This is a genomic window from Actinomycetospora callitridis, assembly GCF_028737265.1.
Lineage (GTDB): Bacteria > Actinomycetota > Actinomycetes > Mycobacteriales > Pseudonocardiaceae > Actinomycetospora > Actinomycetospora callitridis.
Genome location: NZ_JAQZAK010000011.1, coordinates 1 through 55,492, shown reverse-complemented (window position 1 = coordinate 55,492; position 55,492 = coordinate 1). Strand labels below are relative to the sequence as shown.

General features: G+C 74.6%; 57 protein-coding genes (1 of these 57 cut by a window edge). 27 read left to right on the top strand and 30 right to left on the bottom strand.

Going from position 1 to position 55,492, the window contains the following annotated elements:
* Window positions 1-1,348: the 5' portion of a xylulokinase gene (xylB, locus tag PH191_RS25580; RefSeq protein WP_274197452.1), read on the bottom strand. It extends 50 nt beyond the left edge of the window; 1,348 of the gene's 1,398 nt are visible here — the first part of the coding sequence; the start codon lies at window positions 1,346-1,348; its stop codon lies off the left edge, out of view.
* 97 nt (window positions 1,349-1,445) lie between these two features.
* On the opposite strand from xylB, the gene PH191_RS25575 reads away from it, so the two are divergent.
* Complete coding sequence (locus tag PH191_RS25575; RefSeq protein ID WP_274197451.1) at window positions 1,446-1,937, top strand: SRPBCC family protein; 492 nt, start codon at window positions 1,446-1,448, stop codon at window positions 1,935-1,937.
* Here the strand turns inward: PH191_RS25575 and PH191_RS25570 are convergent.
* Window positions 1,930-2,934 carry a LacI family DNA-binding transcriptional regulator gene (locus tag PH191_RS25570; RefSeq protein WP_274197450.1) on the bottom strand — a complete coding sequence of 335 codons (1,005 nt, stop codon included), beginning with the start codon at window positions 2,932-2,934 and terminating at the stop codon, window positions 1,930-1,932. The genes PH191_RS25575 and PH191_RS25570 overlap by 8 nt on opposite strands.
* Window positions 2,935-3,182: 248 nt before the next feature.
* On the opposite strand from PH191_RS25570, the gene PH191_RS25565 reads away from it, so the two are divergent.
* The 5 genes from PH191_RS25565 to PH191_RS25545 all read left to right on the top strand — a co-directional run bounded on the left by PH191_RS25565 (window position 3,183) and on the right by PH191_RS25545 (window position 8,924).
* Window positions 3,183-4,562, top strand: coding sequence for an ABC transporter substrate-binding protein (locus PH191_RS25565; RefSeq protein ID WP_274197449.1), 1,380 nt, complete (start codon window positions 3,183-3,185; stop codon window positions 4,560-4,562).
* A complete protein-coding gene (locus PH191_RS25560) occupies window positions 4,559-5,503 on the top strand; it encodes a carbohydrate ABC transporter permease (RefSeq protein ID WP_420791848.1) in 945 nt (314 codons plus the stop codon). Before PH191_RS25565 ends, PH191_RS25560 begins: the two co-directional genes overlap by 4 nt.
* The gene (locus PH191_RS25555; protein ID WP_274197448.1) at window positions 5,503-6,390 is read left to right on the top strand and encodes a carbohydrate ABC transporter permease; all 888 of its coding nucleotides are present in this window, start codon (window positions 5,503-5,505) and stop codon (window positions 6,388-6,390) included. Before PH191_RS25560 ends, PH191_RS25555 begins: the two co-directional genes overlap by 1 nt.
* Before the next feature lie 25 nt (window positions 6,391-6,415).
* Entirely contained in the window at window positions 6,416-7,507 is a 1,092-nt protein-coding gene (locus PH191_RS25550; protein WP_274197447.1) for an ABC transporter ATP-binding protein, read from the top strand.
* A gap of 250 nt (window positions 7,508-7,757) precedes the next feature.
* Window positions 7,758-8,924 carry a macrolide family glycosyltransferase gene (locus PH191_RS25545; RefSeq protein WP_274197446.1) on the top strand — a complete coding sequence of 389 codons (1,167 nt, stop codon included), beginning with the start codon at window positions 7,758-7,760 and terminating at the stop codon, window positions 8,922-8,924.
* A 71-nt stretch (window positions 8,925-8,995) separates the two neighbouring features.
* Here PH191_RS25545 and PH191_RS25540 read toward each other — a convergent pair whose 3' ends face one another.
* The 3 genes from PH191_RS25540 to PH191_RS25530 all read right to left on the bottom strand — a co-directional run bounded on the left by PH191_RS25540 (window position 8,996) and on the right by PH191_RS25530 (window position 11,643).
* Entirely contained in the window at window positions 8,996-9,964 is a 969-nt protein-coding gene (locus tag PH191_RS25540) for an aldo/keto reductase (protein WP_476294612.1), read from the bottom strand.
* 71 nt (window positions 9,965-10,035) lie between these two features.
* Window positions 10,036-10,464, bottom strand: coding sequence for a CBS domain-containing protein (locus PH191_RS25535; RefSeq protein WP_274197444.1), 429 nt, complete (start codon window positions 10,462-10,464; stop codon window positions 10,036-10,038).
* 75 nt (window positions 10,465-10,539) lie between these two features.
* A complete protein-coding gene (locus tag PH191_RS25530) occupies window positions 10,540-11,643 on the bottom strand; it encodes an MFS transporter (RefSeq protein ID WP_274197443.1) in 1,104 nt (367 codons plus the stop codon).
* A 184-nt stretch (window positions 11,644-11,827) separates the two neighbouring features.
* Between PH191_RS25530 and PH191_RS25525 the strand changes: the two genes are divergently transcribed.
* Both PH191_RS25525 and PH191_RS25520 read left to right on the top strand, forming a co-directional pair.
* Window positions 11,828-12,475 carry a class I SAM-dependent DNA methyltransferase gene (locus tag PH191_RS25525; protein WP_274197442.1) on the top strand — a complete coding sequence of 216 codons (648 nt, stop codon included), beginning with the start codon at window positions 11,828-11,830 and terminating at the stop codon, window positions 12,473-12,475.
* Between the two features lie 16 nt (window positions 12,476-12,491).
* Entirely contained in the window at window positions 12,492-14,495 is a 2,004-nt protein-coding gene (locus tag PH191_RS25520) for an acetoacetate--CoA ligase (protein ID WP_274197441.1), read from the top strand.
* On the opposite strand, the gene PH191_RS25515 is transcribed toward PH191_RS25520, so the two are convergent.
* The 9 genes from PH191_RS25515 to PH191_RS25475 all read right to left on the bottom strand — a co-directional run bounded on the left by PH191_RS25515 (window position 14,492) and on the right by PH191_RS25475 (window position 21,897).
* Window positions 14,492-14,938, bottom strand: a complete 447-nt coding sequence (locus PH191_RS25515) for a hypothetical protein (protein ID WP_274197440.1) — start codon at window positions 14,936-14,938, stop codon at window positions 14,492-14,494. The two genes, PH191_RS25520 and PH191_RS25515, sit on opposite strands and share 4 nt — an antisense overlap.
* Before the next feature lie 185 nt (window positions 14,939-15,123).
* Window positions 15,124-15,786: a CoA transferase subunit B gene (locus tag PH191_RS25510; RefSeq protein WP_274197439.1), complete on the bottom strand. Its 663-nt coding sequence runs from the start codon at window positions 15,784-15,786 to the stop codon at window positions 15,124-15,126.
* 1 nt (window position 15,787) lies between these two features.
* Entirely contained in the window at window positions 15,788-16,594 is an 807-nt protein-coding gene (locus PH191_RS25505) for a CoA transferase subunit A (RefSeq protein ID WP_274197438.1), read from the bottom strand.
* A complete protein-coding gene (pcaD, locus tag PH191_RS25500; protein WP_274197437.1) occupies window positions 16,591-17,355 on the bottom strand; it encodes a 3-oxoadipate enol-lactonase in 765 nt (254 codons plus the stop codon). Before pcaD ends, PH191_RS25505 begins: the two co-directional genes overlap by 4 nt.
* A 52-nt stretch (window positions 17,356-17,407) precedes the next feature.
* Window positions 17,408-17,689 carry a muconolactone Delta-isomerase gene (gene catC / locus PH191_RS25495; protein WP_274197436.1) on the bottom strand — a complete coding sequence of 94 codons (282 nt, stop codon included), beginning with the start codon at window positions 17,687-17,689 and terminating at the stop codon, window positions 17,408-17,410.
* Window positions 17,690-17,769: 80 nt separating this feature from the next.
* Window positions 17,770-18,870 carry a mandelate racemase/muconate lactonizing enzyme family protein gene (locus PH191_RS25490; RefSeq protein WP_274197435.1) on the bottom strand — a complete coding sequence of 367 codons (1,101 nt, stop codon included), beginning with the start codon at window positions 18,868-18,870 and terminating at the stop codon, window positions 17,770-17,772.
* Between the two features lie 13 nt (window positions 18,871-18,883).
* The gene (locus PH191_RS25485) at window positions 18,884-19,834 is read right to left on the bottom strand and encodes a LysR family transcriptional regulator (protein WP_274197434.1); all 951 of its coding nucleotides are present in this window, start codon (window positions 19,832-19,834) and stop codon (window positions 18,884-18,886) included.
* A gap of 3 nt (window positions 19,835-19,837) precedes the next feature.
* Window positions 19,838-20,707, bottom strand: a complete 870-nt coding sequence (locus PH191_RS25480; RefSeq protein WP_274197433.1) for a dioxygenase family protein — start codon at window positions 20,705-20,707, stop codon at window positions 19,838-19,840.
* Window positions 20,704-21,897: an FAD-dependent monooxygenase gene (locus PH191_RS25475; RefSeq protein WP_274197432.1), complete on the bottom strand. Its 1,194-nt coding sequence runs from the start codon at window positions 21,895-21,897 to the stop codon at window positions 20,704-20,706. The genes PH191_RS25480 and PH191_RS25475 overlap by 4 nt, the downstream gene beginning before the upstream one ends.
* A 232-nt stretch (window positions 21,898-22,129) precedes the next feature.
* Between PH191_RS25475 and PH191_RS25470 the strand changes: the two genes are divergently transcribed.
* Both PH191_RS25470 and PH191_RS25465 read left to right on the top strand, forming a co-directional pair.
* Window positions 22,130-22,624, top strand: a complete 495-nt coding sequence (locus PH191_RS25470) for a flavin reductase family protein (RefSeq protein WP_274197431.1) — start codon at window positions 22,130-22,132, stop codon at window positions 22,622-22,624.
* Window positions 22,621-23,817, top strand: a complete 1,197-nt coding sequence (locus PH191_RS25465) for a CaiB/BaiF CoA transferase family protein (protein ID WP_274197430.1) — start codon at window positions 22,621-22,623, stop codon at window positions 23,815-23,817. Before PH191_RS25470 ends, PH191_RS25465 begins: the two co-directional genes overlap by 4 nt.
* 23 nt (window positions 23,818-23,840) lie before the next feature.
* Here the strand turns inward: PH191_RS25465 and PH191_RS25460 are convergent, their stop codons facing one another.
* Window positions 23,841-24,275 (bottom strand): SRPBCC family protein, encoded by a 435-nt coding sequence (locus PH191_RS25460; RefSeq protein ID WP_274197429.1) that lies wholly within the window; start codon window positions 24,273-24,275, stop codon window positions 23,841-23,843.
* Window positions 24,276-24,358: 83 nt separating this feature from the next.
* Here PH191_RS25460 and PH191_RS25455 point away from each other — a divergent pair, with 83 nt between their 5' ends.
* Complete coding sequence (locus PH191_RS25455) at window positions 24,359-24,637, top strand: DUF3253 domain-containing protein (RefSeq protein ID WP_274197428.1); 279 nt, start codon at window positions 24,359-24,361, stop codon at window positions 24,635-24,637.
* Window positions 24,638-24,711: 74 nt separating this feature from the next.
* On the top strand, window positions 24,712-25,785 hold the full coding sequence (locus PH191_RS25450; RefSeq protein WP_274197427.1) for an alpha/beta hydrolase: 1,074 nt from the start codon (window positions 24,712-24,714) through the stop codon (window positions 25,783-25,785).
* A gap of 39 nt (window positions 25,786-25,824) precedes the next feature.
* Here PH191_RS25450 and PH191_RS25445 read toward each other — a convergent pair whose 3' ends face one another.
* Window positions 25,825-26,817 (bottom strand): aldo/keto reductase, encoded by a 993-nt coding sequence (locus PH191_RS25445; RefSeq protein WP_274197426.1) that lies wholly within the window; start codon window positions 26,815-26,817, stop codon window positions 25,825-25,827.
* Between the two features lie 79 nt (window positions 26,818-26,896).
* On the opposite strand from PH191_RS25445, the gene PH191_RS25440 reads away from it, so the two are divergent.
* Window positions 26,897-27,343, top strand: coding sequence for a hypothetical protein (locus tag PH191_RS25440; RefSeq protein ID WP_274197425.1), 447 nt, complete (start codon window positions 26,897-26,899; stop codon window positions 27,341-27,343).
* Window positions 27,344-27,407: 64 nt separating this feature from the next.
* On the opposite strand, the gene PH191_RS25435 is transcribed toward PH191_RS25440, so the two are convergent.
* The 3 genes from PH191_RS25435 to PH191_RS25425 all read right to left on the bottom strand — a co-directional run bounded on the left by PH191_RS25435 (window position 27,408) and on the right by PH191_RS25425 (window position 30,650).
* Window positions 27,408-29,051: an FAD-binding dehydrogenase gene (locus tag PH191_RS25435; protein ID WP_274197424.1), complete on the bottom strand. Its 1,644-nt coding sequence runs from the start codon at window positions 29,049-29,051 to the stop codon at window positions 27,408-27,410.
* A 94-nt stretch (window positions 29,052-29,145) separates the two neighbouring features.
* Window positions 29,146-29,526 (bottom strand): transglycosylase family protein, encoded by a 381-nt coding sequence (locus PH191_RS25430; RefSeq protein ID WP_274197423.1) that lies wholly within the window; start codon window positions 29,524-29,526, stop codon window positions 29,146-29,148.
* A gap of 287 nt (window positions 29,527-29,813) precedes the next feature.
* Complete coding sequence (locus tag PH191_RS25425; RefSeq protein WP_274197422.1) at window positions 29,814-30,650, bottom strand: SAM-dependent methyltransferase; 837 nt, start codon at window positions 30,648-30,650, stop codon at window positions 29,814-29,816.
* A gap of 356 nt (window positions 30,651-31,006) precedes the next feature.
* Between PH191_RS25425 and PH191_RS25420 the strand changes: the two genes are divergently transcribed.
* From PH191_RS25420 to mihF, 5 genes are all read left to right on the top strand, one after another.
* Entirely contained in the window at window positions 31,007-32,164 is a 1,158-nt protein-coding gene (locus PH191_RS25420; RefSeq protein ID WP_274197421.1) for a glycosyltransferase family 4 protein, read from the top strand.
* A 106-nt stretch (window positions 32,165-32,270) separates the two neighbouring features.
* Entirely contained in the window at window positions 32,271-33,182 is a 912-nt protein-coding gene (locus PH191_RS25415) for a GNAT family N-acetyltransferase (RefSeq protein ID WP_274197420.1), read from the top strand.
* Entirely contained in the window at window positions 33,179-34,105 is a 927-nt protein-coding gene (locus tag PH191_RS25410; RefSeq protein WP_274197419.1) for a 1-acyl-sn-glycerol-3-phosphate acyltransferase, read from the top strand. The genes PH191_RS25415 and PH191_RS25410 overlap by 4 nt, the downstream gene beginning before the upstream one ends.
* A complete protein-coding gene (locus tag PH191_RS25405; protein ID WP_274197418.1) occupies window positions 34,095-34,730 on the top strand; it encodes a class I SAM-dependent methyltransferase in 636 nt (211 codons plus the stop codon). Before PH191_RS25410 ends, PH191_RS25405 begins: the two co-directional genes overlap by 11 nt.
* 316 nt (window positions 34,731-35,046) lie before the next feature.
* Entirely contained in the window at window positions 35,047-35,358 is a 312-nt protein-coding gene (mihF, locus tag PH191_RS25400) for an integration host factor, actinobacterial type (protein ID WP_274188370.1), read from the top strand.
* An 86-nt stretch (window positions 35,359-35,444) separates the two neighbouring features.
* On the opposite strand, the gene PH191_RS25395 is transcribed toward mihF, so the two are convergent.
* Window positions 35,445-36,200, bottom strand: coding sequence for a hypothetical protein (locus PH191_RS25395; RefSeq protein WP_274197417.1), 756 nt, complete (start codon window positions 36,198-36,200; stop codon window positions 35,445-35,447).
* A gap of 642 nt (window positions 36,201-36,842) precedes the next feature.
* On the opposite strand from PH191_RS25395, the gene PH191_RS25390 reads away from it, so the two are divergent.
* From PH191_RS25390 to PH191_RS25375, 4 genes are all read left to right on the top strand, one after another.
* Entirely contained in the window at window positions 36,843-37,499 is a 657-nt protein-coding gene (locus tag PH191_RS25390) for a pyridoxamine 5'-phosphate oxidase family protein (protein WP_337994099.1), read from the top strand.
* Window positions 37,496-38,560, top strand: coding sequence for an MBL fold metallo-hydrolase (locus PH191_RS25385; RefSeq protein ID WP_274197415.1), 1,065 nt, complete (start codon window positions 37,496-37,498; stop codon window positions 38,558-38,560). The genes PH191_RS25390 and PH191_RS25385 overlap by 4 nt, the downstream gene beginning before the upstream one ends.
* Before the next feature lie 270 nt (window positions 38,561-38,830).
* The gene (locus tag PH191_RS25380; RefSeq protein ID WP_337994102.1) at window positions 38,831-41,191 is read left to right on the top strand and encodes a HelD family protein; all 2,361 of its coding nucleotides are present in this window, start codon (window positions 38,831-38,833) and stop codon (window positions 41,189-41,191) included.
* 235 nt (window positions 41,192-41,426) lie between these two features.
* Complete coding sequence (locus tag PH191_RS25375; RefSeq protein ID WP_274197413.1) at window positions 41,427-42,827, top strand: serine/threonine-protein kinase; 1,401 nt, start codon at window positions 41,427-41,429, stop codon at window positions 42,825-42,827.
* 43 nt (window positions 42,828-42,870) lie between these two features.
* On the opposite strand, the gene eccB is transcribed toward PH191_RS25375, so the two are convergent.
* On the bottom strand, window positions 42,871-44,325 hold the full coding sequence (gene eccB / locus PH191_RS25370) for a type VII secretion protein EccB (protein ID WP_274197412.1): 1,455 nt from the start codon (window positions 44,323-44,325) through the stop codon (window positions 42,871-42,873).
* Window positions 44,326-44,374: 49 nt separating this feature from the next.
* On the bottom strand, window positions 44,375-44,866 hold the full coding sequence (locus PH191_RS25365; RefSeq protein WP_274197411.1) for a hotdog fold domain-containing protein: 492 nt from the start codon (window positions 44,864-44,866) through the stop codon (window positions 44,375-44,377).
* A gap of 148 nt (window positions 44,867-45,014) precedes the next feature.
* Here PH191_RS25365 and PH191_RS25360 point away from each other — a divergent pair, with 148 nt between their 5' ends.
* The gene (locus PH191_RS25360; RefSeq protein ID WP_274197410.1) at window positions 45,015-45,377 is read left to right on the top strand and encodes a DUF2795 domain-containing protein; all 363 of its coding nucleotides are present in this window, start codon (window positions 45,015-45,017) and stop codon (window positions 45,375-45,377) included.
* A 35-nt stretch (window positions 45,378-45,412) separates the two neighbouring features.
* Here PH191_RS25360 and PH191_RS25355 read toward each other — a convergent pair whose 3' ends face one another.
* Window positions 45,413-45,667, bottom strand: coding sequence for a hypothetical protein (locus tag PH191_RS25355; RefSeq protein WP_274192426.1), 255 nt, complete (start codon window positions 45,665-45,667; stop codon window positions 45,413-45,415).
* A gap of 121 nt (window positions 45,668-45,788) precedes the next feature.
* Here PH191_RS25355 and PH191_RS25350 point away from each other — a divergent pair, with 121 nt between their 5' ends.
* The gene (locus PH191_RS25350) at window positions 45,789-47,060 is read left to right on the top strand and encodes an MFS transporter (RefSeq protein ID WP_274197409.1); all 1,272 of its coding nucleotides are present in this window, start codon (window positions 45,789-45,791) and stop codon (window positions 47,058-47,060) included.
* Between the two features lie 64 nt (window positions 47,061-47,124).
* On the opposite strand, the gene PH191_RS25345 is transcribed toward PH191_RS25350, so the two are convergent.
* Window positions 47,125-47,286, bottom strand: coding sequence for a hypothetical protein (locus PH191_RS25345; protein ID WP_274197408.1), 162 nt, complete (start codon window positions 47,284-47,286; stop codon window positions 47,125-47,127).
* A 279-nt stretch (window positions 47,287-47,565) separates the two neighbouring features.
* On the opposite strand from PH191_RS25345, the gene PH191_RS25340 reads away from it, so the two are divergent.
* Window positions 47,566-48,930, top strand: a complete 1,365-nt coding sequence (locus PH191_RS25340; protein WP_274197407.1) for an LCP family protein — start codon at window positions 47,566-47,568, stop codon at window positions 48,928-48,930.
* Between the two features lie 109 nt (window positions 48,931-49,039).
* On the opposite strand, the gene PH191_RS25335 is transcribed toward PH191_RS25340, so the two are convergent.
* The 3 genes from PH191_RS25335 to PH191_RS25325 form a co-directional block, all read right to left on the bottom strand.
* Window positions 49,040-50,440: a S1C family serine protease gene (locus PH191_RS25335; protein WP_274197406.1), complete on the bottom strand. Its 1,401-nt coding sequence runs from the start codon at window positions 50,438-50,440 to the stop codon at window positions 49,040-49,042.
* 115 nt (window positions 50,441-50,555) lie between these two features.
* Window positions 50,556-51,083 carry a dihydrofolate reductase family protein gene (locus tag PH191_RS25330; protein WP_274197405.1) on the bottom strand — a complete coding sequence of 176 codons (528 nt, stop codon included), beginning with the start codon at window positions 51,081-51,083 and terminating at the stop codon, window positions 50,556-50,558.
* Window positions 51,084-51,103: 20 nt separating this feature from the next.
* Entirely contained in the window at window positions 51,104-51,943 is an 840-nt protein-coding gene (locus PH191_RS25325) for an alpha/beta fold hydrolase (protein WP_274197404.1), read from the bottom strand.
* A 151-nt stretch (window positions 51,944-52,094) separates the two neighbouring features.
* Between PH191_RS25325 and PH191_RS25320 the strand changes: the two genes are divergently transcribed.
* Complete coding sequence (locus PH191_RS25320; protein ID WP_274197403.1) at window positions 52,095-52,556, top strand: glycosyltransferase; 462 nt, start codon at window positions 52,095-52,097, stop codon at window positions 52,554-52,556.
* Window positions 52,557-52,668: 112 nt separating this feature from the next.
* Here the strand turns inward: PH191_RS25320 and PH191_RS25315 are convergent, their stop codons facing one another.
* From PH191_RS25315 to PH191_RS25305, 3 genes are all read right to left on the bottom strand, one after another.
* Complete coding sequence (locus PH191_RS25315) at window positions 52,669-53,280, bottom strand: sortase domain-containing protein (protein WP_274197402.1); 612 nt, start codon at window positions 53,278-53,280, stop codon at window positions 52,669-52,671.
* A gap of 61 nt (window positions 53,281-53,341) precedes the next feature.
* Window positions 53,342-54,010, bottom strand: a complete 669-nt coding sequence (locus PH191_RS25310; protein ID WP_274197401.1) for a class F sortase — start codon at window positions 54,008-54,010, stop codon at window positions 53,342-53,344.
* A 1-nt stretch (window position 54,011) separates the two neighbouring features.
* A complete protein-coding gene (locus PH191_RS25305; RefSeq protein ID WP_274197400.1) occupies window positions 54,012-54,674 on the bottom strand; it encodes a hypothetical protein in 663 nt (220 codons plus the stop codon).
* A gap of 502 nt (window positions 54,675-55,176) precedes the next feature.
* Here PH191_RS25305 and PH191_RS25300 point away from each other — a divergent pair.
* Window positions 55,177-55,492, top strand: a 316-nt coding sequence (locus PH191_RS25300; RefSeq protein ID WP_274197399.1) for a hypothetical protein, incomplete at its 3' end; no start/stop codon positions are given.

Below are 55,492 nucleotides of genomic sequence, written 5' to 3'. Positions count from 1 at the left end.
CGGAGATCGAGGCGTCGGTGACGTCGCGGCTGGTCTCGCGGGCCACGGTCCAGCCCGGCTCCTCGCCGTGCAGGGCCCAGGCGGCCTGGCGGGCGGCGCCGAGGGCGACGTACTCCTGCGGCGAGAGCACCTCGACGGGCAGGCCGAGCACCTCGGGGGCGAGGTCCGCCACGGCCCCGGAGCGCGAGCCCCCGCCGATCAGCAGGGCCCGGCGCGCCGGCACCCCCTGGTCGATCAGCGCGTCGACGCAGTCGGCCAGCCCGCACAGCATCCCCTCGACGGTGGCGCGGGCGAGGTTCTCGCGGGTGCCGTTGGCCGTCGTCAGCCCGACGTAGCGACCCTGGGCGTCCGGGCGGTCGGGGGTGCGCTCGCCGTCGAGGTAGGGCAGCAGCACCAGCCCGTCCGCGCCCGGCGAGGCGGCACGCGCCAACGCGTCGAACTCGTCCGGCTCCACCCCCAGCAGCGCCGCCCCGACCCCGAGCACGCGAGCGGCGTTGAGGGTCGCGAGCAGCGGCAGGTAGCCGCCGCGGGCGTCGGCGAACCCGGCGACGAGTCCCGAGGCGTCGGTGCTGGGCCGGTCGTGGCCCGTGAACACCGCGCCCGAGGTGCCGATCGAGATCACCACCTCGCCCTCCGCCGGGCCGATCGCGAGCGCCGCGCCCGCGTTGTCCCCGGTGCCGGCCGAGACCGCGAGCCCGTCCGGCGTGTGCCCGACGACCTCGCCCGGCTCCGCGACCCGCGGCACCTCGAGCGCGCGCCCGAACGCCATCTCGAGCAGGTCGGGGCGGTACTCGCCGGTGACCGTCGACCAGTAGCCGGTGCCCGAGGCGTCGCCGCGGTCGGTGGTCGCGTCGGCGGGAGAGCCGCGCAGGCGCCAGGTCAGCCAGTCGTGGGGCAGCAGGATCCGGCGCGCGCGGTCGGCGACGTCCGGCTCGGCGCGGGAGGTCCAGCGCAGCTTGGTGGCGGTGATGCTCGCGACCGGGACGGTGCCCACCGCCTCGGCCCACGCGGCGGCCCCGCCGAGCTCCTCGATCAGCGCCGTGGCGTCCGGCGCGGACCGGGTGTCGTTCCACAGCAGCGCGTCGCGCACCGGCTCGCCGTGCTCGTCGAGCAGCACCATCCCGTGCTGCTGGCCCGCGACCCCGATCGCCGCGACGTCGCTGGTGCCGACCTCGCCGAGGGCGCCCGCCAGCGCGTCCCACCACGCCCGGGGATCGACCTCCGTGCCGTCCGGGTGCGGACGCCGGGCCTCCCGCACCACCCGCCCGTCCTCCGGATCGACGACGAGGACCTTGGTGGCCTGGGTGGAGGAATCGACCCCGGCGACGTACCGCGCTGAACCCGCCATGGCCGCAGTATCCCCACCACGAGCGCTCCGGCGCTTGTATCACTCTGCAACTTCTCGGTACGGTCACAGGACTGAACGCGCGACGGAGGAGTGCCCGATGAGCACGGAGACGACGACCGAGGTCCTGGCGGTGTCGAGGACGATCGACGCGCCGGTCGCGACGGTGTTCGGGGTGCTCGCCGACCCGGCCCGCCACGCCGCGATCGACGGCACCGGGTGGGTGCGCGAGCCGCTGGATCCCGCCGCCCTCACCGAGATCGGGCAGATCTTCGGCATGGGGATGTACCACGCCAACCACCCCGACCGCGACTACCGCATGCACAACCGCGTCGAGGCGCTCGACCCGCCGCGGAGCATCGCCTGGCAGCCCGGCCAGTACGGGCCGGACGGCGAGATCGGCTACGGCGGCTGGTCGTGGCGTTACGACCTCGCCGAGGAGGGCGCAGGCGCCTGCCGGGCGACGCTGACCTACGACTGGTCGGCCGTACCGGCCTTCCTTCGGGAGCACATCGCGTTCCCGCCCTTCGGCGAGGACCACCTGACCCGGTCGCTGGACAACCTCGCGGCACTCGCCGAGGGCGCTAGGTAGAGCCCGGACACCCGCAGGACTCTCGGACGACCAGCCGGGGCAGCAGACGCCGCGTGGTCGGCGGGGCGTCCGGCTCGGCGATCCGGTCGAGGAGCAGCCGCACCGCGGTGGTCGCGATCTCGTCGAAGGGCTGCGCGGCGACGGTCAGCCGGGGCGCGAACAGGTCGGCCCACGCGAAGTCGTCGAACGCGGCGACGGCGACGTCACGAGGCACCTCGAGACCGGCGTCGCGCAGGGCCTGCATCACCCCGATGGTCATGCTGTTGTTGGCGGCGACGATCGCGGTCGGCCGGTCGTCGAGCGCGACCAGACGGTGCGTCGCCCGGCGCGCGGCGACCGTCTCGGAGGCGCCGCCGACCTCCAGCTCGGGGTCGACGGGCAGGCCGCGGGAGAGCAGCGCGTCGCGGTAGCCCTCGCGGCGCTCGGTGGTGGTCGAGAGCCCCTCCAGGCCCGCCACCAGTCCGATCCGGGTGTGTCCGTGGTCGGCGAGGTGGCCGGTGAGCCCGGCGGTGGACGCCCGGTTCTCCGGGCCCACCTGGTCGTGCCCGGCGTCGATGAGCCGGTCGAGCAGCACCGTCGGCACCTGGTGGCGGGCGAGGTAGGCCAGGGTGTCGTCCGGGCGTGCGCTCGGGGCGAGGACCACGCCGTCGACGCGGTGGTGGTGCAGCCGGGTGACGACGGTCAGCTCGTAGTCCGGGTCCTCGTGGGGGTCGACGAGCAGCAGCGTGTAGCCCGCCGCGGCCGCGGCCGACTCGGCCGCGCTGAGCAGCTCGCCGAAGTACGGGTTGGAGATCGCCGAGAGCACCAGGCCCATCGTCGTGGTGCGCGCCGTCGCGAGGGACCGCGCGACCGTGTTCGGCGTGTAGTGCGTCGCGGCGACCGCGGAGAGCACCTGCTCACGGGTCGAGGCGCGGACCGGCCGGGTCCCGTTGAGCACGTGGGAGACGGTCGCGGTGGAGACACCCGCCATGCGCGCGACATCCGCCATCGTGGCCATGCCCGGCTCCCGTCCTCCGGCCCGCCGCGCACGCGAGGGGCCGTCCGTTCATCGGAGAGTTGTACCCCGAACGACCCGTCGTCGCTCCTGTGTGATCTCGACGGTGATCCTGCCTGAATCTGACGTGGTTAAGCGCTTGCTACTGACGGAGAGTGCCTTTACGGTCACCTGATCGCCAGTGGTCCACGTCACGGTCCGCGGCGGCAGGGCTGGGTGGCAGGGCTGGGCGACGGGGCGGGAGGCGGCGGATGCGCGGCGCGGCGCGAGGACGGGGACTCCGGAGGGGCCCGGCGGTGTTCGGCGCGCTGCTGGCGAGCCTGGCGCTGGTCGCCGGCTGCTCGGGCGCGGGTGCGCTCGGCGCCGAGGAGGGCGTCGAGACCGTCACGGTCGCGATCGTGTCCAACCCGCAGATGGAGGACGCGATCACGCTCTCGCCGCAGTTCGAGGCGGAGAACCCCGGGATCCGGCTGCGCTTCGTCTCGCTCTCCGAGAACGAGGCCCGCGCCAAGATCACCGCGTCGGTGGCCACGGGCGGCGGCGAGTTCGACATCGTCATGATCTCGAACTACGAGACCCCGCAGTGGGCGCAGAACGGCTGGCTGACCAACCTCCAGCCCTACATCGACGCCACGCCCGGCTACGACGCCGCCGACTTCATCCCGACGGTGCGCGACTCGCTGTCGTTCCAGGGATCGATGTACTCGGTGCCGTTCTACGGCGAGTCGTCCTTCCTCATGTACCGCAAGGACCTGTTCCAGCAGGCCGGCATCCAGATGCCCGCGCAGCCGACGTGGCCGCAGGTCGCCGAGTTCGCCGCCCGGCTCGACCAGGGCGAGGGCCAGCGGCGCGGCATCTGCCTGCGCGGCAAGCCGGGCTGGGGCGAGGTCATGGCCCCGCTCGACACGGTGATCAACACCTTCGGCGGCCGCTGGTTCGACCCGCAGTGGCGGGCCCAGCTGACCTCCCCGGAGGTGCGCCAGGCCGTGCAGTTCTACGTCGACCTCGTCCGCCAGCACGGTGAGCCGGGCGCGTCGCAGGCCGGGTTCTCCGAGTGCGCCACGCAGTTCGGCCAGGGCCAGGTCGCCATGTGGTACGACGCGACGTCGGCCGCCGGCACCGTCGAGGACCCCGCGGAGTCGACCGTCGCCGGGCAGATCGGGTACGCGCCCGCCCCCGTCGTGGCGACGCCGGCGTCGGGCTGGCTGTACTCCTGGTCCCTCGCCATCCCGGAGACCTCCCCGCGCAAGGACGCGGCGTGGAAGTTCATGTCCTGGATGACGAACAAGCAGTACATCGAGCGCGCCGGCAACGACCCCGAGATCGGGTGGACCTCGGTGCCGCCGGGCTCCCGGCAGTCGACGTACGACATCCCGCAGTACCAGCAGGTGTCGGGCGCCTACGGGCCGCTGATCCTGCAGGGCCTTCAGCGGGCGAACCCGCAGCAGCCGACCGTGCAGCCGGTGCCCTACCAGGGCGTGCAGTTCGTCCGCATCCCCGAGTTCCAGGACCTCGGCACCCGGGTGAGCCAGCAGGTCAGCGCGGCCATCGCCGGCCAGATCACCGTGGACGAGGCGCTCGAACAGTCCCAGAACTACGCGGAGACGGTGGGGGAGAGCTACCAGCGATGACCGCCACAGTGGAAGAACGTTCCGCACCACCGGCCAACGTCGGCGGCGCCGCGATGATCGACCGTGCCGAGGGCTGGCGGCGCCGCGCGCCGCTGCTGCCCGCGCTGGTCTTCACGATCATCGTCACGCAGATCCCGTTCATCCTGACTCTCTTCTACTCGCTGCAGTCCTGGAACCTCGTCCGGCCGGGGTCGCAGGAGTTCGTGTGGTTCGCGAACTACGTCGACGTCTTCACCGACAGCCAGTTCCGCCAGGTCGCGATCAACACCGTCGTCATGACGCTGGGCTCGGTGCTCATCGCCGTGGTGCTCGGCCTCCTGCTGGCGCTGCTGCTCAACCGGCAGTTCGTCGGGCGCGGCGTCGTGCGCACGCTGCTGATCACCCCGTTCCTCATCACCCCGGTGGCGGCGGCGCTGCTGTGGCGCACGGTGCTGCTCGACCCGACGCTCGGCCTCGTCAACTTCGTGCTCTCGCCGTTCGGGGCCTCGGGCACCGAGTGGATCAGCCAGTTCCCGCTGGCCTCGGTGATGGCCGCGCTGGTGTGGCAGTGGACGCCGTTCATGATGCTGCTGCTGCTCGCGGGCCTGCAGAGCCAGCCGTCCGACCAGCTCGAGGCCGCGCGGGTGGACGGGGCGAGCGCGTGGTCGGTGTTCCGTGAGCTGACGCTGCCGCACCTGCGCCGCTTCATCGAGCTCGGCGTGGTGCTCGGGACGATCTACCTGGTCAACACCTTCGACACCGTCTACATGATGACGCAGGGCGGCCCGGGCGTGGCCAGCGCGAACCTGCCGTTCTACATCTACCAGCGCGCGTTCCTCGGCTTCGACATCGGCCAGTCGGCCGCGATGGGCGTCGTCGTCGTGATCATCACGCTGATCGCGGCGAGCTTCGCGCTGCGCCTGCTGTTCCGGAGCTTCAGTGGCGAGGAGGAGCTGACCTGATGGCGATCACGACGGACACTCCCACCGACGAGCGCGCGTCGGCGACGGACGAGGGCCAGACCCCGCGCAAGCAGCGCCGGAGCGCGGCCAACGTCTGGTTCGGCGTCATCGCCTGGGTCGTCGGCATCGCGTTCTTCTTCCCGGTCTTCTGGATGGTGCTGACGTCCTTCAAGACGGAGGCGGACGCCTACACGCCCACGCCGAAGCTCTTCTTCCAGCCGACCCTGGAGCAGTACGAGGGCGTGTTCTCCTCGGGCCTCGGGCCCTACATCGCGAACTCCGTGGCGGCCACCGTGCTGTCCACGATCTTCGTCCTGCTGCTCGGCGTCCCGGCCGCGTTCGCGCTGTCGCTGCGACCGGTGAAGAAGACGTCCGACGTCCTGTTCTTCTTCATCTCGACGAAGATGCTGCCGGTGGTCGCGGCCATCGTGCCGATCTACGTCGTGGTCAACCAGATCGGCATGCTGGACAACATCTGGACGCTGATCATCCTCTACACGGGGATGAACCTGCCGATCGCGGTCTGGATGATGCGGTCGTTCTTCCTCGAGGTCCCCGGCGAGCTGCTCGAGCAGGCCAGCATCGACGGCGCGCCGCTGTGGCGGACGCTGCGCGAGATCGTCCTGCCGATCATCTCGCCCGGCATCTTCGCCACCGCGCTGATCTGCGTGATCTTCGCGTGGAACGAGTTCTTCTTCGCGGTGAACCTCACCGCCGCCAACGCCGGCACGGTGCCGGTCTTCCTGGTCGGCTTCATCACCTCGGAGGGCCTCTACTGGGCCCAGCTCTCCGCGGCGGCGACCATCGCGGCGCTGCCCGTCGTCCTCGCGGGCTGGGTGGCGCAGAACAAGCTGGTGCAGGGCCTGTCGTTCGGCGCGGTCAAGTAGCGGTCGAGTAGGGGAGTCTTCAGACATGGCCGAAGTGGTGTTCGACGAGGCCTCACGCATCTACACCCCCGGCGCGAAGCCGGCGGTCGACCGGCTCAGCCTGACCGTCGCCGACGGCGACCTCGTCGTCCTCGTGGGGCCCTCGGGCTCGGGGAAGTCGACGGCGCTGCGGATGCTGGCCGGGCTCGAGCCGATCGACGCGGGCTCGGTGCGCATCAACGGGCGCGACGTCGTCGACGTCCAGCCGAAGGACCGGGACATCGCGATGGTGTTCCAGAACTACGCGCTCTACCCGTCGAAGACGGTCGCGGAGAACATGGCCTTCCCGCTGAAGATGCGCGGGATGGAGAAGGAGGAGCGGGGCCGGCGCGTGCGCCAGGCCGCCGAGATGCTCGGGCTCACCGAGTACCTCGACCGCAAGCCGAAGGCGCTCTCCGGCGGCCAGCGCCAGCGCGTCGCGATGGGCCGGGCGATCGTCCGCGAGCCCCAGGTCTTCCTCATGGACGAGCCACTGTCCAACCTCGACGCGAAGATGCGCGTGCAGACCCGCGCGCAGATCGCCGAGATGCAGAACCGCCTGGCGGTGTCGACGGTCTACGTCACCCACGACCAGGTCGAGGCCATGACGATGGGCGACAAGGTCGCCGTGCTCGCCGACGGCAAGCTGCAGCAGTACGCGACGCCCCCGGAGCTCTACGACCGTCCGGCCAACGCCTTCGTCGCGGGGTTCATCGGCTCCCCCGCGATGAACCTGCTCGAGCTGCCGCGCTCGTCGAGCGGGGTCACCCTCGGCGGCATCGAGATCCCGCTGACCCGCGAGGTCACGGACGCGGCCGGCTCCCGGGACAAGCTCACCGTCGGCATCCGGCCCGAGGACTGGGTGCTGGAGAGCACCGACGCCGACGCGGCCTCGGTGGTCAAGGCCGTCGTCGACGTCGTCGAGGAGCTCGGCAGCGAGTCCTACCTCTACGCCCACCTCGCCGAGGACACCGCCACCACGATCGTGGTCCGGGGCCCCGGCCGCGTGAAGGTCCGCTTCGGCGACCCGATCGCGGTGCGCCCGACCGCCGAGGCGCTGCACGTGTTCGACGTCGAGAGCGGCGAGCGCCTGGACTGAGGGCTGCGGGGCATGTCAGCGGCGTGGCGCCGCAGACATTGAGTGTCCGAGTAAGGGGAGCACGCCGATAGGGCCACGCACTCGAGGTCGCTCGCCGAGAATTCGGTCGCGCCCCCTCGGCTGAACGCCCTACCGTGCGCGTCGTGATCCAGAAGCAGCTCTACGGCTGACGAGGCCGTGACGCCACCGCCGGCCCGGTCCGGCGGGGCTCAGCCCTGCCCTCGTCCATCCCTGCTCCTGGGAGTCCCCCATGGCTCATGTCCTGATGGTCGGCGCCGGCGCGCACGGCCACACCCACCCGCACCTGCCCGTGATCGCCGAGCTCGTCGCGCGCGGTCACCGGGTCACCTATGCGATCCCCGCGCCCTTCGCCGACATGGTCGCGGCCACCGGAGCGACGCCACTGGTCCACACCTCCGTACTGCCGGACCAGGGTCGCGGCGAGCAGTGGCCGACCGACCCCGTCGACGGCACCGCGCTGTTCCTCGACGAGGCGGTGCACACGCTGCCGCAGATCGAGGCGGCGCTGGGTGACGACGTCCCGGACGTCGCGCTCTACGACATCGGCGGGTATCCGGCGATCGTGCTCGCCCGGCGCTGGGGCATCCCCGCGGTGCAGCTCTCGCCGGCGATGGTCGCCTGGGACGGGTACGAGTCCGACCTCGCCGACGACCTCGCGTTCCGGCAGACGCCGGGGTACCGGGCGTACCTCGCGCGGTTCTCGGCGTGGCTCGCGGAGTCCGGGATCGACGACGAGCCCGAGCAGCTCGTCGGGCGGCCGCGCCGCTCGATGGTCGAGATCCCCCGCGCGCTGCAGCCGTTCGCCGACCGCGTCGACGAGATGATCTACACGTTCGTCGGGCCCGACCTCGCGCGGCGGGCGGCACAGGAGGAGTGGCCGGAGCCCGCGCGGCCGCTCGTCCTCGTCTCCTTCGGCTCGGCGTACCACGACCACCCCGACGACTTCCGGGCCTGCGCCGAGGCGTTCGGCCCGCTGCCGTGGGAGGTGGTGCTGGCGGTCGGCCCGCACCTCGACCTCGAGGCCCTCGGCGAGCTGCCGCCGAACGTCACCGCGCACCGGTGGGTGCCGCAGCTCGGGGTGCTCGGGCGCGCGAGCGCGTTCGTCACCCACGCGGGCATGGGCGGGTGCGCCGAGGGGCTCTTCCAGGGCGTGCCGATGATCGCGGTGCCACGTGCGGTCGACCAGTTCGCCAACGCCGCGATGCTCGAGGCACTCGGCGTGGCGCGGACGATCCCGTCGGAGGAGGTCACCGCCGACCGGCTCCGGGAGGCCCTGCTGGAGCTCACGTCCTCGCCCGACGTCGCCGCGCGCCTGGCCGAACAGCGCGACGTGATCCGACGCGGCGGCGGGGCCCCGGCCGCCGCCGACGTCGTGGAGGCGGAGCTCGCGCGGTAGTGCTCTGTCAGCGGAGTGCCGTCATGGACGTCCAGTGTCTGCGACGGCACTCCGCTGACATCAGGCTCCGCTCAGGAGACGCCCTCGGGAGCGGCGCCGGTGACCTGCACGCCGTCGGCGGTGATCTTCTCGATCTCGGCGAGGTCGTCGGCGGAGAGAGACACGTCGACCGCGGCCAGCGAGCGCTCGATGTTCTTCTCCGACCGGGCCCCGACGATCGCGACGTCGATCCCGTCCTGCGCGAGCACCCAGGCGATCGCCAGCTGCGAGACCTCGACGCCCTTGTCGGCGGCGAACGCCTTCAGCCGCTCGACGACCTCGAGGTTCTGCCGGAACTTCTCGCCCTGGAACGCCGAGGCCTGCGCGCGCCAGTCGGAGTCCTCGAACGTCGTGTTCTCGTCCATCGAGCCGGTCAGCAGGCCCGAGCCCAGCGGCGAGTACACGAGCGTGCCGATGTCGTGCTCGCGCACGTACGGGAGCACGTCGTCCTCGATGTGGCGGCGGAACAGGTGGTACGGAGGCTGGAGGGTCTCCACCGGGCGGCGACGGTCGAACGCGGCCATCTGGTCGGCGTCGTAGTTCGACACGCCGACGTGCCGGATCTTGCCCTCGTCGACGAGCTCCTGCAGGTACCCGGCGGTGTCCTCGAACGGCGTCTGCTCGTCGGGCCAGTGCACCTGGTAGAGGTCGATGTGGTCGATCTTCATCGCCGTCAGCGACGACTCGACGCCCGAGCGCAGCCACTCGCGGCGCGAGTCCCGCGGCCGGTCGGTGCCCGGGTTGATGCCGCCCTTGGTCGCGATCACCACCGAGTCCCGGTCGCGGTCCAGCTCGCCGCGCAGCGCGTTCGCCAGGACCTCCTCGGACTCGCCGAACCCGTAGGCCTGCGCAGTGTCGAAGAAGTTGACACCCAGGTCGAGGGCGTGGCGGATGGCGCGCTGCGCCTGGTCGGCGTCGTAGGAACCCCACTCGCCCGAGACCTGCCAGGTGCCGAACGCGATCCGCGACACCTGCAGCTCGGTCTTGCCCAGTCTCGTCATCTCCATCCCGTCGCGTACCCGCTCCCGAAGCGGTTGAACGACGGACGAGTCCGGCGGACGGGGGGTGTGGGTCACCCCGAGATGTAGGCCTCGAGCTGGTCGCGGTGCTCCTCGAGCTGGTCGATCCGGGTCTTCACGACGTCGCCGATGCTGACGATCCCTGTCAGCCTCTCCTGGTCGTCGACCACCGGGATGTGGCGGATCCGCCGCTCGGTCATGGTGCGGCTCAGCGTCTGGACGTCGTCCTCGAGCCGGCACGTCGCCACGACCGTCGTCATGATCTCGGAGACCGGTGCGTCGAGGAGGCCCGCGCCCCGGCGGTGGAGGTGGCGCACCACGTCGCGCTCGGACACGATCCCGGCCAGTCGGTCGCCCTCGCAGACGACCGCCGCGCCGACGTTGCGCTCGGCGAGCACCTCCAGGAGGTGCGACACCGGGGCGTCGGGCGGCACGGTGAGCACGGCTGATCCCTTGCGCGCGATGAGGTCCGCGATGCGCATGGCCGGTCCCTTCGTCGGGTTCGCGACGGTTCCGAGAATGGCAGGGACCGTCCGGGTTCGGCCAGACCCGGACGGTCACGACCGCGCCAGGAGCACCGCCACTCCCAGCAACGGCGCCGCGAGCGCGGCCACGAGCACCGGCAGGCCGACCCAGACCGACCCGGTGCCGACGACGGCGAGCACCCCGAGCGCCACCCCCTCCGATCCCAGCCCGGCGACCGACGTGACGGTGGCGCGGGCGTCACCGGTCACCTCGTCCTGCACCCGGGTCTCGACGACGACGAGCAGCATCTGCAGTACGCCCCATCCGAGCGCGATCGCCGCGAACCCGGGCCCGAGCGGCAGCAGCGCGCCCGCGCCGACCGTCACCGCGGCGACGGCCAGCAGCACGCCGAGCGCCGCCCCGCGGGCGCGGGCGACGCGGCCGGCGAGCGCGACGCAGAGCGTCTCCGCGACGCCCACCCCGACGAGGGCGAGCGCGGCCGTCGCCGGTGAAGCGCCCCGGTCGGCGGCGAGCAGCGGCAGGTACTCGTCGAACGCCATGAACCCGGTGAGCAGCGCCGTGACGAGCACCGCCCGCCGCAGCAGCGCCGTCCGGGACACGTCGGCGAGGCCGTCGCGCAGCGTCGTCCACCACTCGGCGAGGGCGTCGCGCGACGTCGTCCGTGCGCTCGGTGCCCGCGACTCCTCGGGCAGGGTGAGCGCCAGGAGGCCGGCGCCCAGCGCCGCGGCGGCCCCGACGAGACCGGGCAGGACGTAGCCGCCGACCTCCACCAGCGGCGCGGCGAGCGCGGTGGCGACGAGGGTGCTCGCGAGGTAGCCCGAGCGGGCCCGGCCCATGAGCGTCGCGTAGCGGTCGGCGGCGTCCCAGCCGGCGAGGGCGTCGTAGGTCAGCGCCTCGAGCGTCCCGGAGCCGAGCGCGGTGCCGACGCCCCAGAGCACGAAGCCCAGCGCGAACACCCACGTGCCCGGGAACAGCACCCACAGGGCGAAGGCGGCCGCGGCGAGGGCTCCGGACGCGGCGAGCATCCGTCGCCGGGAGGTCACGTCGGCCCAGGCGCCCGAGGGCACCTCGAGGACCAGCGTCGTCACCGACCACAGCGCGAACAGCGCCGAGATCGCGGCGTCGGAGAGGCCGTGGTCGGCGAAGAGCAGCGCGTAGAGCGGGTAGAGCGGCACGAACTGGCCGAGCGCCTCGACGGCGACGACCCGTGCGCCGAACCCGCGGGGGACCCGCGACGGAGGCGGGGCCGGGTGTCAGCGTCGGCGGAAGCGGTTCTGCATGGCCAGGACCTTAGCTCCGGCCGTGAGTGGAATTCACGGCTATAGCCGGGAATTTCGCTCACGTAGAAGACTGGCGCACATGACGTCCGACGAGCCTACGACGCCGACCGGCGGCAACCCGTACCTCGAGCGTGCCTACGGCCTGCGCGGCCCGGACGACGCCCGGGAGTTCTACGACGAGTGGGCCGCGGAGTACGACGCCGACCTCGCCGACGACGCCCAGGGCTACGTCGCCCCGGAGCTCGCCGCCGAGACGCTGGTCCGCGTCGCCGGCACGGGCATCACCGTGCTCGACGCCGGGTGCGGGACGGGCCTGGTCGGGGCGGCGCTCACGCAGCGCGGCATCGAGGTCGTCGACGGCGTGGACGTCTCGCCGGGGATGCTCGAGCGGGCCCGGGCCACCGGCGCCTACCGCTCCCTCGAGCCCGCCGACCTCACCCGCCCGCTGCCCACCCCCGCCGACGCCTACGACGCCGTCGTCTGCGTCGGCACCCTCACCCACGGCCACGTCGGTCCCGAGGCCCTCGCCGAGTTCGTCCGGCTGACCCGTCCGGGCGGGACGATCGTCGCCACGGTGCTCGACGACGTCTGGGAGTCCGGCGGCTACCGCGCGGAGACCGACCGGCTCGTCGACGCGGGCGTCGCGGAGCTGGTGTCGGCCGACGTGACGCCCTACCGCTCCGGGGTCGGTGTCGAGGCCCGGATGCTGGTGCTCACCGCGCGCTGAGGATAGAACGGTGCCCATGAGCGCCCCCTCCGACAGCACGGAACCCGAGATCCTCTGGCAGCCGGACGAGGAGACGGTACGGAACGCGCGGATCACCGCGTTCGCGGAGCGCGCCGCGCAGGAGCACGGGGTCACCGTCGAGACCTACGAGGACCTGTGGCGGTGGTCCGCCACCGATCTGCGCGCGTTCTGGGGCACGATCGTCGACCACCTCGGCGTGCGGTTCCACGAGGCCCCGAACGAGGTCCTCGCCTCCGAGGACATGCCCGGGGCGAGCTGGTTCCCGGGCAGCACCCTCAACTACGCCGAGCACGCGCTGCACCCCGCCGAGGGCGGCGCCGACGACGACCTCGCGATCGTCGCGCTCCGCGAGGACGGCCGGCGCGAGCAGCGCACCTACGGCGAGCTGCGCGCCGACGTCGCCCGCGCCCGGGCCGGGCTCGAGGCGCTCGGGGTCGGGCGCGGCGACCGGGTCGTGGCCCTCGCCCCGAACTGCGTCGAGACCCTCGTCGCCTTCCTCGGCGCCGCGTCGCTGGGGGCGACGTGGTCGTCGTGCTCGCCCGACTTCGGCGCCCGCGCCGTGGTGGACCGCTTCGCCCAGATCGAGCCGTCCGTGCTCGTCGTCGTCGACGGCTACCTCTACAACGGCAAGTCCTACGACATCCGCCCGACGGTCGCCGAGCTGCGCGGGCAGCTCCCGACGCTGCGCGCCACGGTCGGGATCGACTACGTCACCGAGGGGGCGTGGGCCGACTGGTCCTCCGACGGGGACGACGTCGTCGGCTGGGCCTCGTTCACCGACCACGCCGACGTCGGGCTCGCGTTCGACCCGGTGCCGTTCGACCACCCGCTGTGGATCCTCTACTCGTCGGGCACCACGGGGCTGCCGAAGGGGATCGTGCACTCGCACGGCGGCATCGTCGTCCAGCACCTCGCGTCGCTGGCCCTGCAGCACGACCTCGGGCCCGGTGACCGGTTCTTCTGGTTCACCACCACCGGCTGGATGATGTGGAACCTGCTCATCTCCGGGCTGCTGGTCGGCGCGACGGTGATCGCCTTCGACGGGAGCCCGGGCCACCCCGACCTCGACGTGCTCTGGCGGATGGCCGCCGACGAGGGCGTCACGCTGTTCGGGACGTCGGCGTCGTTCGTGCAGTCGTGCCTCAAGGCCGGCCTGCGCCCGCGCGACGCGTTCGACCTCTCCGCGATCCGCTCGGTCGGCTCCACGGGCTCGCCGCTGTCGCCGGAGGGCTTCGACTGGCTGCAGGACGCGGTGGGCGAGACGATCCAGATCGCGTCGGTCTCCGGCGGCACCGACGTCTGCGCGGCGTTCGTCGGCGTGGCCCCCACCGTCCCCGTCTGGCGGGGTGAGATCTCCTGCCGTGCGCTCGGCGCCTCCGTCGAGTCGTTCGATCCCACCGGTGAGCCCGTGATCGACGAGGTCGGCGAGCTCGTCATCACCCGGCCCATGCCGTCGATGCCGGTGATGCTGTGGAACGACCCCGACGGCAGCCGGATGCGGGAGTCGTACTACGAGGACTTCCCCGGCATCTGGCGCCACGGTGACTGGGTCCAGATCACGCCGCGGGGGTCCCTCGTCATCCGCGGGCGCAGCGACTCGACGCTCAACCGGGGCGGCGTCCGGATGGGCACCGCGGAGTTCTACGAGGTCGTCGAGTCCTTCGACGAGGTGGTCGACTCGCTGGTCATCGACACCTCCGGCGTCGAGGGCGCCCGCGGGGGCGGCGAGCTGCTGTGCTTCCTCGTGCTCGGCGAGGGCGTGGCGTTCGACGACGTCGCGCCGCAGCTCAAGAAGGCCCTGCGCAGCCAGCTCTCGCCGCGCCACGTCCCCGACCGCTTCCTGGTGGTCGACGACATCCCGCGCACGCTCAACGGCAAGAAGTCCGAGGTGCCGGTGAAACGCATCCTCGCCGGCACCGCCCCCGAGAAGGCCGTCAGCAAGGACGCCCTGCGCAACCCCGAGGCGCTGGAGGACGTGGTGGCGCGGGCCCGGGACTAGGTGGGGCCCCCGTCGACGTCGGACGGGTCGATCTCCGACAGGGTGACCGTCGCGCCGAGCACCCACCCCCGGTCGTCCCGGCGCGAGGAGACCAGGACGTCGAAGACGCGCGGGTGCGTCGGCGCGTCGCAGGGGACCTCGATCCGGGCCGGGGCGGGGAGGTCGCCGCGCAGCGCGGCGCGGATCGCCGACGCGACCGTCGCGCTGTGCCGGTCGGTGGCCGCCGCGGCGTCGCACAGCGCCAGGTAGGAGCACCCGATCCCGGCCCGCGCCGGGTCCCCGCCGTTGGCCAGGCAGAACGCGACCCAGGCGTCGTCGACCCAGACGACGACCCCGGCGCCGTTCAGCAGCGCGGTCTCGACGGGCCCGTCGGCGCAGACCCGGTCGACCAGCGTGCCGGCGGTGTCCCGGGGGATCGCGGCCAGGTCGCGGCTGGTGATCACGGGATCACCCGCCGGGCGGCCGGGGTGGGTCGGGGTCGGGGAGGTGGTGGCGTCATCGGACCCTCGTGCGGACACGTCCGCGGTTCGGGACAGGGTCGCGGTGCCGTCGCAGGGGCCGGGCGACGGGATCGGACCCTCGTGCTGGTGCGACTCTCCCCCCACGGACGAGATCGAATCAACCGGCGTCAGGCCGGGACGGGCATCTCCGCGAGGTCGTCGGCGTCGGCCAGCGGTGCACCCGTCTGCTCGCGGACCTCGTCGGTGGTGACGCCGGGGGCGAGCTCGCGCAGGACGAAGCCGTTCGGGGTGATGTCGACGACGGCGAGGTCGGTGATGACGCGGGAGACGACGCCGCGGCCGGTCAGGGGCAGCGCGCAGGTCTCGAGGAGCTTGGGCGCGCCCTTCTTGGTGACGTGCTCCATCACCACGAGCACGCGCCGCGCGCCGTGGACGAGGTCCATCGCGCCGCCCATGCCCTTGATCATCGCGCCGGGTACGGCCCAGTTGGCGATGTCGCCGTTGACCGCGACCTGCATGGCCCCGAGGACCGCGATGTCGACCTTGCCGCCGCGGATCATCCCGAACGACAGCGCGGAGTCGAAGAACGAGCCGCCGGGGCTGACGGTGACCGTCTCCTTGCCCGCGTTGATGAGGTCGGGGTCGACCTCGTCCTCGGTGGGGTACGGGCCCACGCCGAGCAGCCCGTTCTCCGAGTGCAGGAAGACGTCGACGTCGTCGGGCATGTAGTTGGGGATGAGGGTGGGCAGCCCGATGCCGAGGTTGACGTAGGCGCCGTGGGTGAGCTCGCGCGCCGCGCGGGCGGCCATCTGCTCGCGGGTCAGGGCCATGTCACGTCTCCTTCCCAGAAGTCGAACGCAGCGTGCGCTTCTCGATGTGCTTGTTGGCGACCTGCTCGGCGGTCAGCTCCACGACGCGGTGGACGAAGATGCCGGGCACGTGGACGTCGTCGGGATCGATCTCGCCGGGCTCGACGAGCTCTTCGACCTCGGCGATCGTCGTCCGTCCGGCCATCGCGGCGAGCGGGTTGAAGTTGCGCGCGGAGCGGTGGAACACGAGGTTGCCGTGCCGGTCGCCCTTCGCCGCGCGCACCAGGCCGAAGTCGCAGACCAGCGAGCGTTCGAGGACGAAGGGGGTCCTCTGACTCGTCCCGTCCTCCTGGCGCACCTCGAACTCCCGCACCTCCTTCGGCGGCGACGACACCGCCACCGACCCGTCGGCGGCGTAGCGCCAGGGCATCGCCCCGTCGGCGACCCAGGTGCCGACCCCGGCGGGCGTGTAGAACGCCGGCACGCCCGAGCCGGCGGCGCGCAGGCGCTCGGCCAGCGTGCCCTGCGGGGTCAGCTCGACCTCGAGTTCGCCGGCCAGGTACTGGCGGCCGAACTCCTTGTTCTCGCCGATGTAGGACGCCACGACCCGCGCGATCCGGTGCTGCTCGAGCAGGATGCCCAGGCCCCAGCCGTCGGTGCCGCAGTTGTTCGACGCGACGTGCAGCTCGCTCACCGAGGTCCGCGACAACGCGTCGATGAGCACGATCGGCACCCCGGACAGGCCGAACCCGCCGACCGCCAGCGAGGCGCCGTCGTGGACGTCGGCGACGGCCTCGTCAGCCGAGGCCACCGTCTTGTCGATCGTCATCGTGCTCCCTTCGCGTGCTCGCGCAGCAGCGGCGTGACGATCTCGGGGCGCTGGAACGACGCCAGGTGCGCCGCGCCGGTGACGGACTCGAGGCGCGCGCCGGGGATGCCGTCGGCGAGCAGCTGCTGGTGCTCCGGCGGTGTGGCCGGGTCGTCGACGCCACTGATCACGAGTGTCGGGACGGCGATGGCGCCGAGCTCGTCGACGACGTCCCACACGGAGATCGCCTCGCAGCACCCGGCGTAGCCCTCGGCCGGGGTGGACGCGATGAGGTCGCGCATGCGGGCGATGGTGTCGGGCTGCGCCTGCGCGAAGTCGTCGGTGAACCAGCGCCCGACGACGGCGTCGGCGACGGCCTGGGTCCCGCCGTCGCGCACCGTCGCGGCGCGCTCGACCCAGGGCTCGGGGTCGCCGAAGCGGGCGGAGGTGCAGAGCAGGGCGAGGGTGCTCGCGCGGTCCGGGGCGTAGCGCCCGATCCACTGGGCGATAGCCCCGCCCAGGGAGACGCCGGCGAACGCGGCGCGCTCGACGCCCAGGTCGTCGAGGGTCTCGAGGACGTCGCGGGCGAGGTCCTCGACGCGGTAGGGGCCGTCGGGCACGGGCGAGCCGCCGTGGCCGCGGGTGTCGAGCGTGATCACCCGGTACTCGTCGGCGAGCTCGCGGCGCTGGGGTGCCCACATCTCGACCGTGCTGCCGAGCGAGCAGAGCAGGACCAGCGGCGGACCGTCGTCGGGACCCTCGAGGACGTGGTGCAGCTTCACGTCCCCCACCGTGCCCGGTGGCCGTGGTCGGTGAACCGCCCGCTTCCGCTCATCAGGACTCCAGCTTGGACGGGTGGACGGTCAGCGCCGTCACCTCGACGTCCATGTATGGGAAGAGCGGCAGGCTCGAGAGCAATTGGTGGAGCTCGTCGCCGGACTCGACGTCGAAGCGGCTGACGTTCGCGTAGCGCCCGACCACCCGCCACAGCTCGGGCCACTTGCCGGAGCGCTGGATCTCGTGGGCGCGGGCCTTCTCCCGGGCGCGGAGGTCGTCGGCGACCTCGGCGGGCATGTCGTGGGGGAGGCGGACCTCCATGCGGACGAGGAACTGCACGGTGTTCTCCGAGGGATCGAGGATGCGGATTTCCCGGCGCTGCGTGCAAGCGAAGCCGCAGGGCTTGCACCGCGAGGTGTCTAGCGATCGACGCGGTAGTGGGCGAGCTTGTCGGGGTCGATGGTGACGCCCAGGCCCGGCGCCTGGCGGGCCGACGCGCGGCCGTCGGCGATCACCGGCGGCTCGGTGAGGACGTCGTCGGTCATGAGCAGGTGGTTCGTGACCTCGACGGGGTGGCGGGCGAGGGCCCGCAGGCCGCAGCCGAGCGCGGTGGAGGCGACGCTGCCGAGCATGCCGTCGATCTGGTTGCCGATCATCGTGGTGACGCCGAGGCCCTCGCACAGCCCCACGATCTTGGCGGAGTCGGTGAACCCGGTGCGCGCGACCTTGACGCTGATGGACTGCGAGTCGCCGTCGAGCAGCGAGCGGGCGACGCCGCCCAGGGTGATCGTCGACTCGTCGCCGACGATCGGGATCGGGCTCTCGCGCACGATCCGGCGGCGCCCGAGGACGTCGTCGGCGGGATTCGGTTCCTCGAGCATGGTCACGTGGAAGTCGGTGAGCCGGCGGGCGGCGACGATCGCGGTGTCGGCGTCCCACCCCCGGTTCGCGTCGGCGTAGAGCTCGACGGCGTCGCCGAGCTCGCGGCGCAGCTCCCGCACCGCGGCGAGGTCGTGGGAGAGGTCCCGGCCGACCTTGACCTTGAACGCGTCGACGCCGTACTCGTCGCTCATCTCGACGGCGTCGGCGACCATCTCCGCCGGCGTGCCGAGCCCGATCATGTGCGCGACGCGGACGTCGTCGGCGGCGTGCCCGAGCAGCACGTGCACGGGCTGGCCGCAGGCCTGGCCGACGAGGTCCCAGAGCGCGATGTCGATCGCGCCGCGGGCGGCGTTGTTGGCGACGGTGCGGGCCAGGTCGGCGCGGAGGCGCTCGCGGGCGAAGGGATCGGCGCCGACGAGCACGGGGGTGAACAGGTCGCGCACCGCGGCGACGATCGACGCCGCGGTCTCGCCGTAGGTGTAGGGCCGCGGCGGCGCCTCGCCGTGCCCGACGAGCCCGTCGTCGGTGGTGATCCGCACGAGGACGTGGTCGGCCGCGGTGACCTTGCCGCTGGCGAAGGCGAAGGGTCGCCGGTAGGGGATGGCGAGGGGGATCGCCTCGACGGTGGTGATCTTCATGTGGCGTGGATCCTCACGCTGTCTCCTGTCGCAGGCCCGTGCCGCACAGGACGGCGAGGGCCCGGGCGAGGGCGGGCTGCGGGTCGTCGCGTCGCCAGGCGAGGGCGACGTCGGTGGTGACGGGGTCGGGGTCCTCGAGCTCGACGTACCGCACGCCCTCGACGGCGACGGCGAGCACCGACGACGGCAGCAGGGCCACGCCCACACCGGCGGCGACGAGCGAGAGCACGATCGAGGTCTGGTCGGCCTCGTGGGTGCGCCGGGGCGTGAACCCCGCGGCCCGGCAGGCCCGCGCCGCCGCCTCGCCCACCACGGAACCGGGCGGTGCGTAGACGACGAAGTCGTCGTCGGCGAGGTCGGCGAGCAGCACGGGGCGCGAGGAGCGAGGGCGTCCCTCGCTGCTCTCCACGCAGGCGGGGCGTCCCTCGCTGCCCGCGAGCCGATGCCCGGACGGGACGGCCAGCACCAGGTGCTCGCGGGCGAGCAGATGGTGGTCGAGCCCCGGGTCGGACACCGGCGGGCGCAGGACCGCGAGGTCGATGCGGTGCTCCGCCAGGGCCATCTCCAGGCCCGGCGTGAGCATGTCGGTGGTGAACGTCAGCGCGAGGCCGGGCAGCTCGGCGGTCAGCCGCCGGACCAGCTCCGGGACGTGCCGGTACGTCGCGAGGCCCGTCGCCCCGACCCGCAGCCGTCCGAGGGCCCCCGCCGCGACGCGGCCCACCTGGTCGCGGGCCGCGTCGACCGAGGCGAGGATGCGCACCGCCTCGGGCAGCAGGGCCTCGCCGGCGGCGGTGAGGTCCACCCGGCGTGTCGTGCGCTCGAACAGCGGCGCGCCGAGCTGCGACTCCAGCTGCCGGATCGCCTGGGACAGCGGCGACTGGGCGATGCGCAGCGCCTCGGCCGCCCGCCCGAAGTGCCGGGTCTCGGCGACCGCGACGAAGTAGCGCAGCTGGCGCGTCTCCATCGCCTACTCCGGCTCCAGCACGAAGTCGCGATCGGAACGCACCTGGTCACCGTGGCCGGTGGGCTGCGGGTCGAGGGTGAGCTCGGGCTTGTCGGCCGAGGCGACGTCGTTGCCGAGGTAGGGGTCGCCGGTGAAGAACAGCTGGCTGGTCAGGGTGCGGTGCCCGGGTGCGGTGACGAGCAGGTGGATGTGGGCGGGGCGCCACGGGCTCCAGCCGGCGGCCTGGGTCATCTGCCCGGTGGGCCCGTCGAGGGGGATCGTGTACGGCGCCGGCTTGCGGGTGTGGATCTCGAAGCGGCCCTGGTCGTCGCAGCGCACGACGCCGCGCAGGTTCCCGGCCGGCGGCTTCGCGGCGAAGCCGGAGTACCAGCCGTCGGAGTCGGTGTGCCAGATGTCGACCTTGGCGCCGGCCAGCGGCGTGCCGTCGGTGGAGGTGACCTGCCCCGCGAGGATCATCGGGGTGCCCGGCTCGTCGTCGCGCATCGGCAGCGTGGCGGGCGAGTCGAGCTGGGCCTGCCCGTCGAGCCAGAACGGGCCGAGGATGGTGCCGATCGAGCCCTGCTGGGTCGCCGCGGCGACCTTCTCGACCTCGAACTCGAGGTAGACGTCGAGGAACAGCGGCCACTCGCCGGTGTCGGAGACCGCGATCAGCCACTGCTTGAAGGCGTCGAACTCCTCGTAGGTGACCTCGTGGTCGCGGATGGCGGCGCGGATGCCCTCGAGGGCGGCGCTGACGACGGCGGAGACGCGGGCGGGGTCGGCCCCGCCGCCCGCGGCGCCGCGCAGGTTGGACGCCCCGGAGCGGGCGATCTCGGTGGCGTGCGCGCCGGCGGTGACGGCGTCGGAGACGGACTGGTCGGAAGTGGCGGTCATCGCGTCCTCTTGAGGGTGGTGGTGGACGGGTCGGCGACGTCGTGGTCGTGGACCCAGGCGTTGTCGGTCGCGTAGCCGGCGAAGCGCTTGTCGCGCTCGGCGATCCGCGGGTGGTCGTCGGCGAGGTGGAGCAGGGTGCCGGTCTCCCAGGCGCTCGCGGCGACCGCGCGCGTGCGGGCCCGCCGGAGCCGGGGATAGGCGGCCAGGGCGTCGGCGGGATCGCGGTGCACGAGCAGCCGGGCCAGCGTCACCGCGTCCTCGATCGACTGGTTCGCGCCCTGCCCGTGGTGGGGCAGCATCGCGTGGACGGCGTCGCCGATCAGGACCGTCCGCCCGCGCGTCCAGCGCGTCAGGGCCGGCTGGGAGAGCAGCGGCCAGCGGGGGCTCTGCGGCACCGCGGCGAGCATCTCGCGCACCGCGGGGTGCCAGCCGGCGAAGCCGTCGAGCAGCTCGTCCTCCGGGGCCGGGCGGTTGCCGCCCTCCCAGGTGGCCGGGCCGCAGAGCACGGCGAAGAAGTTGACGGTGTCGTCGTCGCGACCCAGCGCGTAGTGCAGGAGGTGCGCGTCCGGCCCGGCCCAGAACTGGATCGCGTGCGGGTCGGGCAGGCTCGGCAGCGCGTCGACGGGCACGAGGCCGCGGAAGGCGCTGGTGCCCGAGTAGACGGGCCCCGAGTCGGGTCCGGTGACGGCGTCGCGCACCGTCGAGTGCACGCCGTCGGCGCCGACGACGACGTCGCCCGCGACCTGCGCGCCATCGGCGAGGGTGAGGGTGCCGGCCTCGGCGTCGACGGCCGTGACGGCCCGCCCGAGGTGCAGGTGCTCCTCGCCCGCCGCCGCCGCCGTGAACGCGGCCGCGAGCGTCTGCTGCAGGTCGACGCGGTGCACGCCCCAGTAGGGCGCGCCGAAGCGCTCGCGGTAGGCGCCGGCACCCGGGTGCGCGGCGATCCGCACCCCGCTGCGGCCGTCGCGGTAGATCAGCTCGGTGGGCTGGGTGGAGACCGCGTCGAGGGCCTCCCCGACGCCGAGACGGTAGAGCTCGCGGGTGCCGTTGGCCGACAGCGCGACGGCCGCGCCCACCTCGCGCAGCTCGTCGGCCTGTTCGTAGAGGTCGACCTCCACCCCTGCGCGGGCCAGCGCGATGCCGAGGGTGAGGCCGCCGATCCCGGCTCCTGCGACGACGACACGGGTCATGTCGTGCTTCGCCTCCGCTCCGCTCCGAACGTCTGTTGTCGAGCGTGACAGGGCCATCCCGGACGAGAAAGGGGCAAATACAGATCGATTGAGCTGCTGCACGTCTCAATCGGCGGCCAGCAGACCGGGCGCCGCGGAGAGAGCGACGCCACGGACGATGTGCCGCGTGCTCGCGGGAGCAATACCGTCGGCGGGGTCGTCCGCAGCGCGGCACCGATCGGGAGGGCAGGACATGAGCGAGGGCACGGACTCCTCGACGATGCGCCAGGTGCTGGGGCACTTCCCCAGCGGCGTCACGATCGTCACCGGCACGACCCCGGACGGGCCGGCAGGCTTCACGTGTCAGTCGTTCTCCTCGCTCTCGCTCGATCCACCGCTGGTGCTCGTGCTGCCGGGCCGCTCCTCGTCGAGCTGGCCGAAGATCGAGGCGACGGGCCGGTTCGTCGTCAACGTGCTCTCGGAGGAGCAGGAGGAGCTCTCGACGACCTTCGCGGTCTCGGGCGGCGACAAGTTCGCCGGCGTCGAGTGGCGCCCCTCCGGCCTGGGTTCGCCGATCCTCGGCGGGGCGACCGCGTGGATCGACTGCACGCTGCACGACGTGCACGACGGCGGCGACCACCTCATCGTCGTCGGCGCGGTGCACGATCTCGGCGCGCCCGGGAGCCCGCCGCTGGTGTTCCACCGCGGCGGCTACGCGCGCACCAGCCCCGCCGGGGCGGGCGGGTGAGCGGACCCCTCGACGACGTCCGGGTCCTCGAGCTCGGCACGATCGTCGCCGGCCCCTTCGCGGGGCGGCTGCTCGCCGACTACGGCGCCGACGTCGTCAAGATCGAGCCGCCGGGCGGCCAGGACCCCATGCGCGACTGGGGCCAGGAGTCCTACCGGGGCCACCGGCTGTGGTGGACCGTCCACGCCCGCAACAAGCGCTGCATCACCCTCGACCTGCGCGCCGAGCGGGGCCAGGAGCTCTTCCTGCGTCTCGTCGAGGGCGCCGACGTCGTCGTCGAGAACTTCCGTCCCGGCACCCTCGAGCGCTGGAACCTCGGCTGGGACCGGCTGTCCGCGGTGAACCCGGGGCTCGTGCTCGCCCGGGTGTCGGGCTACGGGCAGACCGGGCCGTACGCGGACAAGGCCGGCTACGCGTCGGTGGCCGAGGCGCTCTCGGGTCTGCGGTACATCAACGGCTACCCGGGGGAGGCGCCGCCGCGGATGGCGATCTCGCTGGGCGACTCGCTGGCGGGGATGGTCGCCGTCCAGGGCGTGCTCGCCGCGCTGCACCGCAGGTCGGTGACCGGTGAGGGCCAGGTCGTCGATGTCGCGCTCACCGAGGCGTGCCTGTCGGTGCTCGAGTCGGTGATCCCGGAGTACGACAAGCTCGGCCGGGTCCGCCAGCCCGGCGGCACACGGCTCGAGGGGATCGCGCCGTCGAACGTCTACCGGACCGGCGACGGGCTGTGGCTCGTGGTCGCCGCCAACCAGGACACGGTGTTCCGTCGGCTCTGCGGGGCGATGGGACGACCGGAGCTCGCCGACGACCCCCGCTACGCCGACCACCGCGCCCGCGGGGTGCACCAGGACGAGCTCGACGAGATCGTCGGCGCCTGGGTCTCCTCGCTGCCCGCCGACGAGGTGCGGCGCGTGCTCGACGAGGCCGGCGTCATCTGCGGGCCGATCAACACCGCGGCCGAGGTCGTCGCCGACCCGCAGTTCCGGGCGCGCGGGATGCTCGTCGAGCACCACGACGAGCGGTTCGACGAGGACGTGCTGGGACCGGGCGTCGTGCCGACGTTCTCGGCCACCCCGGGGTCGGTGCGCTGGGCGGGCCCGCCGGTGCCCGGGCACCACAACGCCGAGGTCTTCGGCGAGCTGGGGCTCTCGGGGGACGAGATCGCGGCGATGGCCGACGAGAAGACGATCTGAGGGGCCGGCGGCCCACGTGAGTGCTAGCCCTCAGCGTCCTTCTTGATCGACTGCAGGTTCTTCTCGGCGCTCGAGCCCATCGCGCGCTCCAGGCCCCAGCGCGGGACGCCCTTGACGGTGACCTCCATCGTCGAGGCCATCTCGAGGTGGGTGTTCCCGTCGCCGGCGTCGGTCGCGGTGTAGGCGATCGTGCTCTCGCGGATCAGCTTCGCGTCGACGCAGGTCAGCGTGACCGACGAGTCGGTGTAGGCCACGGTGTAGGTGGCCGTCGTCGTGAACGTCAGCGCGCCGAGGGTCACCACGATCCGGGTGGGCCGGCCCTGCTCGTCGTGCTCCTGGACCTTCGCCGACTTCGCCTCGTTGGCCCAGCGATCGGTGTTCTCCAGATCGGAGATCACCTCGATCACCCGGGGCACGGGCGCGGCGATCTCCACGGTCCTCGTCACCGGTGCGCTCACGACACTCCCTCCGGCGACGGAGCAGGGGTGCCATCGCGCGTCCACTGCCCGGTACCCGCCCGTGCGGATGGGTATCCGGTGGCGTGGCTGACACCGAGCGGGCTCTCGCCGATGCGATCGTGGGACTGCTCGACCAGCGGACCGACGGCGCGACCATCTGCCCGTCGGAGGCCGCGCGGCGCGTCGACCCGGAGTCGTGGCGCGACCTGATGCCCGACGCCCGCGCCGTCGCCGCGCGGCTCGTCGGCGACGGGACGGTCGAGATGACCCAGCGCGGCAGCGTCGTCGATCCCGCCACCGCCCGTGGTCCGGTGCGGCTGCGTCGGGCGGGCGGCGGTGCGTCAGCCTGGGGACCAGGCTGACACCCAAAGTCAGGAAATCCCCCATCTCGGGCCGCGGACCAGCCGTGATCGTCGCCCGCCCCTAGGCTCCCGGCGTGGTGTTCCGTGTGCTGCGGCGCGTCCTGGCCGCCCTCCTCGCGCTCCCCCGTCCCCTCAGGAGGCGGCTGGCCGGCCCCGAGATCACCCGCGACGGCCAGACCCTCGACCTCGACGTGCAGGTGGTGCTGCGTCTGCTCGGCCTGCTCGCCCGGGGTGAGGAGCCGTCGCTCGTCGACCAGCGCCGCGCGACCGATGAGGCGGCCGCGCTGTCCGTGGCCACGACGTCCGGGGTGGCGGCGCGCCCGACCACCGTCCCCGTCCCCGCGGGCCCCGGCCGCGATGTGCCGGGTGCCCTGTCGGCGTGCCTCTACGAGCCGGCCGAGGTGGGCGACGCCCCGTCCGGCCTGCTCGTGCACTTCCACGGCGGCGGGTTCGCGCTCGGCAGCATCGCCTCGAGCGCGCCGCTGTGCCGGGCGCTGGCGCACCAGGCGGGCGTCCGGGTGCTGTCGGTCGAGTACCGGCTCGCCCCCGAGCACCCGTTCCCGGCGGGCCTCGCCGACGCGGCGTCGGCGCTGCACCACGTGCTGACCCACCGCGACGAGTTCCGCGCGACGACCGTCGCCGTCGGCGGCGACTCGGCGGGCGCGAACCTCGCGCTGACCGCGGCGCACCAGCTCGCCCGCCGCGACCTCGAGACGGCGTCGTTCGTGCTCGCGCTCTACCCGGTCACCGACGCGGGACGGCAGGGCGGCTCGCGGGAGACCTTCGCCGAGGGCTTCGGGCTGCGCACCGTCGACATCGAGGTGTTCGAGCGCTACTACCTGCCCGACGGGATCGAGCCGATCCGGCCGACCGGGCTGCTCGAGGTGGACGACCTCGGGATCATGCCGCCCTGCTACGTCGCGACGGCCGGCTTCGACCCCCTGCGCGACGAGGGCGAGGAGCTCGCCGGGGCGCTGCGCGCGGCGGGCGTGCCCGTGGTGGCCCGCCGCTTCCCGGGCCTCGTGCACGGCTACGCGGGGTTCGCGGGCATCGTCCCGACCGCCCGCGACGCCGTCCTCGACGCCGCCTCCGCCCTGCGCGCGGGCCTGGCGCTGACGACGCGGGAGCGCATGGCCGACTCCATGTGAGCGAAGTTCCCGGTCATAGCCGGGAACTTCGCGCACGGGTCAGCGGCGCAGCATCCCCATCGCGGCGGCGGGGTAGCGCTCGCCGGACGCGACGCCCACCGGGGCGACCTCCTCGATGGCCCCGAGCTCCTCGCCGGTCAGGGTGACGTCGACCGCGCCCGCGTTCTCCTCGAGGTAGCGGCGGCGCTTGGTGCCCGGGATCGGGACGATGTCGTCACCCTGCGCGAGCACCCACGCGAGCGCGAGCTGGGTCGGCGAGACGCCCTTGCGCTCGGCGAGCGCGTTGACCTCGTCGAGCACCCGCAGGTTCGCCTGGAGCGCCTCGCCCTGGAAGCGGGGCGAGTTGCGGCGCCAGTCGCCCTCGGGGAGGTCGTCGGTCGAGCGGATCGTGCCGGACAGGAAGCCGCGGCCGATCGGGCTGTACGGCACGAAGCCGATGCCCAGCTCGCGGCACGTCGCGAGGACGCCGTCGTCCTCGACGTCCCGGGTGAACAGCGAGTACTCGGTCTGCACGGCGCTGATCGGGGCGGTGGCGTGGGCGCGGCGGATGGTCTCCGGCGCCGCCTCGGAGATGCCGAGGTAGCGCACCTTGCCGGCGTCGACGAGCTCGCCGAGCGCGCCCCAGGTCTCCTCGATCGGGACGTCGGGGTCGACGCGGTGCTGGTAGTAGAGGTCGACGTGGTCGGTGCCGAGGCGTCGCAGCGATCCGTCGATCTGGCCGCGCAGGTAGTCGGGGCGCCCGTTGACGCGCCCGGTGCCCTTGCCGTCGGCGCCGATCTCGTTGCCGAACTTGGTGGCGAGGGTGACCTCGTCGCGCCGTCCGGAGAGCACCGAGCCGAGGAGCTCCTCGTTGGTGTGCGGGCCGTACATGTCCGCGGTGTCGAGGAAGGTGACGCCCAGCTCGAGCGCGCGCTCGATCGTCGCGCGCGACTCGGTGTCGTCCTGGCCGCCGTAGGCGAAGGTCATGCCCATGCAACCCAGGCCGAGCGCGGACACGCGCAGGCCCTGGCTGCCGAGAGTGCGTTGCTCCATGGGCGCTGGCTGCCCCGGGTGACGGTGCCCTGAACGTGTGCGGTGGCGCTGGCCCACCGGACGCGCTCCGGGTGGCACGGTGACCGGTGTGCGCCTGGTGCTGACGATGCTGGTGGTGGCCTTCCTGTCGCTGGGGGCGGGGACGGCGCTGGCCGACCCCGGTCTGGTGATCGGCGACGGCGCCCCGGTCGCGCCCGGCGCCACCGTCGCCGCGCAGATGGGCTGCGAGGAGCCGGAGACGACCCCCGCCGGCGGGCCCGGGGTCACGGGCGGCCCGTGGGAACGCGACCCCGAGGGCCACCAGCCCTGGTCGGTGTCGTCGACCCTGACCGTCGCCGCCGACGCCGCACCGGGTCCGGTCACGGTGACCGCGACCTGCGGGGGCCGCCCGCTCACCGCGACGCTCACCGTCGCCGACACCGGCTCGGGCGCCACCACCCTGCGCGTCCTGGGCGGTGCGGCGGTGCTGCTCGTGATCGTCGCGGCGATGCTCCTGCTGCAGCGCCGCCGGCGGGTCACTCGCTGAGTGCAAGCCCTGCGTCCACGCTTGCACTCGACGCCAGGAAAGCCGCGTCGATCATGACGCGCGCTCAGGCCAGCGCGCGTCCCACCTGACGTCCCGAGAACAGGCAGCCGCCGAGGAACGTCCCCTCGAGCGACCGGTAGCCGTGCACCCCGCCGCCACCGAAGCCCGCGGCCTCGCCCGCGGCGTACAGCCCCGGCAGCGGGGATCCGTCGGCGCGCAGCACGCGGCCGTCGAGGTCCGTCCACAGCCCGCCGAGCGTCTTGCGCGTCAGGATGTGCAGCTTGACCGCGACGAGCGGTCCGGCGGCGGGGTCGAGGATCCGGTGCGGCGGCGCCGTGCGGACGAGCCGGTCGCCGAGGTAGGCGCGGGCGTTGCGGACGGCGGCGAGCTGGCCGTCCTTGCCGTACGGGTTCGCGAGCTCGGCGTCGCGGGCGAGGACCTCGCGCTCGACGTTCGCCGCGTCCAGCAGCGGCGTCGGGGTGAGGGCGTTCATGCGGTCGACGAGGGTGGGCAGGTCGTCGGCCTGCACGAAGTCCGCCCCCGAGCGCTGGAACGCCGCGACCGGATCGGTGGGCCCGGGGCGGACGCGCTGAAGGGTCAGACGGATGTCGCGGCCGGTGAAGTCGGGGTTCTGCTCGGAGCCGGAGAGGGCGAACTCCTTCTCGAGAATCCGCTGGGTCAGCACGAACCACGTGTGGTCGTGCCCGGTGCGCCGGATGTGCTCGAGCGTCGCGAGCGTGTCGAAGCCGGGCCACAGCGGCGCGGGCAGACGGTGGCCCTCCGCGTCGAACCACAGTGACGACGGCCCGGGCAGGATCCGGATGCCGTGCAGCGGCCACACGGGGGAGTGGTTCGCGATCCCCTCGGTGTAGTGCCACATCCGGTCACGGTTGACGACGCGGCCGCCGGCGTCCTCACTGATGCCGATCATGCGGCCGTCGACGTGGGCCGGGACGCCGGAGATCATCTGCTGCGGCGGTGGGCCGAGGCGCTCCGGCCAGGCCGCGCGGACGGCGTCGTGGTCGCCGCCGATGCCGCCGGAGGTGACGACGACGCTGGGCGCGGCGAGGCTGAACGTGTCGACCGCCGTGCGCGAGCTCGACTCGCCCCGGGCGACGCCGGAGGGCTCGAGGACGATGCCGGACACCCCGGTCACCGCGCCGGCCGTCACGGCGAGCGCGTCGACGCGGTGGCGGAAGCGGATCGTCACCTGCCCGTCGTCGACGGCCTGCTGCACGCGGCGCAGGAACGGCTCGAGGATGCCGGGACCGGTGCCCCAGACGATGTGGAAGCGGGGGACGGAGTTGCCGTGGCCGGTGGCCGAGGCCCCACCGCGCTCGGCCCAGCCGACGACGGGGAAGAAGCGCACGCCCATGGCGTGGAGCCACGGGCGCTTCTCGCCGGCGGCCCACTCGACGTAGGCGCGGGCCCACTCGCGACCCCAGCGGTCCTCGTCGGGGCGGTCGAAGCCGGCGCTGGAGGTCCAGTCGGACCAGGCGAGGTCGAACGAGTCGCGGACGCGCAGCCGGCGCTGCTCGGGGCTGTCGACGAGGAAGAGCCCGCCGAACGACCACCACGCCTGCCCGCCGAGCGAGGCCTCGGGCTCCTGGTCGAGCAGGATCACCCGGCGTCCCGCGTCGGCGAGCTCGGCGGTGGCGACGAGACCGGCCAGGCCGGCCCCGACGACGATGACGTCGGCGTCGGACATGCCGGACATCGTGTCAGGGCCGCTGAGCGAGGATGTGGATTTACTGGCGTTCAGTGCAAGCGTGGACGCAGGGCTTGCACCGGAGGTGCCGCTCCTACTGCAGGCCGAGCTTCTCCGAGCAGGTCGGCCAGGCGTTCCAGCCCTGCTCGTCCTGGACCTTCTTGGCCACGCGGATCTGCTGCTCGCGGGAGGCCTCGTCGGGCGAGGAGGCAAAGCGCTCGCCGCCGAACTCGCTCCAGGTGGAGTCGGTGAACTGCAGGCCGCCCTTGAAGCCGTTGCCGGTGTCGGCCTCCCAGTTCTGGGTGCTCTCGCACATGGCGAGGCGGTCCCAGGTCGCGTTCGACTCGGGCGAGACCGAGGGTGCCGCCATGGCCGTGCCGGTGATCGCCAGCGGACCGGTGACCGCGGCGGCGGCGACGACCCCGGCCTTGAGCAGGGGGCGGGAGGCGGACGGGGCGGCGTGGCGACCAGACATCGGGGTCTCCGGTTCATCGAAGGGCGGGACGGGACCTCGAGAGGTGACCCGTACGTCGCCCGGGGTGGTGCTGGGGAGCGGGACGACGCGGCAGGGACCGTAACCGAACCGAGACCTTTTGTGACGAGCCGTGACCGCAGGGCCGCGCTGCGTCGCGTTGAGTGGTCGACAGGCCGCGTCGGGCGGCGAACGGCCTAGTCGGGGCCGTCAACCGTTGCTCCGAACGGTGCGTCGAGCCGCTACGGCATCGGGCCGAACCGTGTTTGACGGGTGCCGGTCGCGATCGCTCAGCCCGGGACGAACCCGACGGCCGCGCGGTGCCCGCAGCAGAGCTCGCCCTCGGGCTGGCCGGAACGGCGGGGCTCCGGTCGCCACTGCGCCGCGTAGACGAGGCCTGGCTCGACGAGGTCGACCCCCTGGACCATGGCCGCGAGCTCGGCCGCCGACCGGTAGGTCACCTCGCCCCGCGGGTAGGCGCCGCTGAGCGCCCGCAGCGCCTCCATGTCGACGCGGGGGTCGTCCCCGGAGAGGTGGGAGACCGCCAGCGCGCTCCCCGGCACGACCCGGGACACGTAGCCGGCGACCACCCCGGCGGGGTCCTGGGCGTCGGGCACGTGCTGGAGCACCGAGAACATCAGCACCCCGACCGGCCGGGACAGGTCGAGCACGTCGGTGACGCCAGGGGCGCCGAGCACGGTCTCGGGGCGGGTCAGGTCGGCCCAGGAGACCGACACGCCCTTCTCCCTCCCGAGCAGCAGCTCGCCGTGGGCGACGGCCACGAGGTCGACGTCGACGTAGGCGACGCGCGCCTCGGGGTCGACGCGACGGGCGACCTCGTGGGTGCTGCCCATGGTCGGGATGCCCGAGCCGAGGTCGAGGAACTGGTCGATGCCCGCGTGCACGAGGTAGGTGACGACCCGGCGGAGGAACGACCGGTTCTCGCGCGCGATCGGGATCACCAGCGGGACGGCGTCGATCATCTCCCGGCCGAGGTGCCGGTCGACGGCGCCGTGGGACGTCCCGCCGAGCAGGAAGTCGTAGACCCGGGCCGAGCTCGGGCGGTCGACGTCCGGGACGCGGGGGGCCGACGTGGTGAGGCGGCGCGGGAAGGGGTCGACGACCACGGTCCTCCCTCCCGGCTGGCCCCCGTCCGGGCAGTACGGACGGGCCGGCGGCCGCCCGATGCCCGCCGGAGATGTCCAGTAGCCGACAGTCGGCGACGCCTGTCAATACAGGTGGTTCCCCCGACCATCCCAGCGCCGGACGGGATCTCGACCCTCCGTGGTCGCCACGCCGCAGTGAGCGGGGACGACACGCCGTCGGTTCTGCATCGTCCGGCCTGTTGTTGACCGTCAGTGACTTTCAGCGATCCCGCCCACAACCGAGGCGCGGACGCCCGGGCCCAGTGTTGGGTCGGTGTTAGGACGGGCGACACGTCGTCGTCGGCCGACGGGGCTCCCGGGCCGGGAACGGTGCGCTCGTGCGCGTCGCCGTCGTGACCGAGTCCTTCCTCCCCGCCGTCAACGGCGTCACCAACTCCGTGCTCCAGGTGGTCGCCCACCTCCGGCGCCGCGGTCACGGCGCGATGGTCATCGCGCCGGGTGCGGGCCCCGACGAGGTGCCCGGCGCGCCCGACGTCCCCGTCGTCCGCGTCCCCGCCGTGGACCTGCCCGTCGTCGACTCGCTGCCCGTCGGCGTGCCCACCCCGGCCGTGCGGGCCGCGCTCGCGGAGTACCGCCCGGACGTCGTGCACCTCGCCTCGCCGTTCGTGCTGGGCGCGCGGGCGCTGACCGTCGCCCGACGCCTGGACGTGCCGGCCGTCGCCGTCTACCAGACCGACGTCGCCGGCTTCGCCTCGTCGTACGGGGTCGGGCTGACCGCGCGGGCGGCCTGGCGCTGGATCCGCCGCCTGCACAGCGGGGCCGCACGGACCCTCGCGCCGTCGCGCTGGGCGGTGGACGCGCTGCGCGAGCACGGCGTGCCGCGCGTGCACCGGTGGGGACGTGGCGTGGACACCGCGCGCTTCCACCCGGGACGCCGCGACGAGGACCTGCGCGCCGAGCTCGCCCCGCACGGCGAGATGCTCGTCGGCTACGTCGGCCGGCTCGCCGCGGAGAAGCAGGTCGAGCGGCTGGCGGCCCTCGAGGGCCTGCCCGGCGTGCGCGTGGTCGTCGTCGGCGACGGGCCCTCGCGCGCCCGCCTGCGCGAGCTGCTGCCCACCGCGCACTTCCTCGGCTTCCGCGGCGGCACCGAGCTGGCCCGCGCCTACGCCTCGTTCGACGCCTTCGTGCACACCGGCCCGCACGAGACCTTCTGCCAGGCGGTGCAGGAGGCCCAGGCCTCGGGCCTGCCGGTGCTCGCGCCGGACGCGGGCGGGGTGGCCGACCTCGTGGCCCCGGGACGCACCGGCTGGCTCTACGACCCGGCGTCGCCGACGGCCGGGGCGGAGATCGTCGGGCGGATCGCCGCCTGGCGCGACGACCCGGACACCCGGCGGGCCGTCGGCGCCGCCGGCCGCGCGGCCGTGGCCGACCGGACCTGGCCCTCGGTCTGCGAGGAGCTGCTGGGGCACTACGCCGCCGTGCTGCACGGTGACACCCCCCTGCCGCGCACCCCGGAGACGCCCCGCGCGGCCTGAGCCTGCGGCCCGAGCGGGCAGTGGGAGCACCGAGTTCACCCGCATCACACCCGGCCGTCACGCCGGGGTGGGCCCCCGGGCGATCTCGGCCCGTAGACACCGGCCCATGGCCACTTCCCAGGTGCTGGCGCGGTCGACCGGACCCGCCCCCGAGAGCCACGACGAGCACGGTCCCGTCGCCACGTCCACCCTCCCGCCCACCGGGCCCACGCCGGCGGTCGACCGCGGGGAGGTCGCCCCCGCCGAGGCGGCCGGGCGCTACAGCCTGCTGCTGACCCGCGATCCCGACCACGTCCTCGCCGCCCAGCGGCTGCGCCACGCCGTGTTCGCCGGGGAGCAGGGGGCGCGCCCGTCCACCACCGACCCGGTGGCCGTCGCGGCCGCCGCCCAGGGCCGCGACGCCGACGCGTTCGACGAGCACTGCGACCACCTCGTGGTCCGCGAGGACGCCTCCGGCGCGATCGTCGGGACCTACCGGATGCTCACCCCCGAGGGCGCCCGGGCGGCGGGCGGCCTCTACTCCGACACCGAGTTCGACCTCTCCGCCCTCGACCCCCTGCGCCCCGAGATCGTCGAGGTCGGCCGCTCCTGTGTGCACCCCGACCACCGCCACGGCGTCGTGCTCTCGCTGGTCTGGGCGGGGATCGGGCGCTACATGATGCTCACCGGCCGCCGCTGGGTCGTCGGCTGCGCCAGCGTCCCGCTGACCCCGCAGGGCGCCCTGCCCGGCGGGGTGTGGTCGACGGTCGCGTCGCGCCACCTGGCGCCGGCGCCGCGGCGGGTGCGCCCGTGGCGCGAGGCCCCGGTCGGGCCGTACGACCCGGACGCGCCCGGCGCCGGACGGGCCGCCCGTGCCGCGCTCCCGCCCCTGCTGCGCGGCTACCTGCGCCTCGGCGCCGAGATCGGCGGGCCGCCGGCGCTGGACCCGGACTTCGGGGTCGCCGACCTGTTCATCCTGCTCGACGAGCCCGCGATCGACCCGCGCTGGCGGCGCCACCTGTTCGGGGAGGGCGTGTGACGGGCGGGCGGGCCCATCCCTACGTGCCCACCTCGCCCTGCGACCCGGGCTGCCTGCCGGTCCCCGAGGCCCTGCACGGCGGGCACCGCGCCCGCCGCCTCGCCCGGCTGACCGTCCGCTCCGTCGCGCTCGTCGCCGTGCTGCTCGCGGGCCTCGCCGTGGCCGTCGTGCTGCCCCTGCTCGGGCCGGCGGCCCTGGCGCGGGTGCAGACCGTCTGGACGGGTGCGGTGCTCGCCGCGTGCGGGGTCCGCGTGCGCCGTAGCGGCCCGGCCGCGCCGCCCGGGGCGCTCGTCGTCGCCAACCACGTCTCCTGGCTCGACGTCATGGCCCTGCACGCCGTGGCCCCGGTCCGGATGCTCGCCAAGCGCGAGGTCCGCGGCTGGCCGCTGCTCGGTGTCATGGCGGCGAGTGCCGGCACGGTCTTCCTCGACCGCGACCGGCTGCGGACGCTGCCCGACGCCGTCGCCGGCCTCGCCGCGGCCCTGCGCGCCGGCGCCACGGTCGGCGTGTTCGCCGAGGGCACCACCCGCTGCGGCCGCGACCTCGGCCCGTTCCGCCCGGCCGCCTTCCAGGCCGCCCACGACGTCGGCGCGCCCGTGGTGCCGGTGGCCGTGCGCTACCGGCGCCACGGCGAGGGGCCCGCCGACGCCACGGCCGCCTTCGTCGGCGACGACACCCTCGCGTCGTCGCTGCTGCGGGTCCTCGCGGCCCGCGACCTCGTCGTCGACGTCGACGTCCGGCCGGCCCTCGACACCCGCGCGGTTCCCACCGGTCCCGCCCGCGCCGACGCCCGCCGCACGCTCGCCCGGGCCTCGGCGGCGGCGATCGCGGCGGCCCTGCCCGCCGACCACGGGGGCCACCCCGCCGCTGCGCGCCCGGCTGCGGGAACCATGCGACTCCCGGAGCTCGAGCATGCCGCCTGACCCCCCGGCCGACGCCCCGCGCGAGGCCTCCCTGGCCGACCGGGCGGTGTTCGCCGCGCAGTTCGCGCGCGCCCCGCTGGCCACGGCGTCGGTGTGGCCGAGCAGCAGCGCGCTCGCCCGCGCGATGGCCGACGCGGCCCTGCGGGGCGCCCGCCCGGCGCCGGTGGTGGTCGAGCTCGGCGCGGGCAGCGGAGCGTTCACGGGCCTGCTCGCCCACCGCCTGGCGGGACGGGGACGCCAGCTCGCGGTGGAGATCAACCCGGTGCTCGCGCACCGCCTCGCCGAGCGCTTCGCCCACGTCGAGGTCGTGCCCGCCGACGTCGCGGAGCTGCCGGCCCTGCTCGCGCTGCGGGGCATCGCCGGGGCCGACGTGGTGGTCAGCGGCCTCGGCTGGTCGGCGATGCATCCGGGTCGCGAGGACTCGCTGGTGCCCGGCATCGCCCGCGCGCTGGCCGACGACGGCGTCCTCGTGCAGTTCGCCTACTGCGCGACGTCCTGGGCCGCGCCGGCGCGTGCCCTGCGTGCCGAGCTCGGCGAGTGCTTCGAACAGGTGGAGACCTCGTCCGTGGTGTGGCGCAACCTGCCCCCGGCCGTCGTCCACCGGGCGTGCCGTCCGCGACGGTGAGATCCCGACGGTGAGATCCCGGCGGTGAGATCCCGGCGGTGAAGCTGAGTCCCAGTGGGGCGCCAGAGGGTGACGACACCGCTCACTCAGGGGCCCCGGCGACGGGCGGCTCGCGATCCGCCCAGGTCAGGGGCGGGGTGCCCGTGAGGTTGGTGTACCGTCCCGCAACCATCGGCCCGGGCGACCGGTTCGCGGCGAGGCCGCGGCGTGGCGCGCGGTGCCGACCGACCGTCCGTGTGACCGTCGGTGCGACCGGTCCGACCGACGTCGCGGGTCCCCCGTGACGACACGCACCACAGAGAGGGGAGACACCGCGATGGCCCTCCCGACGTTGACCCCCGAGCAGCGCGAGGCCGCCCAGGCCAAGTCGCGCGAGGCCCGCCAGGCCCGCTCCGCCCTCCTCGCCGGCATCAAGAGCGGCGACGAGACGATCCCCGCGGTGCTCGACCGCGGCAAGAGCGACCCGATCGCCGGCAAGACCAAGGTCTCGCAGCTCGTGCGGGCGCTCCCGGGCTACGGCCCGGCCAAGGCCTCCGCCGTGCTCGAGCAGGCCGGCATCCCCGAGGACCGGCGCGTCGCCGGCCTCGGATCCCGTCAGCGCGAGGCGCTGGTCAGCGCGCTCGGCTAGAGCACGCGAGCCAGGCACGAACGACACCGGGGCGGCCGGTGGTCCGGGAATCCGGACCACCGACCGCCCCGGTCGTCTGTGTGGTGTCAGTAGCCGCCGGAGGACGCGGTGTCGTCCGGCGCCGCGCCCCGGTGTCGCCCGCCGTCGCCGTCCTCCGATCCCGACTCCGAGGACCGCACCGCGGCGGCCGCGGCGGCCTCGGCGACGTCCGGCGTCCGGATTTCGCCCGTCGTGGGCGTGCGGTCGGCCGCGAGCACGGCGCCGCCGCCGACCACCGCGACCCCGCCGCCCGCGAGGGCGCCGACCAGGGCCAGCGCGCCTGCGGTGCGGGTGGGCAGCGTGACGCGGCGCCGACCGAGGTCGCGGCGACCCACGGCCTCGACCGGGTGCGACGGGGTGGGCGGCGCGAGGGCGCTCGGCACGGCCGCCGGGAACGCGGGGCGCGGCGTGCCGCCCGTCGTCGGTCCGGCGTCCGGGCGGCGGTCGGCCGCGGTTCGCGGCACCGCGACCCCGCCGGTGGCCGCGGGCGACGAGCCCGTCGGCGGGAGCCCGGCCTGGCGCACGCTCGCGGCGGCCAGGGCGATGGCCGCGAGGTCGAGGGGCGAGGTGGGCGGGTCGACGCGCGCCGGGTCCGGAGGCGGCTGCGGGATCCGCGTCTCCCCGGTGCGGGCGCCGGGGCGACGCTCGGAGCGCGAGCGCCCGGCCCGGGGCAGGGGCCCCGACGGGTGCTGCTCGCCGAAGCCCTGGCGGGGCACGAGGTCGAGGTCGGTCCGGTCGGTGGGGGCCGCCGGAGCAGGGAGAGGTGCCGCCGCTCGGGCGGTCGCCGCACGGTGTCGGGACATGCGCGTCTCCGTCGCGTCGCCGTTCGACCTGGTCAGGGGGGAGCGAACCAGGTGCCGTGTCGCCGGTGGGGAGTCCGACGCGACAGCGTTGAAGGCCCGTCCACGCTTGGTTCGGGGGCCACGCTCGCCGGACGGGCCAGGGCGGGACGAGCGCGGGTCCGGCAGCTGCACGAGCATCCGGACAGCGCCCACACTAGGAGCCCCGGGAAGCCCCCCGACCCCGCCGGGTCACCCGTTCGAGGGCCGCGCACCGGCCGCGTACTCCCTGTTCAGGACCGCCGACCCTCGGTCACGCCCACAGTGCGGCGAGGTCTCGGTCCGGTCACGAAGTGACGCACATCATAGTCAAGTGCGGCCTTTCGGACGAGAACCCGTCGCGAAGGGTCGTCAGACGGGCGGTCACAGTGAGGATCGCATCGCCCCACGCCTCGACAGCGCCCGGACGAACCGGTTGCATCGGGAGCATCCCCCGACCGACGCGGGTCCGCGTCGGGGCCTCCCGCCCCGTCAGGACGCCGCGGCGACCACGGCGGTCCCGGTGCCCGCCGGGTCCGCGGAGAGGCGTCGATGAGCGACCGGGACTTCCCACTCCCCGATCATCACGATCCCCATCCCGAACGTCCCGGCTCCGCCGGTGAGCACGTGCTGCAGGACGCGATGGGCACCGGGGCGCGTGCCGAGCGGTTCCTCTCCGACCAGATGAGCGACCGCCTCGTGCCCTCCATGCAGGAGTTCATCGCCCGCATGACGATGGCCTTCGTCGCGACGGCGGACGCCCACGGCGAGTGCGACTCGACGCTGCGCGCGGGCCCGCCCGGGTTCCTGCGGGTGCTCGACGACCGGCGCGTCGCGTGGCCGGAGTACCGCGGCAACGGCGTCATGGCGAGCCTCGGCAACATCACCGAGAACCCGCACGTCGGGCTCATGATGATCGACTTCACCGACGAGCTGATCGGGCTGCACGTCAACGGCGCGGCCCGGCTGGTGGAGGACGAGGAGCTGCGCCGCGAGCACCCCGATCTCCCGGTGGAGACCGTGCCGGGACGTCGCGCCAGCGTGTGGGTGGAGGTCACCGTCGAGGAGGCCTACATTCACTGCCGCAAGCACATCCCGCGGATGGTGCCGGTCGACGACCGGCGGGCCTGGGGCACCGACGACGTGCGCCGCAAGGGCGGCGACCACTTCGGCGTCGCCGCGGCCCGCAAGGCCGCCGCGGCCTCCCAGGTGGAGATCGACGCGGCGCAGGCCGACCCCCGCGAGACGGTGCGCGCCGGGGCAGGGGCACCATCCGGGGAGTGATCTCCGATCGGCACGCCTGGAGCAGGCCCGAGCTCGAGACGGTCGTTCCCGGCGTCCACCGCCTGCCGCTGCCGTTGCCCACCGACGCGCTGCGGGCGGTCAACGTCTACCTGCTCGTCCCCGAGGACGGCAGCGCCCGGGGGGACGGCGCCGAGCTGACCCTCGTCGACGGGGGCTGGGCGATCGACGCCTCGCGCGACGTCCTCGGCCGCCTGCTCGGCGAGCTCGGTCTCGCGACGGGCGACGTGCGGCGCTTCCTCGTCACGCACGTGCACCGCGACCACTACAGCCAGGCCGTCGCGCTGCGCCGCGAGCACGGCGCCCGCGTGGCGCTCGGCGCCGGGGAGCGCGACTCGCTGGACGTCATCCACCACCGCGAGGACGGGCTGGACGCCCAGACCGCCGGGCTGGACCGGGCGGGGGCCCACGACCTCGCGACCGAGGTCCGGAGGTGGGTCGCGGCGGCCGAGGCGCCGCCGGCCGACGACTTCGCCGACCCTGACGAGTGGCTCGCCGACGGGCAGGAGCTGGCGGCCGGCGGCCGCTCGCTCGTCGTCCGCGAGACCCCGGGGCACACCCGCGGGCACGTGGTGTTCGTCGACGAGACCACGGCGGACGCGGGGATGCTCTTCGCCGGCGACCACGTCCTGCCGCACATCACGCCGTCGATCGGCTTCGAGCCCGCCGCGCGGCCGGGCGCGCTCACCCGCTTCCTGACCTCGCTCGCGGCCCTGCGCGCCGAGCCGGACCGGCTGCTGCTGCCCGCCCACGGCCCCGTGGCGCCGAGCGTCCACGAGCGCGTCGACGAGCTGGTCGCCCACCACGACAAGCGCCTCGACGAGATCGCCGCGGCGGTCGTGGCCGGCGGGTCCACCGCCCTCGAGGTCGCCGGCGCCATCCGCTGGACGCGTCGCGAGTACCACCTCGACGACATGGAGACGTTCAACCGCATGCTCGCGGTGCTGGAGACCGACGCGCACCTCGAGGTCCTCGTCGCGCAGGGTCGGGTGCACCGCACGACCGACGCGGACACCGGCGTCAACCACCACGTCTCGGCCTGACGGTCATCTCCCGGACAGGTCCCGGGTGCCGGTGCGGCGGCGCGGTGCCGGGGTGCGGCGCTACGGTGGATGGTCGTCCCGGCACAACGACGCCGGACCTCGGAGCTGGAGAAGGCCTGCGTGACCCGAACGTCCTCGTCCGCTGCCGACACCTCCCCTCGTGACACACACGAGGGGACCGGCCCGGTGGCCGATCCCGTGGCAGCCGATCCCGTGGCAGCCGATCCCGTGGCAGCCGATCCCGTGGCAGCCGAGCAGCCCTACGTGTCGATGCTCTACGGCAAGCTCGACGACCGCCGCGCCGAGACCGCCGGCCTGCTCGCGCGGGTGCTGCGTGACGAGACGACGGGCACGCCGCAGGCCGTCTCCGAGCGCGACGCGGCCGCGCAGATGTACTCCGAGCAGCTCGCGACGCTCTCCGCGGTCGAGAACGGCCTGTGCTTCGGGCGGCTCGACCTCGACCCGGACCGCCCGCCGCCCCCGCCCGCCGACGGCATCGGCGACCCCGACGCCGAGGGCGGCGACGGCACGGACCAGGACGTCCTCTACGTCGGGCGTCTCGGGCTGCTCGACGAGGACCACGACTACGAGCCGCTGCTGATCGACTGGCGCGCGCCCGCGGCCCGGCCGTACTACACGGCGACCGCCGCCTCGCCCGACGGCGTGCGCCGTCGGCGCCACATCCGGTCGCGCAGCCGGCGCGTCACCGCGGTCGACGACGAGATCCTCGACCTCGAGGAGGCCGCGCGCGTCGGGGCCACCACCCAGCGCACCGGGCTGACCGGCGAGGCGGTGCTGCTCGCGGCGCTGTCGGCCGGGCGCACCGGGCGGATGGGCGACATCGTCGCGACGATCCAGGGCGAGCAGGACCGGGTCATCCGCTCCAGCGCCAACGGCGTCGTCGTGGTCGAGGGCGGCCCCGGCACCGGCAAGACGGCCGTCGCCCTGCACCGGGCGGCCTACCTGCTCTACACCCACCGCCGCCAGTTGGCCCGCCGCGGCGTGCTCGTGGTCGGGCCCAACCCGACGTTCCTGCGCTACATCGAGCAGGTCCTGCCCTCCCTCGGTGAGACGAGCGTGCTGCTCTCGACGGTCGGCGAGCTCTACCCCGGCCTCGCCGCCCGCCGCGCCGAGCCGGCCCGGGCGGCGGCGCTCAAGGGCCACGCCGACATGACCAAGGTGCTCTCCACCGCGGTGCGCGACCGCCAGGAGCTGCCGCGGCGGCCGATCCAGCTCGTCGTCGACGGCGAGCCCGTGGTGCTCGACCGCGACCTCGTCGCCCAGGCCCGAACCCGCGCCCGGCGCACCCGGCGCCCGCACAACGACGCGAAGCGGACGTTCATCCGGGAGATCACCGACCAGCTCGCCCGGCGCGAGGTCGACCGCGTGGGCCGCGACCTCGATGGCCGGTCGAACCTGCTCGACCGCGGCGACCTCGCCGACGTCCGGGCCGGGCTGCGCGCCGACCCCGACCTGCGCGCCGCGCTCGACGGCCTGTGGCCCACGCTCAGCCCGCCGCAGCTGCTCGCCGACCTGTGGACCTCCCCCCAGCGCCTGCGCGCGGCCACACGCGGCTGGCGCGACGCCGACCGCGACCTGCTCGCCCGCGACGCACCGCCGGCCGACCCGTTCGACGGCGCCTGGTGGAGCCCGGCGGACGCGGTGCTGCTCGACGAGGTCGCGGAGCTCCTCGGGGAGGACGACACCGCCGCCCGTGAGGCCGAGGAACGCAAGCGGGAGGCCGACGAGGCCTACGCGGCCGGCGTCCTGGAGATCCTCGCGATGGAGGAGGACTGGGACCCCGAGCTGCTGCGTCCCACCGACGTCGTCGACGCCAGCGTGCTCGCCGACCGCACCCGCGAGGCCACCTACGCCTCGGCGGCCGAGCGCGCCGCCGACGACCGCACCTGGACGTTCGGCCACGTGATCGTCGACGAGGCCCAGGAGCTCTCGCCGATGGCGTGGCGGGTCCTGATGCGCCGCTGCCCCAGCCGGTCGATGACGCTGGTCGGCGACGTCGCGCAGACCGGGGCGCGGGCCGGGGCGTCGTCGTGGGGCGACGTGCTCTCGCCGTACGTCGCGAAGCGCTGGCGCCGCGAGGTGCTCACCGTCAACTACCGCACGCCGGCCGAGATCATGGCGGTCGCCGCCGACGTGCTGGCCGCGATCGACCCGTCGGCGAAGCCCCCGGAGTCGGTCCGCGAGTCGGGCGTCGCGCCCCGGGCGGTCGCCACCGACGAGGCCGGCCTGGTCGACGCCGTGGTCGCGCAGGCCCGCAAGGCCCGCGAGGCGGTCGTCGACGCCGAGGGGGCGGGCCGCGTCGCGGTGCTCGCGCCCGCCGGCCGCGTGGACGCGCTGGCCGCCGCCCTCGGGGTGGACGCCGGGCCGACGGGGGCCGGCGACACCGATCCGGCCGTCGACCTCGCGGCCGAGGTCGTCGTCTCCGAGGTCGCCGACGCCAAGGGCCTCGAGTTCGACGCGGTGGTCCTCGTCGACCCGACCGGCGTGACGGACGACTCCCCGCGCGGTCTCAACGATCTGTACGTGGCCCTCACCCGGGCCACACGTTCCCTGGTCGTGGTGCATCCGGGCCCGTTGCCGACGGTGCTCGACCGCCTCGAGTGGGAGTGACGGCCCACCCGATCAGGTAACACCAGCCCCGTGGGGTTCGAAGGACCCAGGTGGGCCGGGCGCGGTCGTCGCCCCCGCGGCGTCGCCGAGACGCGGCGGCACGCCGCGGGGCAACCCGCCGTTCGGGCGACGCGCCGCCCGGGAGGTCACGCAGACGAGGGACCCGGTCGTACGGGATGATCGAGGCCCAGAGGCGGCACATCGGGAGGCCGCGGACCGGGAGGGAGGGCCGGCAGTGAGCACCGATACCGGCCCACCCGCGACGGTGGGCGGCCGCTACACGGTCGGCGACCTCATCGGCCGCGGCGGCGCCGCGGACGTGTTCCGGGCCCGCGACGAGCTCCTCGGCCGCGACGTGGCCATCAAGATGTTCAACGCCGCCGGCTCGGTCGTCGCGGAGAACGCCTCCCCGGGCGATCCCGCCGATCCCGCGGAGAAGATCGGCGACATCGAGGAGGGCCAGGAGGCCCGCCACCGGCGCGAGGTGCTCACCCTCGCCGGGCTCTCGCACCCCGGGCTCGTGACGGTCTACGACGTCGGCGACGAGGACGGCCGCGCGTACTTCGTCATGCAGCTCATCGAGGGCGACACGCTGGCGCAGCGGATCCGGTCGGGGCCGCTCCCGGTCGTCGACGTCGTCGCGCTGGGCGCCGCCCTTGCCGACGCGCTGGCCTACGTGCACCGCCGCGGGGTGGTGCACCGCGACGTCAAGCCCGGCAACGTGCTGCTCGACGCCGAGGGCCGCGCCCACCTCTCCGACTTCGGGATCGCCGCCGTCCACGACGCCGCGCCCGTCACCGCCGCCGGCATGGTCATCGGCACCGCGTCGTACCTGAGCCCCGAGCAGGTCCGCGGCGAGCCGATCGACGGCGCCGTCGACATCTACGCGCTGGGCCTGGTGCTCATCGAGTGCCTCACCGGGCGCCGCGAGTACCCGGGCAACGCCCTCGAGGCTGCCGTCGCCCGCCTGCACCGCCGTCCCGTGGTGCCGCCCGGTCTCCCGCCCGGCCTCGAGGTCCTGCTGACGGCGATGACCGCCGACGAGCCCGTCGACCGCCCGACCGCCGAGGAGACCGTCGCCGCCCTGCGCGGTGTCTCCCGCGAGGTCGGCATGGAGGCCGAGACGGTCCTGTCGCCGGTGCTCATGAGCGCCCCGACGGGCGTGGTGGGCACGCCGGCGATGGCCGTCGGCCCCGCGACCGAGGCCCGCGCGCCCGAGCTCGAGGCCACCGGCGCCTCGCCGCTGGCCCGTCCCGGCCGCCGACGCCGCCGGGTGGCCGCCGTGATCGCGGCCGCGGCGGCGACGCTGCTGGTCGCCGGCTCGGCGGTCGCCTACGCCGTGCTCTCCGACGACCAGCCGCTCCCGCCGGTGCCCTCGGCCACCCTGGCGCCGCCCCCGCCGCCGCTGCCGGTGGTCCCGCAGGTCACGACGACGACGCAGGACGAGACCGAGGCGGCCACCGCGCCGCGCACCCGGCGCACCACCACCACGCCGCGCCGGACGACGACCACCACCACGACCACGACGACCACCACGACTGTCGTGCGTCCTCCGGTGATCGTCCCGCCGCCGGTGGTCGATGAACCGTCGGAGGTCACGACCACGACGACGACCCTGCAGCGCCGCCAGCCCTGACCGGCTGCTGACGAGCTCCTGGCCAGCTCCTGACCGGCCCTGACTAGCCCCCGGCGGGCAGCGGGGTCAGCGCGTCGGTGATCGAGAGCACCGGGCCCACCGGCAGCAGGCCGACCACCGCGCCCGGCGCGGGCGGGAAGGCCTCGCCGAGGCCCAGCGCGGCGGCGGTCTCCGGGTCGGGCACGGCCGAGGTCGTCCCGGCCCCCGAGACGACGGTCGGGCTGCCCGGTGCGTCGGGGCGGCCGGCGGGCACCGCCCGCACGGTGACCCCGCCGCCGGGGAGCGCCACGGCGTCGACCCGGTCGCCGGAGCCGTCGGCCTGGGCGAGGGTGGTCGGCGGCACCGCGGTGGCGGGCGGCTCGGCGCCGACCGTGAGCACCACGGCACCGGCGCCGTCGGCGCTCGCGCAGGTGGTGGGGGCCTCGGCCATCGGCACGGCGCGGGGCACCGGGTCGGGGTAGGCGCTCACGGCGATCCCGCGGGCGGTCGCGAGCGGGCGGAGCTGGCCGGGGGAGACGACGGGCACCGGAGCGGCCGCCCGTGCCGGGTCGGCGTCCGAGAGACGCACGAGACGGGCGACGACCTCGGGCACCTCCTGCACGCCCTCGCGCTGCACGACGTACCAGCGGTCCGGGGTGCCGGGGCCGACGAGGCGGACGACACCGCCCACCGGCTCGCCGACCAGGGGACCGCCCGGCGGGACCTCGCCCCGCCCCGCGATCGCCGGCGCGACGATCGCCGGCCCCTCGGTGAGCGTGTTGAGCAGGCTGGTGCTCACCGGGCGGGGGAGCTGGCCCTCGAGGTCGAAGGCCACCACCACCGCCGGGTCGCGCAGATCGAGGCGGGAGCGCACGCCGTCGTGCACCAGCCAGGTCCCGTCGAAGCGGTCGCGCAGCAGGAGGCCGCGCTCGGGTCCCAGGGCCTGGCCCGGCGCCGTGGGGCCGGCGAGCACCGTCGTCCACACGCGCGGCTGCTCCCACGGGCGCGCCGCGCCGGGCCGGGGGCTGCCGGTGTCGCACACCGACCAGACCGGTGGCACCGGCGCCCCGGCCGGCGGCAGCGGCGGCGCGTCGACGATGCCGACCCCGCGCTCGCGGGGGGCGGTGGCGAGGTCGGACTCGGCGACCTCGACCGGCTCCGGGTTCCCCGCGGGCCCGCCCGCCGCGGCGAGGCCGGCCAGCACGAGCCGCGCCGAGGCGAGGTTGGGCACGGGGACCAGCCGGTCGGGCCCGTGCACGACGACGTAGAGCGCCCCGGAGCCCTCCGCCACGACGACGCCGGCGGTGCGCCAGTCGGCGGGCCGGTCCAGGAGGCCCCACACCGCGGCCACCCCGAGCGCCAGCACGGCGATCAGCACCCCGGCGAGCGTCGCCCGGTGCTGCGCGCGCAGCGGGTCGACGCCGGGCACGGCCTGGCGCCGGACCAGCGCGGACTGCAGGCGGCGGAGCCCGAAGCGGTAGGCGTGGACCTGGTCGGAGGTCGTCGTCGGCGGGGGCATCTCGCCGCGGATCGTGGCACGACCGGCGGCGCCGGGTGACCCCTTCGGCTCAGGCCGCGACGGCGGCGCGCGCGGGACGCGGGGAGATCCGCAGCGTGATCGTCGCGCGGACGACCTCGGTGCCGGCGGCGTCGGCGAGGGTGACCTCGACGTCGACGTCCTCACGCGCGTCGGAGAACGCGGGTGGCGACGGGAAGGTGGCGACGGCGAGGAGGTCGGTCTCGGCCTTCGCGAGGTACTGCACGTTCATGCCGCGCGGGATCCAGCGGTGCGACGGCGGCACGGTCGCCTCGGCCAGCACGCCCATGGCGTACTCGGCGAGGTTGCAGGAGGCGATGGCGTGCACGGTGCCGAGGTGGTTGTGCACCAGCCACCAGTTGCGCAGCGACACCTCCGCGCGCCCCGGCTCGAGGTGCCGGATCACCGGCGCGGCGGTGAGGAAGTACGGCGCGCGGACCCAGACGGCCGCGCTGACCAGCAGGCGGCCCGGCCACGAGCCGGAGAATCGATGCCAGGCGCCCAGCACGCTCGGAGTGCTCACGGCGCGGATGTTACCCGGCGGTAGCAAGGGTCGGGGGAGTCGATGGCGTCCGGACGATCATCGACGCACCGCTGAGTGGTGGATTGACGAACGGTCGTTCGGGGAAGGAACTGCGTGCGCGACCCTGCGCTCCCGCCGGGAGGACCCGATGAGCACTCGTCCCGACAGCCCCTCATCGCCCCCGGCCGCCGGGATCGCCGAACGCCTCGCGGCGGTGCTCGGTGACCTGACGTTCCCCGCGCAGCGCTGGCAGGTGCTCACGGTCGGCGACCTCTACGGCGTCGACACCACCACGCGCAGCCTCCTCGAGCGCCTCCCGCAGCGCCGCTACCACTCGCTGCGCGAGGTGGCGGCCGTCCTCGCCGCCGTGCTCTCCGGGCGCCCCGTGGCCGAGGTCGGCCAGGCCGGGCCACCCCCGACGCCGCGCGTCGCCCCGCGTCGCGTGCCGGTCGGGTCCCGGCCGCAGCACGCCGTCGGCCGGCGCTCCGTGCCCTCCGCGCCGGTGGCCTGACGGCTCTCGGCCGCCCGAACGACGAGGGCCGTGGGTCAGCCCTGCTCCTCGAGGTCGAAGGCGTCGTCGCCCACCCAGACGCGCAGGCCCTCGCCGTCGTCGGTGATCGCGCCCTCCTCTTCCTCGGAGAGCTCGCGGGCGGCGCCGAGCGAGCGCTCGTCGTAGGCGACCGTGCCGTCCCCGAGATCGCGGGGCCGGTACTCCGAGGCGAGCACCGCCGTCCGGCTGCGGGTCGCGAGGAACGTCGCGTTCTCCTGGCCGACCTCGGCGATCCACCGCTGCTTGCGCACGCGTGAGGGTCTACTCGCCTGCGCCGCACGGCACAACGTCACGCTGCGGAGAGCGGTGGACCTCGACCCCGGTGCACGCCCTACCGTCGCCGTGCCCGCCACGATCAGGAGGTCGATCCCGATGCGCGCGCTGCGTCCGTTGCGCCGCTCCGCCTACCGGCGTCTCGCCACGGCGCTCGCGCTCTCGGTGCTGGCCGAGGGTCTGTGGACGCTCGCCGTCGTCTGGCAGGTGGTCGAGCTCGGCGGCGGTCCCGTGGAGCTCTCGCTGGTCTCCGGCGCGCTCGCGCTGGGCGTGATCGTCATCGCGCTGCTGGGCGGTGTCCTCGCCGACCGGGTGCCGCAGAAGTGGATCCTCGTCGGCGTCCTGGCGATGCTCGCCGTGTCGATCGGGCTGGTTGCCGGCCTCTCGGCGCTCGGTGCCCTGTCGGTGCCGCTGCTCGTCGCCGTCGCGGCGGTGATCGGCCTGTCGATGGGCCTGTTCTTCCCCGCGTACTCGGCACTCGTGCCGGCGATGGTCGACGCCGACGAGCTCCTCGCCGTCAACGGCTTCGAGGGCGTGGTGCGCCCGGTGCTGCTGCAGGGCGCGGGCCCCGCGCTCGCCGGTGTCCTCGTGGCCGTCTGGTCGCCCGCGGCGGCGCTCGCGGCCACGGCGGTCACCTGCGTCGCGGGGCTCGTCGCGGCCCTGGCGCTGCCCGCGCGGGCCCTGCGCCGCGACCTCACCACGGAGGCCACCGGACACCCGGTGCGGGCGGTCGTCCGCGACCTCGTCGAGGGCTTCCGCTACATGGTGGGGACGCGCTGGCTGCTCGTGACGCTGGTGTTCGCGTCGCTGATGATCCTCCTCGTCCTCGGGCCGCTCGAGGTGCTCGTCCCGTTCGCGATCATCGAGCGCGCCGGCGCCGGCCCCGGCGGGCACTCGCTCGTGCTGCTCGCGTTCGGCGCGGGCGGGGCGATCGCGTCGATCGTCGTCGCGTCGCTGCGCCTCCCGCGCCGCTACCTGACGGTGATGATCGTGCTGTGGTCGGTGGCCTGCGTGCCGATGGTCGTCTTCGGCGTCGCGACGACGCTCTGGCCGATGGTCGTCGCCGGGTTCGTGCTGGGCGGGCTGTTCAGCGCCCCGCAGGTGATCTGGGGGACGTTGCTGCAGCGCCGCGTCCCGCCGGCCCTGCTCGGGCGCGTGACGAGCCTCGACTTCTTCGTCTCGCTCGCCTTCATGCCCGTGTCGATGGCCCTCGCCGGACCCGTCAGCGTGGTGGCCGGCCTGACGCCGGTGTTCCTCGCCGCGGGCCTGGTGCCGCTGCTCTTCGGGGCCGTGGCCCTCGTCGTCGGCCGGCTGGGGCCCGACGAGCTCGCCCATCCCCTCGACGAGGCGCGGCCCGTGATCAGCGGGTGACCACGGGCCTCGTGGCCAGCCCGGAGCCCGCTGGCCACCCGCTGATCACGACGCGGCGTCGGGGTCAGCTCGCCGGCTGCGTGCGGTCGTCGACGGTCGTGCCGCCGACGTCCGTCGCCGTGGCGTGCGCGGCGACCCACTCGCCGATCCGGGTGCCGACGCCGTCCTCGCCGCCTCCGGGCCCTCCGCCCAGCGGGTGTCCGAGGCGGTCAGCGGTCGGTGACACGCCCGCGCCCGAGGACGGGGCGCCGGGCGTGGCGACCCGCCCGGGTGAAGGATGCGGGAGCGGGGGCTCCTCGAGGCACGCGCAACGCGGTCGTCAGACCGTCTCGACAGCGACTCGGCGTCCCCGTCGTGTCGGTCCCGTGGGGCGAGCTCGTGCGTCGGCGGTGAACAAGCCGTCGGATCTCACGCGGACCGCACGCGCTGCTCCAACGAGTGGCGATCTTTGAGATGCCCTGCACTGAGAGGTGACGCCGGGCCGAGAAGGGGGAACGCTGTTCCTGTGGTCGGCCCCTTCCTGCGCTCGCGGCGCGTGCGTTTCCTCGCACGTCTCGCCCTGGGCGTCCTGTCGGTGGCCGTCCTCCTCGCTTCCGCCTTCGGGTGGACGCAGCTGCGCGCACTGGATCGATCCACACCCTCCGCGGCCGTCATCGACACGCCCGAGCCCGCGGCGACGGGCGAGCAGAACATCCTGCTCGTCGGTCTCGACACCCGCACCGACGCGCAGGGCAACCAGCTGCCCGGCGACATCCTGGCCGCGCTCAACGCGGGCGCGAGCGATTCCGGGGGCGGGACGGCCGACTCGCTGACCGTCGTGCACGTGCCCGCCGGCGGTGGCCGCGCCACCGCGATCTCGGTGCCACGCGACTCCTACGTCGACCTGGGGCAGGGCCTCGGTCGACACAAGATCAATTCGGCGTGGTCGCGGGCCGCGGCGCAGGCGACCGACGCCATGACCGGCTCGGGGCCGACCGGCAGCACGAGCCTCTTCGCCGCCGAGGCCGCCGCGCCGCTCTCGCCCAACGACCCCGCGGTGGTGCGCGCCGCGTCCGCCGCCGGTGCCCGCGCCACGATCGGGGCCGTCCAGCAGCTGACCGGCCTGCCGATCTCGCACTTCGCCGCGGTGAACCTCGCGGGCTTCGCCGACATCAGCACCGCGATCGGCGGCGTCCCGGTGTGCCTACGCGCACCGGCCCGGGACTCGTACACCGGCCTGTCGCTGCCGGCCGGCCCGCAGGAGGTCGGCGGCTCGCAGGCGCTCGCGTTCGTCCGCCAGCGCCACGGCCTGCCGAACGGCGACCTCGACCGCATCGCGCGCCAGCAGGTGTTCCTCGCGGGCGCCACCGAGACGTTGCTCTCGACCAACACCCTCGCCGACCCCTTCGCTCTCGCGCGGATCTCCGAGGCGGTCTCGCGCTCGGTCACGCTCGACGCCGGGTGGGACGTGCTCGGCTTCGCCCGCCAGATGCAGGGCCTCTCCGCCGGCGCGGTCACGTTCCGCACGATCCCGACCGGCTCCGCGGAGCTGAGCACGTCGTCGGACGGCACGGCCGTGGAGGTCGATCCGAACGAGGTCCGGGACTTCGTCGGCATCGCGATCGCCGCCGACGCCGGCAACCCGGCGGCCCAGGCCGCGCTCGCACCCCCGGTCACCGCCGGTGTCTCCGACGCCTCGGTGAGCGCGGGTCTCGACCGGCTCTCCTCGGAGGACGACGCGTCGTCGTCGGACGACGAGCAGTCGGAGTCCTCGAACGACTCGGACGACCCCGAGAGCTCCGAGGACTCGAGCAGCAGCTCGGCGCGTCCGGCCATGCCGGTGTCGCCCACCCCGCCGATCACGGCCGCGGCGCCCGGCTGCATCAACTGACGCGTCCGTCGGCGACCTGCCCCGGACGAACGAAGGGCGCCTCCGCTGCGGCGGTAGCAGCGAGGGCGCCCTTCGTTCTGTCCGGACGGGCGGGGTGAGGTGGCGGGTGTCAGCTCGCGCGCTCGGAGCCGAGCGCCACGGGCACCGGGCGGGGCTCGCCGCCGGGGGAGGTGACCGTCAGGGTCACCTGGGCGCCCGGCTGCTGCGAGCGGATGGCCGCGACGAGGCTGTCGGCGTCGGGGATGACGCGGTCGTCGAGCCGGGTCACGACGTCGCCCTGCCTCAGGCCGGCGGCCGCGGCGGGCCCGCCCGGCGTGATCTGACCGAGCACGGCGCCGTCGGTGCCCTCGGAGACGCCGACGCCGAGCACGGCGCGGTTCGCGAAGCCCTGCGAGACCAGCTCGTTGCCGATGCGCGCGGCCTGGTCGACGGGGATGGCGAAGCCGAGGCCGATCGAGCCGGACTGGCCGCCCTGCGACTGGCCCAGCGACGCGATCGCGGACGTGATGCCGACGACGCGGCCCTGCATGTCGACGAGCGCACCGCCGGAGTTGCCGGGGTTGATCGCCGCGTCGGTCTGGATCGCATCGAGGACGGTGGCCTGGCCGCTCTGCGCACCGCCGCTGGCGACGGGGCGCTGGAGGGCGCTGACGATGCCGGTGGTCACGGTGCCGGACAGCCCGAGCGGCGAGCCGACGGCGACGACCTCCTGGCCGACGCGCAGCTGCGACGAGTCGCCGAGCGTGGCCGGGGTCAGACCGGAGACGCCCTGGGCGCGCACGACGGCGAGGTCGGCGCTCGGGTCGGTGCCCACCACCTGCACGGGCGCGCGGTTGCCGTTCTGGAACACCGCGCTCAGGCCCTGGGGCGCGCCGGTGGCGCCGCCGGCCTCCGGGGCGCCGCCGCCGAGCGGTGACTGCTGCTGGGCGGCCTGCCCGGCCTCGAGGACGTGGGCGTTGGTGAGGATCAGGCCGTCGGCGGAGATGACCACGCCCGAGCCCTCGCCCGACGGGCCCTCGAGCTGCACGACGCTCGGCAGGACGGTGTCGGCGACCTGCTCCACCGAGCCGGCCGGGGCCGGCGACGACGGCGCGGTGCCGGAGCCCGACGGCGCCGACGAGAGCACGGAGCTCGTGCCGTCGTTCGACGACGCGGCCTCGTAGCCGACCGCGCCCCCGACGCCGCCGGCCACGAGCATCGCGGCCAGGGCACCCGCGACGAGGGCGACCGGACGCCGGCGGCGCGGCGGACCGGGCGGCGGCATCGACGGGCCGGGCGTCGTGGGCGGGGGTCCGGGCGGGCCGGTCGGGACGTCGTGACGGGACCAGGGGTCGCCGGGCTGGCCGGGGTAGCCGGGCCGGCCGCCGGCCGGGAGGCCGGAACCGGGCGGCGCGGTCGGGTAGCCGCCGGGTCGCTCCCCGGCGGGGCCCGGGGGCATGGTGCCGGTGCCGGTGCCGCCCGCAGGGCGTGCCGACGGGTCGGTGGGGGAGGAGGGGCTCGTGTCGCTCACGTGCTCCAGGGTCGGCCCGCGTCCTGTGCCCACCCTGCGCCCGACCTGCGGACTTGCTGAGAGAAGGCCGCGAGGAAGAGGGGTGAACGGGACGGCCGGGAGGAAGGGGACGGGGTCAGCGCACCACGCGGTACCAGTGCTCGGTCTCGCCCGGCAGGCGCTCGAGGCGCACCTGCATCCCGCCCGGGCGCCGGAAGATCGGGGTGCCGTCGCCGAGGAGCACGGGGGCGAAGAACATCAGCACCTCGTCCAGCAGCCCGGCGTCGAGGCACTGGGCGGCGACGTCCGCGCCGAGGATGTTGACGTCCCGGTCGCCGGCGAGGGCCTTCGCCCGCTCGACGGCCGTGGGCAGGTCGGTGGCGAACTCGACGCCGGCGGGAGGGTGCTCCGGAGGCCGGTGGGTGAGCACGACGACGGGGCCGTCGTACTGCCCGCCGAACGCGCCCTCGGCGTCGGTGCCCGCGTTCGGGTCGTCGCCGCCGAAGGTGACGCGCCCGACGAGGATCGCGCCGGTGCGGGCGAGCACGCGGTCGGCCGTCGGGTCCTCGCCGCCGATGTGCTCGGTCAGCCAGGACATGTCACCGCCCGGGCCGGCGATGAAGCCGTCGAGCGAGGCGGTCGCCGAGTAGATCAACTTGGCCATCGAGGGGTCCTCCGGGGGTCTCAGTCGTCGAGCATGGCCGTGACGAGCCGGTCCCACGCGGGCTCCGGCGGCAGCTGGTGGCCCATGCCCTCGATCTCCAGCAGGCGGGCGCCCGGGATGGCTGCGGCGAGGGCGCGACCGTGGGCGACGGGGAACAGCGGGTCGGCGGTGCCGTGGACGACCAGCACCGGCAGGCCGGCGAGCTCCGCCATCGCCGTCGGGCCGGTCGGACCGAGGTCCATGACGACGTGGTTGGTGGTGCTCGCGGCGAGGTCGCGGCTGCGGGCGACGACGCGCTCGGCGATCGCTCGCATGCGTTCCTCGTCGAAGGCGTCCGGACCGGCGAAGGGCCGCTCGCCCTCGACCAGCGCCGTCACCGCCGCCGCGGGGTCCGACCAATCCGGGTCGGGACCGCTGTCGGCGAACACGGCCCGCATCTCCGGCGTGGCGCCGGGCAGCTCGCCGACCGTCGGGCCGATCGCCGTGGTCGCGACGAGGGTCAGCGCGGACACGCGGTCGCGGTGCTCGAGGCCGAGCTCCTGGGCGATGCCGCCGCCCAGCGAGAGCCCGACGACGTGCGCGCGGTCGACTCCGAACGCGTCGAGCACGGCGACCGCGTCGGTGAAGAGCTCGCGCCCGGTGTACCCCGGTGCGCCCGCCGGCCAGGACGTCGAGCCGCCGGTGTCGCGGTGGTCGTAGCGGATCACCCGGCGTCCGCGGGCGACCAGGCGGGCGCACAGGTCGTCGTCCCACCAGTCGCGCGACCACCCGGTGCCGGCGATGAGCAGCACCGCAGGCGCGTCGGCGTCGCCGAGCACCTCCGCGTCGAGCTGCACGTCCTCGTCGACGTCGATGAGCACGGCGTCGCTCCTTCCGGTTGCGAAGTGCAACCGGTACTGAATCGGACATCGCGGCCGGTTGTCAACCGCAACCGGTCGCCCAGCTCGCACGCACAGCTCGGGCACAGCGTCGGCACACGGCTCGTCCACGGACGCGCCCGACGCTGCGATCATGACCGCAGCCACCGCGCTCCCCACCCCGTCCTCCCGCGCTCATCGAGAGCCCGTCGAGGCCACCGGGACCGCCGTCCTCGACGTCGTCGTCCCCGTGTTCGACGAGGAGCGCGACCTGGGCCCCTGTGTCCGGCGTCTGCACCGCCACCTCACCGACGCGCTGCCCTACCCGTTCCGGGTCACGGTCGCGGACAACGCGAGCACCGACGCGACGCTCGCCGTCGCCGACGCGGCCGAGTTCCAGGCCGACGCCGCGTCCGGGCAGGTGCGCTACTACGTGGAGGGCGGCGTTCCCGGCGGCGGCAACGGCCCACGAACCGGTGACCAGGACGCCGGACGCCTCGGCGAACGGGACGTCCGGGGTGCCAGTGCTCAAATCCGTACCTGGGTCCAGGCTCACTTCACGCCGATCGACGTCGGAGGGCGCACTGTGTACGACCTGGGAGCACCGATGTCCTGAACGTGCCTCGCGCCGCACTCGAGGACCCTCGACCACCGGCTCGGCCGGTTATCGCGGGGGTCGTGCGGACCCTCCCCCCGGGTTCGCGCGGCCCTCGCCCGGCTGCCCGGGCTCAGCCCGTCCGGTACGCCGCGGTGAGGTGGCCGAAGGCGACGATGTTCTCCTCGTAGGTCTGGGCGGTGTGGTCGAACACCCCGCCGCAGGTGATCAGCCGGATCTGGCTGTCCGGGGTCGGCCCGTAGACGGCCTCGGTGGGGAAGGTGTACTTCGCGTAGCGCTCGACGCGGTCGATGACGAACACGGCGGTGGTGTCGTCGTCGCGGTGCACCTCGACGGTCGCCCCGGCGGGCATCCGTCCGAGCCGGAAGAACGCGCCCTGCTCGCCGTCGAGGTTGACGTGGGCCGCGAGCACGGTGGGCCCGACGGCGCCGGGGCTCGCGCTCTCGTCGTACCAGCCCACGGTCTCGGCGTCCCGCGGCACCTCGAGGGAGTCGTCGGCGTTGCGGCCCAGGTCGGTGGTCTCCTCGGTGGACAGGCCGATCGAGGGGGCGTCCATGCCGGTCACCTCCGCCTCCGGCAGGGGGACGGGGACCGGCGCGCGCTCCCCGGGCGCCAGGGCCGCCGTGCGCGTCTCCTCCGGGCCGCCGCCACCGCCGCCGACGGCCGCCACCAAGACGCCGACGGCCAGCAGCGCGAGCACGAAGGCGACGAGACGGCCGGACACGTCGTCGAGGATGCACCCACGAAGGGGGTGCACCCCGGACGACGCGCCCCGCCGGGCCGGATCAGGCCGGGCGGTAGGCGCCGGTGAGGTGGCCGAAGACGACGATGTTGTCCTCGTAGCTGCGGGTGCGCTCGTCGAACACCCCGCCGCAGGTGATCAGCCGGATCTGGCCGTCGTCGGTCGGGCCGTAGACGGCCTCGGTGGGGAAGGCGTCCTTCGCGTAGCGCTCGACGCGGTCGACGGTGAAGACGGCCGTGGTGTCGTCGTCGCGGTGCACCTCGACCGCCTCGCCCGGCCGCATCTCCCCGAGACGGGCGAAGGCGCCCGGCTCGCCACGGAAGTTGACGTGGGCGGCGAGCACGGACGGCCCGGCCTGCCCGGGGACGGCGCTGCGCTCGTACCAGCCCACGGTCGTCGCGCTGCGGGGGACGTCGAGGGAGTTGTCGTCGCGCAGACCCAGGGTCGTGGTGTCGGCGGCCGCCAGGCCGATCGAGGGCGCGTCGACGCCGGTGATCTGCGCCGGCGCCAGGGGCGTCGGCACCGACACCCGTTCGGCCACCGGCACCGACCGGCTCCGCGGTCCCTCGTCCTCCTCGTCGGAGTTGAGGAACGCCACGAGCACGCCGACGGCGAGCACGACGAGGACGAGCGCGGTGACGCGCCCGGTCAGCTTGTCCAGGAGCCCGCCACCGCGCGACGGGCCCTCGGGCGGCGCCTCGGGGGCGGCCACGTCAGACGGCCTCGCGCTTCGCGACGACGATCTGGCGGCCCCGCACGACGCCCGCGCCGGCGCCGATGCCGGCGATCGCCAGGAAGATCACCTGACCCGGCGTGGGACCGGAGTCCGACCCGTCGCCGGCCGCGATGCCGCCCACGGGGTAGCCGGTGTAGTGCCGGGGCCCGCCGACGCCCCAGTCGCAGGCCTGGCCGTCGTTGTCCCCGTCGAGGTTGTTCGGGTCCGACGGGTCGGCGACGAGGACGGCCTGGGCGTCCGCGGTGTCGGCGAAGTCCCAGCAGTCGAGGTCGAACGCCGAGCGCACCGGCGGGACATAGTGGTAGTACGTGCTGCCGGGCCCGTAGACCACGGGCGGCAGCGTGACGGTGTGGGTCTCCGTCTCGGTGGTGGGGCGCGAGGACGACGAGGTCGTCGGCGACGTGGTGGTCGTCGTCCCGGTGCCCGGCAGCGGCAGCTCCGGGATCTCCGGGAGCGAGCCGTTGCCCCCGAGCGCGCCGGAGAGGCTGTCGATGATGCCCCCGACCACGTCACCGATGCTGCCGCCCGGGTCCGAGATGTCGATCGGGGAGTCCGCCGCGGCGATCCCCGCCGAGGAGATCATGCCCGCCGCCATCAACCCGACCAGCGCGCTGACCGCGCGCCGACGTCCGTTCGCCATGTCCCGACCCGATTCGTTTCGTCCCGACGTGATCGAGGTCGTCGACTCGCGGCGACTCCCCCGATCGTTGTAACGCCGGAGCCGCAGGTTGGGTACGCGCCAGTAGGTAGTCCGGAGGCCCGCGGCGTCGAGACGGTTCCCGTCCGCCTCGGGGGACCCGACAATTCTGACGACAGAGCGTGACCGGCCCGATCCGTTCCGGAGGCGCTCCCCGTCCTGCGATCCGGATCTCCACGGGATCGTGCGAGGCCTCCGCGGGACCGTCCGCCCGCGAGGCGGAGGTGTGGGGGCCGCTCTCATCCGCCGAGGCCAAGCGGTCGATCCGCGTGCCGAGACCTCTGGGCGAGGTGCCGACGACCCCGCTGCGTCAGCCATTCGAGTGGATCTGTGGCGTGCTCGAGGGGAGATCTCGAAGAACGGGTAATGAGCGTGACCCTCCGTGCGACGCGTAGAGCGAACGGTCGAACGCACTCGGCCGCGAGCGCACTGAAGGGGAGTACCGATGAAGGGTCGACGGAGCAGCCGCAGCGCCGCGGTCGTGCTGGCCGGCTGCGTAGGACTGGCGGTGATCGCTCCGGGGCTCGCGCTCGCGGCTGAGATCCCGGGTGTGTCGACGGCGGAGGGGTGCCTCGCCGCGAACGGCGACTGGGACCCGGCCACCCTGACGTGCGACGACGGCACCGGCCCCGCCACGACCGACGGGACGACGACCGACGGGACGACGACCGACGGGACGACGACCGACGGGACGACGACCGACGGGACGACGACCGACGGGACGACGACCGACGGGACGACGACCGACGGGACGACGACCG

What these genes read in the sequence shown, in the direction of transcription:
- PH191_RS25575 (WP_274197451.1), top strand. Translation starts at nt 1,446, where the DNA reads ATGAGCACGGAGACGACGACCGAGGTCCTGGCGGTGTCGAGGACGATC.
- PH191_RS25570 (WP_274197450.1), bottom strand. Translation starts at nt 2,934, where the DNA reads ATGGCCACGATGGCGGATGTCGCGCGCATGGCGGGTGTCTCCACCGCG.
- PH191_RS25565 (WP_274197449.1), top strand. Translation starts at nt 3,183, where the DNA reads ATGCGCGGCGCGGCGCGAGGACGGGGACTCCGGAGGGGCCCGGCGGTG.
- PH191_RS25560 (WP_420791848.1), top strand. Translation starts at nt 4,559, where the DNA reads ATGACCGCCACAGTGGAAGAACGTTCCGCACCACCGGCCAACGTCGGC.
- PH191_RS25555 (WP_274197448.1), top strand. Translation starts at nt 5,503, where the DNA reads ATGGCGATCACGACGGACACTCCCACCGACGAGCGCGCGTCGGCGACG.
- PH191_RS25550 (WP_274197447.1), top strand. Translation starts at nt 6,416, where the DNA reads ATGGCCGAAGTGGTGTTCGACGAGGCCTCACGCATCTACACCCCCGGC.
- PH191_RS25545 (WP_274197446.1), top strand. Translation starts at nt 7,758, where the DNA reads ATGGCTCATGTCCTGATGGTCGGCGCCGGCGCGCACGGCCACACCCAC.
- PH191_RS25540 (WP_476294612.1), bottom strand. Translation starts at nt 9,964, where the DNA reads ATGACGAGACTGGGCAAGACCGAGCTGCAGGTGTCGCGGATCGCGTTC.
- PH191_RS25535 (WP_274197444.1), bottom strand. Translation starts at nt 10,464, where the DNA reads ATGCGCATCGCGGACCTCATCGCGCGCAAGGGATCAGCCGTGCTCACC.
- PH191_RS25525 (WP_274197442.1), top strand. Translation starts at nt 11,828, where the DNA reads ATGACGTCCGACGAGCCTACGACGCCGACCGGCGGCAACCCGTACCTC.
- PH191_RS25520 (WP_274197441.1), top strand. Translation starts at nt 12,492, where the DNA reads ATGAGCGCCCCCTCCGACAGCACGGAACCCGAGATCCTCTGGCAGCCG.
- PH191_RS25510 (WP_274197439.1), bottom strand. Translation starts at nt 15,786, where the DNA reads ATGGCCCTGACCCGCGAGCAGATGGCCGCCCGCGCGGCGCGCGAGCTC.
- PH191_RS25505 (WP_274197438.1), bottom strand. Translation starts at nt 16,594, where the DNA reads ATGACGATCGACAAGACGGTGGCCTCGGCTGACGAGGCCGTCGCCGAC.
- PH191_RS25490 (WP_274197435.1), bottom strand. Translation starts at nt 18,870, where the DNA reads ATGAAGATCACCACCGTCGAGGCGATCCCCCTCGCCATCCCCTACCGG.
- PH191_RS25485 (WP_274197434.1), bottom strand. Translation starts at nt 19,834, where the DNA reads ATGGAGACGCGCCAGCTGCGCTACTTCGTCGCGGTCGCCGAGACCCGG.
- PH191_RS25480 (WP_274197433.1), bottom strand. Translation starts at nt 20,707, where the DNA reads ATGACCGCCACTTCCGACCAGTCCGTCTCCGACGCCGTCACCGCCGGC.
- PH191_RS25475 (WP_274197432.1), bottom strand. Translation starts at nt 21,897, where the DNA reads ATGACCCGTGTCGTCGTCGCAGGAGCCGGGATCGGCGGCCTCACCCTC.
- PH191_RS25470 (WP_274197431.1), top strand. Translation starts at nt 22,130, where the DNA reads ATGAGCGAGGGCACGGACTCCTCGACGATGCGCCAGGTGCTGGGGCAC.
- PH191_RS25445 (WP_274197426.1), bottom strand. Translation starts at nt 26,817, where the DNA reads ATGGAGCAACGCACTCTCGGCAGCCAGGGCCTGCGCGTGTCCGCGCTC.
- PH191_RS25435 (WP_274197424.1), bottom strand. Translation starts at nt 29,051, where the DNA reads ATGTCCGACGCCGACGTCATCGTCGTCGGGGCCGGCCTGGCCGGTCTC.
- PH191_RS25430 (WP_274197423.1), bottom strand. Translation starts at nt 29,526, where the DNA reads ATGTCTGGTCGCCACGCCGCCCCGTCCGCCTCCCGCCCCCTGCTCAAG.
- PH191_RS25415 (WP_274197420.1), top strand. Translation starts at nt 32,271, where the DNA reads ATGGCCACTTCCCAGGTGCTGGCGCGGTCGACCGGACCCGCCCCCGAG.
- PH191_RS25405 (WP_274197418.1), top strand. Translation starts at nt 34,095, where the DNA reads ATGCCGCCTGACCCCCCGGCCGACGCCCCGCGCGAGGCCTCCCTGGCC.
- mihF (WP_274188370.1), top strand. Translation starts at nt 35,047, where the DNA reads ATGGCCCTCCCGACGTTGACCCCCGAGCAGCGCGAGGCCGCCCAGGCC.
- PH191_RS25395 (WP_274197417.1), bottom strand. Translation starts at nt 36,200, where the DNA reads ATGTCCCGACACCGTGCGGCGACCGCCCGAGCGGCGGCACCTCTCCCT.
- PH191_RS25380 (WP_337994102.1), top strand. Translation starts at nt 38,831, where the DNA reads ATGCTCTACGGCAAGCTCGACGACCGCCGCGCCGAGACCGCCGGCCTG.
- eccB (WP_274197412.1), bottom strand. Translation starts at nt 44,325, where the DNA reads ATGCCCCCGCCGACGACGACCTCCGACCAGGTCCACGCCTACCGCTTC.
- PH191_RS25360 (WP_274197410.1), top strand. Translation starts at nt 45,015, where the DNA reads ATGAGCACTCGTCCCGACAGCCCCTCATCGCCCCCGGCCGCCGGGATC.
- PH191_RS25350 (WP_274197409.1), top strand. Translation starts at nt 45,789, where the DNA reads ATGCGCGCGCTGCGTCCGTTGCGCCGCTCCGCCTACCGGCGTCTCGCC.
- PH191_RS25330 (WP_274197405.1), bottom strand. Translation starts at nt 51,083, where the DNA reads ATGGCCAAGTTGATCTACTCGGCGACCGCCTCGCTCGACGGCTTCATC.
- PH191_RS25320 (WP_274197403.1), top strand. Translation starts at nt 52,095, where the DNA reads ATGACCGCAGCCACCGCGCTCCCCACCCCGTCCTCCCGCGCTCATCGA.
- PH191_RS25305 (WP_274197400.1), bottom strand. Translation starts at nt 54,674, where the DNA reads ATGGCGAACGGACGTCGGCGCGCGGTCAGCGCGCTGGTCGGGTTGATG.